This is a genomic window from Frankia umida (assembly GCF_023242945.1).
GTDB classification, from domain to species: Bacteria; Actinomycetota; Actinomycetes; order Frankiales; family Frankiaceae; genus Frankia; species Frankia umida.
Genome location: NZ_JALKFT010000014.1, coordinates 88,257 through 132,413 on the forward strand (window position 1 = coordinate 88,257; position 44,157 = coordinate 132,413).

Below are 44,157 nucleotides of genomic sequence, written 5' to 3' on the forward strand. Positions count from 1 at the left end.
CGGGGCGACCCGGGCCTTGAAGGCGCCGAGCATCGCCTCGAGGTACTCGTTGCCGTTGTGGGCGTACACCGCGAGATGATCGTGCTGGGACTCGTGCGAGCCGAGACCCGCCCGACCGTTGGGCCGGGCCCCGAGCCCCCCGTCGCGCAACACGTGGGCGAACCGACGGGAACGCTCGGTGATATCGGCGTAGGTCAGCCGGCGATCCCGAAAGACAATGCAGTCACGATCCGGCACCGCGGCGGCGACGGCTTCGTGAACCGCGGCGATATTGTATCCCGACTCCACCCCATGATCGCCCATTCGGGTGAGGCTATCTCAGCCCCATCCGCACAGTCGACCGTTTAACAACGTTTAGAAAACCACCGTGTCCCCTGGTCAGGCCGAGCCGTTGAGGGTTTTCCAGTGGTCCGCGATCTCGGCGTGGACGTCGGCGTGCGCCTGCGGCCAGGCGAGCCCCGCCTCCAACGTGTTGACGGCGATATGGCTGGCGCCAAGCTCCAACCAGCGTCCGAGCCGCCCCGCGGCCTGCGCCGGCGTTCCTCCCCGCAGCACCACGTGGCCCTGCAGACCGACCGTCCCCGGATCCCGTCCGGCGTCCCTGGCCGCCGAACGCACCAGCGCCCAGGCCGCCGCCAACCGTTCCCCGTCACCGAGCGCCGGATGCGGAATCCACCCGTCGGCCAGCCGCCCCACCCGCTCGAGGGCGGCGGGCGCGTCTCCACAGCCCACCCAGATCGGGATCGCCCCCGACGGCGGACGCGGCTCGATGCCGGCCCGGTCGATCGTGTCGAACGCCCCCGCGTGCGCCACCACCGGCTGCGTCCACAGCGCGCGCAGCAGCGGGATCTGCTCCTCCAACCGGCGGGCCCGGCTGCGAAACGCCACCCCGAGCGCGTCGTACTCGACCTCGTTCCAGCCGATCCCCACCCCCAGCCGCAACCGTCCCCCACCGGTGCCAGCGCTGCCACCACCAGCCCCGGTGCCGGTTCCGGCACCGGCACCGGCACCGAGCAGGACGTCAAGGGTGGCCGTCTGCTTGGCGACCAGCGCGGTCTGACGCTGCGGCAGGACGAGCACGTCGGTCATGAACGACAGCGACGTGAGCGCCCCCAGGTGCGCGAACAGCACCAGCGGTTCGAGGAAGGGCACGGTGTGGTCGTAGTAGCCGGTCCAGTCCGGACGGCTGGCCGAATCCGCGCCGAGCACGTGCTCGAACACCAGCAGATCGACATAGCCGGCGGCTTCGAGGCCCTGGGTGAACCCGACGACAGCACCGGGATCACTCGGCCGGATCTCCGCCTGCGGCAGCACCGCCCCCAACCGCACCGGCTGCCCCGTCACCGCGCCTCCCGCTCGTCCGCCGCGCCCGCGGTCCCGGTCTCCGCGGTCCCGGCGGGTCCGGCGGGTCCGGTCCCGGCCACGGGTGTCGCCGCGGCTCCGGTGATCCCCGTTTCGGTCGTGACGTTACGCCATGTCGGGTGGAACTCGCGCCGCTGAATCACCCAGCGACCGGCCAGGTGGACGAACTGGTCGCGGTAGCGACCGAACACCGTCTGGCAGGACGTCAGATCCGCGCTGACCAACACCGCGTGCAGATAACAGGACGCCTCAGCCAGCGCCAGCGCACCCCCGCCGGCCACCACAGCGGCCTGATCATCACCGGCATGCGGTCGCACGTGGTGGGTGCTCACCTGGTGCAGGGTGGGGCCGAGCGCGGCGTGAAACGGCGGCGCCCAGGCCAGGAACTCCTCGAGGGGCGCGAGGCGGGCGGGCCGTCCGAAACCGACCCGCGCGTGCGGTGCGAAGCAGGCCCGCAGGGCCGGCCAGTCCCGCTGGTCGATGGCCACGGCATAGGCGTTCTGCACGCCGATGATGGCCTGCACGTCAGCCGCCGTGAGTTCCCGGCCCGAGCCGGACCCGCTCCCGCCCGGGTGACCGGGCGGGCTTTCGCCGCCGTGGACCGTCGTCACTGGCGCCTCCGTCCGCCGCGCCGGCGTGCGGTCACGGCTTGCGAGCGATACCCCGTATGTGTGCACGTGCGCGTCGTCGGTCGCGGCGGCGACCTCGTCCGGATGCCAGTGGTTGACGAGCACGACGCCCGGATCGATCAGCTCGAGGCCGTCGAACAGGCCCTCGACACGGACCTTGTCCCTGGCCAGCAGCGGGACGCGGTTGGCGTTGTAGGCGGCGATGTCCCGGTGGACCTCCTCGGACGCGCTGTCCGCCGGGCAGGTCGACAGCGCGAGAATACTGCCGGACGCCGGCGGACGCATGACCTGTTCGATCAGCCCGCGCACCACGTCGTCGTCCACGATGAAGCGCATGGGGGACGGCACCCCGGATGAATTGCCGGCGCATCGGCGACCGATCGGCGAAGGATCGACCCGATGGGGCCGAAAAACGATGACGTGATCGCCCGCGCCAGTACATCGGCGGGACTTTGCCATACGGCTTCACCATCGATTTGACCGGCCATTCGAAGACATTTCCCACCCCATCGATGGTCCTTTTTCTGAGAGCGCCGGAACTCGCTAATCTGCCGTCGGCGACGAAGAGATCGCCTTTTCTTGACTGGAGAGATCATGAAAAGATCCGTACGGCTCCGAATTTCCGTGCTTGCGGTCACCGGTGCGACGGTGATGGCACTCGCAGGTGGTTCGGCCACGGCCGCCTACGCCTCAGACGACTGGAGCGGCAAGGACAAGGGCTCGAAGGAAAACAGCTGGAACAAGGACCAGTGGGGCAAGGACGACTGGAACAAGGACCGGTGGGGCAAGGACGACTGGAACAAGGACCAGTGGGACAAGGACCAGTGGGACAAGGACGACTGGAACAAGGACCGGTGGGACAAGGACGGTTGGAACAAGGACCGGTGGAGCAAGGACCAGTGGGACAAGGGTGGAAAGGACAAGAGCAAGGACGGAAAGGACAAGGATGGCTGGGACTGGGACTGGGACTGGTGATGGCCCGAAACTAACGATCTGCGGAACGCCGCCCGGCCACCTCTATCCGACTGGACGACGCTGACCGAGTATTGCCGGCCTAGTATGGTCGACCGACTTCTTCGGTGACCGCGACTACAGCCCTTACAGCGATGTCGCGGGCATTCATGACGATTGCCCCCGGAGCAGGATCCCGACTCTCGACCTCCGGGGTTAATCGGATGCCCGGCATAACGCGCAGGGTTTCCGACGTTTCCGATTCCCTATTGCGGCTACTGCCGGTGGCACAGAACTCGTAGCGGTGCCCGTTCACACCTCGATGTCGCCCGTTCGACATCCCGACTCCCGGGATGGGTGGCCTCGACGATCTCCTCACCGAGGCCACCCATCCCAACCGCCAGTTCGACGCGGTGAACCGAATGGAGTCCACCGACATGGTGTACGGGGTGTGATCGTCTAGCGACTCGCCGGAGTGGCGGTCCGTCACGTAAAGCGACCACCGCGCGATTCTTCTCGAGAAGGACGAAAAACTCGACGAGGGAGATACGCGATGGCCGTGCGTCCGACTGTGACCGATACTGATTCGTTCGGCACGGAGCTGATGTCGGCGAGTCCGGATCTGTTGGGTTCGATGGTGAAGGCGTTCGCGGAGGCGTTGATGGGCGCCGAGGTGGACGGGATCCGCAATGCGGAATATGGCGAGATCTCACCTGGGCGGATGAACCGGCGGAACGGCTATCGGGCACGGGAGTGGGACACCCGGGCCGGGACGATCGACCTGGCGGTACCGAAACCACGGCAGGGATCCTGTTTTCCGGAATGGCTGTTGACGCGTCGTCGTCGCGTCGAGCAGGCGTTGATCTCGATGGTCGCGACCTCGTATCCGCTGGGAGTATCGACCCGCCTGGTCGACAAGCTCGTCGAACAGCTCGGGGTGGCGCGTATCTCGACATCGCAGGTATCGGTGTTGGCGATGCACTCGACGCTCAGGTCGAGGCGTTCCGCTCCCGGCCGCTGGACGCCGGCCCGTACCGGTTCGTCCAGGCCGACGCGAACGAGGTCAGCATGCGGCCGAGAGACGCGATACGGGCGATTGCCGATGCGGCTGTCGGCGCCTGGGTGGTCAGGGCTGAGCCCTGACCACCCCCGGTGATCCGGAATGTCCCGGTCGGGCGGGCGGACTACAGGTCGGCGTACTGGGGGTCGTCCGCGATGAGGATGCGCTCGAGCAGGCGCGGGGTGGAGCCGTAGTTACGCACCGCGTAGTGGACGGTGGCGCGGTTGTCCCAGAAGGCCACCGAGCCGGGGCGCCAGGAGAAGCGCACCTGGTTCTCCGGTCGGCGGTACTGGTCGATGATGGCCGCGAGCAGCTCACGGCTCTCGGACCGGTCGAGGCCGACGATCGTGGGGCGCTGGGTGAAGTTCACCCAGACGTTGCGCTTACCGGTCTCACGGTGGGTGCGCACGACCGGGTGCGCGACGATCGGGTAGTCGTGCCCGGAGACCTGCAGCGCGGAGCGGTAGTCGTGGGTGACGTGGCGGCCCTCGAGCCGCTCCTTGATCTCGTCGGAGAGGCTCTCGTAGGCGAGCGCGGCGTCGACCCAGACGGTGTCCCCGCCGACCTCGGGCAGCACCACGGCCCGCAGCACCGCGCCCCAGGTGGGGACGAGCCGCCAGCTGGTGTCGGTGTGGTAGGCGTCCCAGGTGTCGTCGCCGGGCTGCGGGCGGAACGTCCTCTCGTACTTCTTCAGGTCGTCGGCGGAGATCCGGTGGATGGCACCGGAGGTCGCCTCGGCCTTCGCGGCGCCCGGGTGGGTGTAGAGCGGGCCGAACTCGCGGGCGAACGCCTCGTGCGTCTGCTGGGTGAGCTCCTGGTCGCGGAAGAAGACGACCTTGTGCCGCAGCAGGGCGGCCCGGATCTCGTCGCGCACGGCGGGGGTCAGCGGCTCGGCGATGTTCACACCGCTGATCTCCGCGCCGATGGTGGGCTGCAACGGACGGATGTCCAGCGACGACGAGACCGGGGTCTCCACGATGGTGGTCATGATGCGGTTCCCTTCGAACGGGGTGGCAGAGCAGGGCGGGGCGGGGTCAGCGGCCGGTCAGTAGTGGATCGGGCCGAGGGTGCCGCCGCCGGCGGCGATCGACTCGCCGGTGACGGCGACCGACAGCGGTGAGGCGAGGAAGGTGACGAGCGCGGCTACCTCGTCGGCGGTGACGGCCCGGCCCAGGGCGATGCGGGCGGCGGCGGCCTGGATCTGCTCGTCGGACAGCACGACGCTGCCGCCGTCGTCCGCGGTGAGCGTCAGGCCGGGGTGCACCACGTTGACGGTGACGCCGTGCTGGCCCAGCTCGTCGGCGAGGGTCTTGGTGAGCGCGGCGACGCCGACGTTGCGGATCGATCCGGAGGCGAGACCGACCTGCCGGGCCGCCAGCCCCCCGATGTTGATGATCCGGCCCCAGCCCTGCGCGGTGAAGTACGGTGTGACGGCCTGGGCGGTGCGCAGATAGCCGAGCACCTTGACGTTGAAGTCGGCGGCGGCGTCGGCGGTCGACAGTGCCACGGTTCCCCCGCCACCGGCCCCGGCGCCACCGGGCTTCGCGGCGTTGTTGACCAGAATGTCGATCCCGCCGAGGGCGGCCACGGTCTGCTCGACGAGTTCACGCACCGACGCGTCATCGCCGGCGTCGGCGACCACCGGCAGGACCGTGCGCCCGACGCCGCCTTCGGTCAGCTCCGCGGCCGTCGCTTTCAGCGCCTCGGCGTTTCGGGCGGCGATGACGACCTGAACTCCCTCGGCGAGCAGCGCCCGGGCGATCGCCCGCCCGATACCACGGCTACCTCCGGTCACAATCGCCCGGCGGCCAGCAAGTTGAAGATCCACAGATTCTCCGTACGACAGAGGGAGACGCGCACTGCACAATCGCGGCACCGCCGGTTCCCGAAAACCAGCCGGTCCCGCACATAAGCCGGCTCCCGAAAACCGGCGGGGCGCCGGAGACAGCAACACCAGCCGGAGACAGCAACACCAGCCGGAGACGGCAACACCAGAGGTGATGTCCGAGTCCGCGAACCAGCCGCCGTCGGCGGTGTACCGGCCGGAAGCCGCGAGATTCAGGAAGCCGCCCGAACCCGCACCCGCACCCGCACCGCGGTGCGCCGGTCGGCCGGCCGGGTGGACGTGCGGACGGCCGGGCGCTGGCTGTCGGGTACTGGCCGCAGCCCGACTCAGCGGGCCGGAGATCAGGAGATCAGTGGCCGCGACAGCTCGCGGAGATGACGCGCAGCAGGTCGATGTGCTGGCGGGTGACCAGGTAGGCGGTCCTCAACACACGTCAAAGTTGACCACAGTTTCCCGATCGGTCAAGTACAGATGACGTGTGACCAGAGTCACAGCTAAAATTGATTCGCCTCAATCACAGAACGTGGCCACGGCGCTCGCGAAAACGGGTTCCGAAGGCCGTTTATTCCGGCGGCAGAAGCTTGACAGCAGATTCGCTCGTACCGCAGAGTTCCGATAACGGCACGCCAGGCGGCGGTACGCCCGGGACTTCCGGGTGACCGTCCGCAGCACAGCCATGTCCACAGACATTCCCGCGGTTCACAGCCAGGCAGCCACACGACGGTAACAATTCCCGCGGCGCCGCGGCATACCTCTGACGCCCGTCGCGGATACGCCAGAGACCGGGGAAGCCTCCCCGCGAGCCCGTCAGGATCACCTCGAAACCGGACCTTTCACACTCCCCGACGTTCACGTTTCCCCGTCCCGCCCGCAGGCCGCACCACCCGTCACCGGCACCTGAGAACGTCGGCGGCGCCGAAGGAGAACTGTCTCGTGAACCAGACCCGGACCGCGCCGCGGACCCTGGCGGAATTCATGGCCGAACTGCAGGCCAGCCGGGATGCGGAATGGCCCGCCGAGCAGCTGCGCGGCCACGCCGAGCTCCGCGGACGCCTCGTCGAGCAGGCCGATCCGTCCCGGTTCGTCGCGCCCGGTGACGTCGTCGCGCCGTTCGCGCTGCCGACGGCGGGGGGTGGCACCACCAGGCTCGACGATCTGGTCGCGCGCGGGCCGGCGGTGCTGCTGTTCTTCCGGTTCGAGGCCTGCCCGGCGTGCAACACCGCCCTGCGCGGCTACCAGCAGACCCTGGCACCCGCCCTGCGGGAGCTGGGGGTGGAACTGGTGGCGATCAGCCCGCAGGTCCCCGAGCGGCTGGTGCGCGTCCGGGAGCGGCACGGGTTCGACTTCACCGTGGCCAGCGATCCCGATCACGCGCTGATCGACCGTTTCGGCCTCGGTTTCGCGCCGACGGACGCCGAGCGGGACGCCTCCCGGGCGCGTGGCGTCGACCTCGGCGAGATCCTCGGCACCGGCTCCTGGGTCCTGCCCTACCCGAGCGCCGTCGTGATCGACCAGGCGAAGGTCGTGCGGTTCGCCGAGGTACAGCCGAACTGGATGGTGCGCGCGGAGTCGACGCGCATCATCGCGGCGGTCCGCGCGGCTGCCACAGCACACGCATCGATCACCGAACGGAAAGGATCCTGATCGAGATGACACTGGCATCCGACCTGACCTCCCCGAGCACCGAGCCGTCCGTGATCGTGGTGACCGAGGGTAGCCGGCAGCACGAGGCGTCCAGCGACGACAACGAGAGCAGCAGCTGGAACGGGCTGGTCTCCCCCGCCGAGGGCGGGGTGTGGCCGCGACCGGTGCCGCAGCGTTCGATCGCCGAGGAGCGGCTGCACCGCAGGCGCAAGCTGGCCGGGGCCTATCGGATCTTCGCCAAGCTCGGCCTGGCCGAGGGCCTGTCCGGCCACATCACCGCACGCGACCCGGAGCTGCCCGACCATTTCTGGGTGAACCGGTTCGGCCTGGACTTCAGCCGGATCACGGTGTCGAACCTGCTGCTGGTGAACTCCCAGGGCAAGATCGTCGAGGGGCAGCCACCGCTGAACACCTCGGCGTTCGCGATCCACTCCCGTATCCACGCCGCCCGGCCGGACGTGATCGGCGCCGCGCACACCCACTCGCCGTACGGACGGGCCCTGGCCGCGCTCGGCGAGCCGCTGCACCCGATCTCCCAGGATGTCTGCAGCTTCTACCAGCATCAGGCGGTGTTCGGCGAGTACAACGGGGCCGTCGTCACCGAGGACGAGGGGCAGAAGATCGCCGACGCGCTCGGCCCGCACAAGCTGGTGATCCTGCGTAACCATGGACTGCTCACCGTCGGCGCGAGCGTGGAGGCGGCGGCCTACCGGTTCATCGCGGCCGAACGTGCGGCCCACACCCAGCTGGTGGCCGCCGCGGCCGGCCCGCTGCGGCTGCTGGACCACCGGACCGCCAGTTACACGGCCGGCCAGGGCGGACGCGACAACGACGGCGCACGCTGGGCCTTCGACGCCCTCTACGAGATCATCGTCGAGGAGCAGCCCGACCTGCTCGACTGAGCTGACAGTGACCTTCGCCACTGCCGGGGGCCGTGAATCAGTCACGCATGGCAGCGACCCTCGGCCATGGCAGTCACCAGCACCCACCCTGCCAACGGTCAACGCACCCCCAAATGCCTACCTATCATTATGAAAAGGCATTTTTTGACCATTAACGGCAGATCGGACACGGCGACCTCGGTGACCAGCACCGATCCAGCCCGCATGTTGACGGACTTGTCGGACGTCGGGCATTGTTCACACATGCGGTCGAGATTCCTACCCGTGGCATGCCGCTACGTGGACTACCGGCGGACGTCCAGCGCCCTCTGTCGCTGAACCCGTCGATCTTTCAGGCTTCGCGGACTCCCGGCACCACACGCTCCCTTTCAGCTGTGCTCCTGCCTGCCGCGAGTGCGCCCGCTTTTCCCGACTCCTGACACGAGCCCTGCCCGTTCGGCGATAAGGGCGCGTCGAATCCTGCCCACAGTTCCGTCCCGGTAATCCCGGGCGGGCGAAGCATGCCCACAGGTCCGCATATCGGCTCCGTGTGCACAGCAGATTCTTCGACGTGTTCGCGCGGAATGCGCACGGCAGACGCCCGCATCGTCACCCTGTGCCCCGGGAAACATCCCGCAATCCCTTTTCCCAGAGAGGAACCACGGCCCCCGTGAACGCAGCACACCTACGAGCCGACTCGACCGCCCAGGATCGCCGTAGTGAGGCGATGGTGCTGGGCCGTCGAGGCTTTCTCGGCCTCGGCGCAGTTGCCGGCTCGTCCCTGTTGCTCGCCGCCTGCGGTGGTGGCAGCGATTCCGGGGTCGCGGCCGGTGGTGGCAACGGCGGAACGCTGCGGTGGGGTTGGTCGACGGTCACCTCCTGGGACCCGGTGACGTCGTCCGCCGGCTGGGACGTGCATGCCCTGTCGCTCGTCTACGCCGCGCTGACCAAGCTGGACCAGAAGGGCAACCCGGTCCCGGCACTGGCCGAGTCGTGGAAGTACGACGCCACGGGCAAGCAGATCACTTTTGTGCTGCGTTCCGGACTGACCTTCAGCGACGGCACCCCGGTGAACGCCACCGCCGTGCGCAAGAGCCTCGAGCGCGGTCGGGACTTCACCGGATCGCTGGTCGCAGCGCAGCTGGTCGACGTCCAGACCATCACGGCCAACGACGGTGCCCGCACCGTCACCCTCAACCTGTCGAACGTCAACTACCAGATCCCGAGCCTGCTCGCCGGCAAGACCGGCATGATCGTGAGCCCCACCGCCTTCGAGAAGGACGCCAAGGGCATCGCCACCAAGCCGGTCGGCGCCGGCCCGTTCCGGCTCACCGCCTACGTGCCGAACCAGTCGGCGAACCTGGTGCGCTTCCCCGGTTACTGGGACAAGGCGAACATCCACCTGGACGCCTTCGAGCTCTACCCGGCGCCCGAGGCCGCCACGGCGATCGCCTCGCTGCAGTCGGGGCGCCTCGACGTCGCCCAGATCCCGGCCAGTCAGGTGTCCGCGGCGAAGTCCGCCGGCCTTGAGGTGCAGATCATCCCGTCGCTGGTCACCACGGTGCTCGACGTGAACATCACCAAGGCGCCGTTCGACAATCCGAAGGTCGTCGAGGCGTTCAAGTACGGCATCGACCGCGCCGCGCTCGCGAAGACCCAGACCTTCGGCTACGGCGTGGTCAACTACCAGCCCTTCCCGCCGGGATATGTCGGCCACAATCCGAGCCTGGACAACGCCTTTCCGTACGACCCGGAGAAGGCGAAGAAACTGCTCGCCGAGGCCGGCCACGCCACCGGCCTGGAAGTCCCGATCACCACCACCGGGGCGTCCACCGCGATCGCCGAACAGGTCCAGGCACAGCTGGCGAAAATCGGTGTGAAACTCACCATCGACACGATCCCGGCGGCCCAGGCCACCCAGATCATGTACATCCAGCATTCCCGGGCCCTCGCGGTGGACGGCTTCGCCGGGCGGGACTCGGCCGTCCAGGCCTTCCAGGTGCTCTTCGGTGAGCAGGGCCTGATGAACCCCGGCCGCAGGACCCCGCCGGAGCTCACCGCCGCGCTCGCCACGGTGCGCAAGACGCCGCTGGACGACCCGTCCTATCCCAAGGTGCTGCAGACCGCCACGAAGATCGCGGTGGAGACGATGCCGAACATCTTCCTGTTCACCACGCCGCGCATTCTCGCCCGCAAGAAGAACGTCTCCGCGCTCGGCAGCTTCCTGGCCGTGCAGCGCTTCGAAGGGGTCCGGGTGAGCTGATGACAACGCTGGAGATCGGCCGGCCCACGGCGCCGGCACCGACGCCGACCCAGCCGTCGGCGGGACGTGGCGCTGGGGTGCGCTGGGGTGCGGTGGGGCGGCCCGTGCTGCGGGTACTGCGCTCCGCCGTGGTGGTCTGGATACCGGTGGTGCTGCTCTCGACGTTCATCACCTTCGGGCTCGGGGCGCTCACCGACACCAACCCCGCGGCCCAGGTGCTCGGGGAGACCGCGACCCCCGCGGACATCGACCGGATGAACCACTACTTCGGTCTGGACCGGCCGTTTCTCGTCCAGTACTTCAGTTGGCTCGGTCATGCGCTGACCGGGGACTTCGGTCGGTCGTACTACACCACCCTGCCGGTCTCCGACAGCATCACCCAGGCGCTGCCGGTGAACGTCTCGATCACGATCGTCGCGTTGCTGCTCGGGATCCTGTTCGGTGGGGCGCTGGGCGTCGGGGCGGCGCTGTCGGGCGGAGGCTGGTTCGACCGTGGGGTCACCATGCTGTGCTCGGCGGCGTCGACCGTCCCACCGTTCGTCATCGGCATCGGGCTGATCGTGCTGTTCTCGGTGACCCTGCCGGTCCTGCCCTCGGGCGGTTACGTGCCGATCGACCAGGACTTCGGCCAGTGGCTGCGCTTCGCGATCCTGCCGGCACTCGCCCTGTCGGTGGACGTGGCGGTGGCCATCGCCCGCCAGCTGCGCACCTCCCTGGTCGGGGAGCTGCGGGAGAACTACGTCGTCGGGGCCGAGGTGCGCGGGCTGACCCGGCGGCGGGTGGTGTTCGGCCATGCGCTGCGCAACGCGTCCGGGCCCGCGGTCACCGTGCTCGGCTACTACGTCCCGCAGGTCATCGGGGCGATGGTGGTCGCCGAGGCGGTGTTCAACCTGCCCGGCCTCGGCAAGCTCAGCCTGGACGCGGCGGCCAAGGGTGACATCCCGGTGATCCAGGGCGTCCTGGTCACCATGATCGGGCTGGTCGTGCTGTCCAACCTGCTGGTGAACGCCGCCCTGCTGCGGCTCACCCCGCATGCGAAGAGGCGGGAACAATGAGCGACACCGGCGGTCAGCTACGCCAGGCCCTGCGGCTGCGGTCCGCGCAGATCTCGCTGGTGATCATCGCCGTCGTCGTCTTCCTCGGCTTCGCCGGCGGCCTGCTCGCCCCGCACGACCCGCTCGCCCAGGACACCGCGCACGCCCTGTCCGGGCCGAGCGGCGAGCACTGGCTCGGCACCGACTACCTGGGCCGCGACGTGCTCTCCCGGCTCATGGACGCCACCGGCCGCTCGGTCGTCGGCGCCCTGGAAGGTGTCGCCGTGGCCTTCGTGATCGGCGTGCCGGCCGGACTCGCCTCGATCTTCTTCGGCCGGTTCTTCGACTGGGCGGCCCAGCGGATCGTCGACGCCATCATGACCATGCCCTACATCATCTTCGCGGTGTCGGTCACCGGCGTGCTCGGCAACGGCCTGACCCAGGCGATGCTCGCGATCGGGATCTTCCTCGCGCCGCTGCTGTTCCGGATCACCCGGGCCGCCGCCCTCACCCTCACCCGGGCCCAGTACGTGGAGGTCGCCGAACTGCTGGGGGCGTCCCGCTGGTGGATCATCCGTCGGCATGTCTGGTCGAAGGTGCTGCCGACGGTCGCGGTCACCACGGCGCAGCTGGCCGCGGCGGTCCTGCTGGTCGTCTCCTCGCTGACCTTCCTCGGCATCGGCGTGAAACCTCCGGCGCCGACCTGGGGCGGCATGCTCTCCAGCGACCTGGGTTTCCTGTCCCAGCAGCCGTGGGCACCGATCCTGCCGGCCCTCGCGATCGCGCTCACCGCCGGTGCCCTGAACGCGCTCGCCGATGCCATCCGGGACACCACCGGACTCCCGTCCGCACCGGCCGGCGGCGGCCTGTTCAGCCGACGCGCCAAGCCCGACGTCGAACCCGCCCCCGGCGGATCCGCCCGGACGCCGGCCATGGCCATCCCCGCGCAGGCATCCGCGCAGAGCGCCGGGCAGAGCTCCGGTCAGGAGGAGAACTCGCATGGCTGAGCCGAACACCACCGACACCGCACCGGCTCCGGTGCTGCTGAAGGTCGACGACCTGCACGTGACGATCGGCGGCGGGGCCACCGAGGCCGTCCACGGGGTGTCGTTCGAGGTGCGCCGGGGCGAGGCCATCGGGATCGTCGGCGAGTCCGGCAGCGGCAAGACACTGGTCTGCCGCTCGGTCCTCGGCGTGCTCGCCCCCGGCTGCGCGGTCAGCGGCGGGTCGATCGACCTGGACGGCACCCAGCTCGTCGGACTCCCCCGGCGAGCCTGGGACCAGCTGCGCGGCACCGGCATCGCCGCGGTGTTCCAGGACCCCGCGTCCTACCTCAACCCGTCCTACCCGGTGGGCCGGCAGGTGGCCGAACAGCTGCGGGTGAAGCTCGGCGCCTCCCGCCGTGACGCCCGCACCACCGCCGTCCAGCTGCTCGCCTCGATGGGGCTGCACGACCCGGAGCGGGTCTACCGGCAGTACCCGCACGAACTGTCCGGCGGCATGCTGCAGCGGGTGGTGCTGGCCATCGCCGTCTGCGGCGATCCGGCGCTGCTCATCGCCGACGAGGCGACGACCGCCCTGGACGTCACCATCCAGGCCGAGGTGCTCGACCTGCTCGCCTCCCTGCGCGCCGAACGAGGCCTGTCGATCATCGCGGTGTCCCACGACCTCGCCGTCATCGCCGAACTGTGTGACCGGGTGCTGGTGTTCTACGCCGGCGAACTCGTCGAGGCCGGCCCCACCGCCGAGGTGCTGCTCGCCCCCCGCCACCCGTACACCGAGGCGCTGCTGCAGGTCGCCTCGGTCGGCAGCTGGGAACGACGCACCCTGGCCGTCATCGACGGCCAGCCGCCGCCGGTCGGCGCGACGATCGCTGGCTGCCGGTTCGCCGACCGCTGCGCCTTCGCGACCACCGAGTGCCGCACCAGCCCGGTGCCGCTGACCGACCAGCCGGACGGCCGATCCGTCCGCTGCCTGCGCGTCGAGGAGATCGCGTTGCAGGGAACCGGAGCCGCCGCCGGAGCAGGAGTCGCCTGATGCCCGACATCGACCTCGCCACCCCCGACCTCGCCACCCCCGACCTCGCCACCCCCGAGCTGGAACCCGCCGGCGCCAGGCCCGTGCCGGCCAGCCGGCCGGGCAGCAGCCACACCCCCACCATCGACCAGGACGATCCGGGTACCGCCGGCACCGGCCGCGCGGACGCCACCGGGAGCCCGTCCTCGGCGCCGTTGCTGCGGATCGAGGGGCTCGGCGTCTCCTTCCTCGAACGGGGCGGGATCGGACGCACCCGGGTCCTGGACGGCATCGAGCTGACCGTGCGCCCCGGGGAGATCGTCGGCATCGTCGGCGAGACGGGTTCCGGCAAGACCACTCTGGCCCGCGCGATCGCCGGACTCACCCCCGCCGACCGTGGCCAGGTCCGGCTCGACGGCGAGGACATCCTCGGCCTGCGCACCCGGGCCCGCCGTCGGTTCCGCCGCGGCGGGGCGATCCAGTTCGTCTTCCAGGATCCGCTGCGTTCCCTCGACCCGGAGCTCACCATCGGGGCGAGCATCGCCGAGGGCATGGCCATCGCCGGCGTCGGCAGCAGATCCGAACGGGCCGAACGAGTCGCCGGCGCGCTCACCCTGGTCGGCCTCGACCCGGCCGTGGCGCAGCGACGCCCCGCGCAGATCTCCGGCGGACAGCGCCAGCGCGCCTCGATCGCCCGGGCCGTCGTCGCGGACCCGCGGCTGCTGCTGTGCGACGAACCGGTCAGCGCGCTCGACGCGTCCAACCGCAACCACATCCTGATCCTGCTCGACGAGCTGCGCCGCCGGCTGTCCGTCGGCATCGTGGTCATCTCCCACGACCTGAGCTCGCTGGCCGGCATCGCCGACCGGGTCGTCGTGCTCTACCGGGGACGGGTCGTCGAGGACGGTCCGATCGCCGACGTGTTCGCCGCGCCACGGCACCCGTACACCGCGCTGCTGATCGCCTCCGCACCCGACATCCACGGCCGTAACCGGCAGGCCGCCGCCGCGCTGCGACCGGCACCCGCCCCCGGCATCCCCGACCCGACCACGACCACAGCGGCCACGGCGACCACTGCGACCACTGCCTCGACCGCGGCGGCGGGTCCGACCCCCGGGCCACGCCCGGACGCGCGGGACGTCGGCGGCTGTGTGTTCGCGCACCGCTGCCCGTTCGCCACCGTCGACTGCGACACCGCCCCGCCGCGGGTGGAGGCACCCGGGCGTCCCGCCGGCAGTTGGATCTCGGCCTGCCACCACGACCGCACCTGGCGCGCCCGGCTGCCCGCCGCCGGCACCGCCGCCGCTGACACGTCCGCCGTCCGGAAGGAAACCTCGCTGTGAGCATCGAGTTCATCGGGATCGCCAGCACCTCGGCGGGCAGTGAAGCGCAGGGGTTCGGCGGGCCGGCCGTCGACTCGGACTTCCTCGAACTGCTGGTACGCACGCATGAGGACGCCGGTTTCGACCGGGTGCTCGTCGCGCACAGCTCCGCGATGCCGGACGGCTTCGTCGTCGCCGACCAGATCCTCGCCCGCACCACCACCCTGAAGGTGCTGCTCGCGCACCGTCCCGGCTTCGTCGCCCCGACGATCGCCGCGCGCAAGTACGCCACCCTGGACGCGTTCCATCCCGGCCGGATCGCCCTGCACGTCATCACCGGCGGGGACGACGCCGACCAGGCCCGCGACGGCGACCTGTCCGACAAGGTGACCCGCTACCGGCGCACCGACGAGTTCCTCGACGTGCTGCGCCGCGAATGGGAATCGGACGTGCCGTTTGACTACGACGGCGAGTTCTACCAGGTGCGCGGGGGTTTCTCCGCGGTACGCCCGCCGGCCGGACGCGTTCCGATCTACTTCGGCGGGGCCTCGGCGGACGCGGTGCGGGTCGGTGGCAAGCACGCCGACGTGTACGCGTTCTGGGGTGAGCCGCTGGCCGGCATCATCGAACGCATCCGCCAGGTGCGGGCCGCCGCCGCGCCGTACGGCCGCGACACCCGGTTCAGCGTGAGCCTTCGGCCCATCGCCGCCGACACCGAGCAGGCCGCCTGGGACCGGGCCGCGCACATCCTCGAACTCACCCGCGAGCGGGCCGGCGAGGTGAAGAAGGTGTTCGGCATCGACAGCGCCGCGCAGGTCGGCAGCCAGCGACTGCTGCGCTACGCCGCCGAGGGCGACGTCCACGACAAGCGGCTGTGGACCGCCATCGCCAAGGCCACCGGCGCCGCGGGCAACTCCACCGCCCTGGTCGGCAGCTACGAGCAGGTCGCCGAGTCCCTCGTCGACTACGTGGGCGTCGGCGTCTCGACCCTGCTCATCCGCGGTTTCGACCCGGTCTCGGACGCCCGGGACTACGGCACGCTCATCCGCCTCGTCCGCGAGCAGACCGCCGAGCGCGAACCCGCCTCCGTCTGATCCACCCCGCACGTCCCGGCACCGCACGTCCGGCACATCCAGCACATCCAGTAGGTCCCGCACGTCCAGTACCAGGAAGGTTGCGCGCATGTCCCTCGAGATCCTCGGCATGGTGGGTACCAAGGAAGCGTCGGAGACCCGTGGCTCCTACCTCGGCGGGCCCGCCGTCGACACCGCCTACCTGACCCGGTTCGCGCAGGCCCACGACACGTCCGGTTTCGACCGGGTGCTGATCGGCTACAGCGCCGTCTCCCCGGACGGGTTCGCCGTCGCCGGGCACGTCCTGGCGAACACGTCGCGACTTGGCGTGCTGATCGCGCACCGGCCCGGGTTCACCCAGCCGACACTCGTCGCCCGCAAGCTCGCCACCCTGGACCACCTCACCGGCGGCGGACGGGTCGCCATCCACCACATCTCCGGTGGCAACGACGCCGACCAGCGTCGCGACGGCGACTTCGCCGACCATGACACCCGCTACGACCGCACCGCCGAGTTCATGGACGTGCTGCGCCGCACCCTCACCTCCGGCGAGCCGTTCGACCACGAGGGCCGCTTCTACCGGTTCGAGGGCGCGTACAGCACGGTCAAGCCGGTCCGCCCCGGTGGCATCCCGCTGTTCTTCGGTGGCCAGTCGGACGCGGCAGTGCGGGTCGGCGCGCAGCACGCCGACACCTACATGCTCTTCGGCGAGCCGCTGGAGCAGACCGCCGAGCGCATCGCGACGCTGCGGGCCGAGGCCGCCAAGCACGGCCGGACCCTGCGGTTCAGCCTGTCCACCCGCCCGATCATCGCCGACACCGAGGACGCCGCCTGGGCTCGCGCCGAGGCCATCCTCACCGAGACCCGCCGCCGGGTCGAGGCCGCCGGAGCCGGTGGGGTCGCCGGTGCCGCCCTCGGCATCCGCAGCTTCGGCACCACCGAGTCGGAGTCGTCCGCCCGGATGCAGCGGGCCGCCCGCCAGCAGGTGCACGACGAGCGGCTGTGGTTCGGCGTGACCGCCCTGACCGGCCCGGGTGGTAACTCCTCCGGCCACGTGGGCACCCCTTCGCAGGTCGCGGACGCGCTGCTGCGCTACCACGAGATCGGCGTCGACACCTTCCTCATCCGCGGCTTCGACCCGTACGAGGACGTCGTCGAGTGGGGCAAGGAGCTCATCCCCGCGCTGCGCGCCGGCGCCGACCGTGTCCGCGAGCCCCAGCTCGCGTAATCCGCTCGGAACGAGACCAGACCACTGCCAGACCGCGGCCAAGATCACGTCATGCCGAGGGTTGTTCGGGATTTCAGCCTCGTCAGACCGAACAGTCCTCGGCATGTGGCCGCACAGTCCTCCGCATCCGGACGCGACACCGCGGGCCGGGCGCCGAGGACCCCCGGCCGCTGGGCGGCCCGGACGGGAAAGCGACCTGCCACCGAGGCCCGCTGCTCCCCCACACCCTCGGACGGCGACCGCGGGTGACCTGCCTGGACGCGGGAACCTCGCCCCCGTCCAGGCAGGTGGCGCACCGGCGCGGATCTTCGTCGCGGGCGGTGCGCGGACGCCGGGACGGTGCGGCCGAAAAAAATCCCTGGCGATGGTGCGACGTGGTGTCGATGTGCCGGTGTCCCGTTCGACCTGGAGGTGAGAGGGTCGGACGGCGGCCCGGAGCAGGGAGATCGACACATGCCGAAGTACATGCTGATCATGCGTAACAGCGACGAGTCGTTCCAGCACATGATCTCGACTCCGTTCGAGGAGATGCTCGAGAAGGTCGGCCGGTTCAACGAGGAACTGATCCACGCCGGCGTGCTGGTCGCGGCCGAGGGCCTGGACGACGCGGCCCAGGGCGTCGTCGTCGACTACTCCGGTGAGACCCCGGTGGTCACCGACGGTCCCTACGGGGAGACGAAGGAGCTGTTCGGCGGCTTCTACATCCTCGAGGTGGCCACGAAGGACGAGGCCGTCGAGTGGGCCCGCCGCATGCCCTCCATCCCCGGTTCCAAGTGCGAGATCCGTAGGGTCCCCGGCATCGACGAGTTCCCACAGGACAACGAGTGGGTCGTCAGGGAGCGTGCCTGGCGCGAGCGCACCGGCCAGCTCTGATGCCCGACAACGCCGCCGCTCCGGTCGGTGACAGCCTCCAGGGTGACGATCTCCCAGGTGACGGCGTCCAGGGTGACGGCCTCCCGAGTGACGGCCTCCCAGGTGACGGCGTCCAGGGTGAGGCGGGGGGCGGCGGCGTCCCGGGTGAGGCGGGGGCGGACGCGGGGGAATCGGCTCGGCGGGCGGTGGAGGCGGTGTGGAGGATCGACGCCGCCCGGATCGTCGGCGCGCTGGCCCGGTTCACCGGGGATTTCGCGCTGGCTGAGGACGTCGCCCAGGAGGCGGTCACGGAGGCGCTCGTCGCCTGGGCGGATTCCGGCGTGCCGCGTAGTCCGGCGGGGTGGCTGCTCACAACGGGACGGCGGCGGGCGATCGATGCGTTCCGCCGCCGTAGCACCCGAGACGAGCGTTACGCCGAGCTCGCGCACCAGCTCACCGAGGGTCAGACCAGTTCTGGTGCGCCGGTCGCGGCGAGGTCGACCGCCGCGGGCTGCCTGCCGGGCGGATCGTTCACGCTCACGTCACAGCAGGACAGCGATGATCTGCTGTGGGACCCCGACCGGGTCCACGACGACGTGCTGGCGTTGATGTTCACGGCATGCCATCCGGTGCTCGCGCCGCAGGCCCGGGTGGCGCTGACGCTGCGGGTGGTCGGTGGTCTGTCGAGTGAGGAGATCGCCCGGGCGTTCCTGGTGCCCACCCCGACGATCCAGGCCCGGATCACCCGGGCGAAGAAGACGATCGCCGCGGCCCGCGTGCCGTTCGCCCTGCCACCGGCGCACGAGCGCCGCGAACGGCTCGGTGCGGTACTCAGCGTGCTCTACGTCATTTTCACCGAAGGTTCGACAGCGACCTCCGGGGCGGATCTGCTGCGGCCGGATCTGGCGTTCGAGGCGATCCGGCTGACCCGGATGCTCGTCGCGCTGCTGCCGGACGAGGCGGAGGTCCACGGTCTGCTCGCCCTGTGCGAGCTCACCGCCGCGCGGTTCCCGGCACGCACCGGCCCGGACGGTGAGCCGGTCCTGCTCGCCGACCAGGATCGCGGCCGGTGGGACCGGGCGGCGATCCGGCGCGGGCTGGCCGCGTTCGAGCGGGCGTCCGCCGTCGGGCGCGGCCTTGGTCCCTACGGGCTACAGGCCGCGATCGCGGCCTGCCACGCGCGGGCGCCAGCGGTGGCGGCGACCGACTGGGAGCGGATCGTGCTGCTCTACGAGGCGCTCGGTCAGGTGACGCCGTCGCCGATCGTCGATCTCAACCGGGCGGTGGCGGTCGCGATGGCGCACGGCCCACTGCCAGCCCTGGAGATCGTCGATGCCCTCGCCGGTGGCGGCCTGCTCAACGGTTCGCATCTGCTGCCCACCGTGCGCGGGGAGCTGCTGACCCGCCTCGGTCGCACCACGCAGGCCCGCGCGGAACTCGAGCAGGCCGCCCGCCTGTGCGGCAACGCCCGTGAACGCGCCATCCTGCTGCGCAAGGTAGCCGCGTTGTCCGCGCCGCCCGCGCACTCGGACGAGACGGACTGAAAGGACAGGTTGGACGGTCACCCTGGTCGCCGGCCGCGACGGCAGCGGATTCGTCGGGGACGGCTTCCAACGCACCCTCGTCCGCCTCGGCTGAGCGCACAGCCGGAGGTATCGTCCTTCTCCGTGACCGCTGCGCAGTATGTGCCCGGATGGATTGATCTGGTCGGCGCCCACAACGTCCGAGATCTTGGTGGTCTGCCCGCGGCGGGAGGCACCGTGCGGCGGCGGGTGCTGCTGCGCGGCGACAATCTCGACGCGCTCACCGCCGAGGACATCGCCGTGCTGGGCGAGGACGTCGCGCTACGCGGCGTCGTCGATCTGCGCGCGCCGTTCGAGAGCCCGCGGGCCGCCGAGTGGTTCCCGCGGCTCGGCATCACCTGGCTGCACGAACCGCTGGCCGACCTGACCGCGCTGTCCAACGCCGACGCCCTGGCCGACCAGGTCCGCGGCGACTACTCGGCGATGTACGCCCTGATGCTCGACAACGCCGGGCCCGGGCTCGCCCGCATCCTCGCGTTCCTCGTGGACGGCGAACACACCCCGACCCTGCTGCACTGCGCCGCGGGGAAGGACCGCACCGGCATCACGGTGGCGGTGCTGCTGTCAGTGGCCGGCGTCGAACGGTCGGCGATCATCGCCGACTATCTGGCCACCGGCGAACGTCTCGACCGGGTCCGCGCGGCCCTGGCGCGGAATCCGGCCTACCAGCACCTGATGCAGCGCGCCGCCGCCAGCGGTACGGACAGCCCACCCCGCACCCCTTTCAAGATCGACCCTCGGGCGATCCACGGCGTCCTGGACGTCGTCGAGGCCGCCGAGGGCGGGGCGGCCGGATTCCTGCGCTCGCACGGTGCCACCGCCGAGCAGATCAGCGGGTGGCAGCGGATGATCATCGAACCGTACTGAGCGCGGCAGCCGGCTGGCAGCCCGGGCACCAGAACAGGTTGCGTCCGGCGAGTGTCCGCATGCGCACCTCGGTCGCGCAGACCAGGCAGGGCAGCCCCGCGCGGCGGTAGACGTACACCTCGCCGCCGTGGTCGTCGACTCGCGGTGCCCGTCCCATCGCCTCCGGGGTGTGCTCCGCCCGGACGGTGTCAATGCGTCCGGTGCGCACACCCTCGGCCATCAGGACCACCAGATCCGCCCAGATCGCCGACCACAGCGACGCCGAGACGTCCCGCCCGGGCAGCATCGGCGCGACCCCCGCCCGGAACAGCACCTCGGCCCGGTAGATGTTGCCCGGCCCCGCGATGACCGACTGGTCCATCAGCAGGGTGGCGATCGGGGTACGACTACGGACGATCCGCCGGTACGCCCGATCCGGGTCCGCGTCGCCCCGCAGCGGGTCCGGACCGAGCCGGTCGCGCAGCGCCCTGATCTCCCCCGGTTCGAGCAGCTCGCAGGCGTTGGGTCCGCGCAGGTCCGCGTACGCCACCACCCCCGCGGCACCGTCCCCGCCACCCGGGCCGTCTCCGTCGCCCCTGCCGCCCCCGCAGCCTCCGTCGCCCACGCCGCCGGCGGTGGACAGCCGCAGCCGGACCGCCCCGGTCGGCGCCGGCAGGGGCCCCGCACCCAGCGACCAGGTGCCATAGATCCCGAGATGCACATGTAGGACGAACGCCGATTCACCGATCCCACCGACCTCGGCTCGGTGCACGGCCCCGTTTTCAGCCTCGGGCTCCTGCTCGGCCGTGGACTCCTGCTCTGTCGTGGGCCCGGGGCCGGCGGCGTCGTAGAAGCCACCGAAGCCGAGCAGCAGGTGCTTTCCCAACGCCTCGGCACCGGTGAGGATCTGCCCATCCAGACGATGCGCGCCGGCGGCGAAACGACCCTGCGGACTCATCGCACGCACGGTGTGGCCCTGGAACATCCGCCGGTGCGCGGCGGCAAGCCGGTGCACAGTGTGACCTTCTGGCATGGTCGGACAACCATACCGGCCCCGCCCATCCCGCCCGAGCGGGCTCGCGAGCAGCACCCGACGTGATCAGACGGGCACCAGAGAAGCGGGGGGCGAATGGTCGGCGACGCCGACAGCGCCGCCAAGGGAACAATCCGCCCGAAATGCCCATAAGGATCGGCGACCGTGTCGCTCGACCGGTGACGTCAAAGTGGGACACCGGGGGATCCTTGACTGCGTCCGGCGCATGCCGCAATGTCTGGGACAGCAGTCCATCCCGTCGTCCGTTCACATCCCTTTCGGCCCACTTCACCCACGGGCGCGGCATGCCCAGGAGCGTCGCGCTCGACACCCGGGTCGTTGCGGCCCGAAACGGTGACCACAGGAGGAATCAGTGCCAGACACCCAGGAAGCTCGCAAGATGGTTTTCTTCAGCGCAGCTGACGCGCCATCCCTGGATGACGAAGGAATGATGAGCTCTGCGGCCCTCGATCCGGCTATCGCCGAGGAAGTCGATTTAGGACCATATTCGAACGCCAGCAAGCTCTCGGTTTTGTACCGGGGCGCCGGTCCCGAGGGGTTCAGCCTCGTGCACGTTTCCTTCAACCCTGGCTTCCGACTGCCGCGACACACCCACAATGTCGACTGCCTGTACTACGTCGTGTCGGGTGAGATAATCATGGGATCTCGCCGGCTGCACGCCGGTGAGGGGTTCTTCATTCGGGCCGGGGTGACCTACGCCTACGAGGCCGGCCCGCAGGGAGTGGAAGTTCTGGAGTTCCGCGCGGCCACCAGCTTCGACATCCAGATTCTCGACCAGACGGTCGACCGGTGGCGCGCCATCGTGAACTCGCTGCGCGTCGGCGGCACAGCTCAGGCGGTAGACGAGCCCGTCCCCAGCTCATAGCCCCCAACGCACGACTGCCCCGGCTGACGTCCCTCACGGGACGCGCAGACCGGGGCAGTCGCATTACATGTTCTCCGGAAGCCAGGCCCCTCCGCGGCAGCTTGCTCGCCGCGGAGCACGACCCGTCACGTCAGGCCGGGCCGGTTTCCGGATGAATCACTGAGCGCCGAACGGCCGGTTCTGCTGGCCGGCACCGATGCGGTCGTTGCCGAGGTTACGGCCGATGTTGACGCCGACACCCACACCAACGAGCTCACGCAGACGGTTCTCCACGTAACGCTCGCTGTGGTTGGCCTTGTCCGCAATCCGGGCAATCAGGTCATTGATGTCGGTCGCCGCGTCGAGGTCCGCGGTGCTGACCTGACCGAACTGGTCCAGGATGTTGTAGCGAACCTGCCGCCAGTTCTGCCGCAGCTGCTGCTCGACCTGCTGCCGCTGCTGCTCCTGCTCGGCCTGCGCCATTCCGATCTCCTTCTTTTCTTGGTCACTTTCTCGGTGGGGTGGTGCGGGAAAAACATAACCCAGAGAAGCCCACCCTGGAACAACACCAGGAAGGAATGCGCGAGGTGCTGCGCAAATGTCGAGGACACGACTGCGCGACAGCATTAACCCGCCGGTTCCGACACCACCCGGGATGACCGGTTCCCGGATCAGCGTTTTTCGGCCACCAGGTCCAGGTTGTCGAGCAACCGATCCTGCGCGCACCGATAACGGCCGTTCAGGAGCCCTATCCGTCGTCAGTGCGCATCGCGGTCGCCACTGGCCCGCGCCCGGCCCCTCGAAACCGAGGCGGAAGCCGGCGCGGAAGTCAGCGCCGGAGCTGCGACGGCGACCGGGGACGTGCGCAGTTCCGCCTCGATCTCCGAAAGGGAACGACCATGGCCTCCGGCACACGCAGCCACATAAAGACCACCGACACGATCGCGATCCCGGCGTACAGGAAGAACGTGGCGGAGCGTCCAATGGATGACAGCGGCGTCAGATAGCTGATCCCCACCACGAAGTTCGCCAGCCAGTTCGCGATACCAGCCGACCGTGACGGACAACTGGTCCAGCGAGACCGGTCCACCGCGGACGTCCGGCGGGGCGATCTCGCCGATGGGGAGCGGCACGACCACGGAGGCGGACCCCACGGCAGAGATCGCCGTTCGGGTCACGAACGGGTTCCGTCCTGGTCGACCTCCGTGCGTACGCGGGCGGCGTTGACAGGGGTGATGCACCTCACCTAGCCTCATATGTGAAGAATTTTTCGTCCTAGCGAAACTTTGACCGACATTCCCGTGTCGGCGAAGCCGCACCGGTCCGGCGCCACGAAGGCCGGCGCCAAGGAGGATGAAAGTGATCGATCTGGGCTTGACCGGAAAGCGCACCCTGGTCAGCGGAGCCGGCTACATCCCACAACGAGCAGGTCATGGCCGGTTCACCGCGCTCGCCCTCGCCGCGGCCGGCGCCAGCGTCGCCTGCGTTGACATCCATGAGGGACGAGCGACCGAAATCGCCACCGAGATCGAGAAGACCGGCGCGACGGCGATCCCCGTCATCGCGGACATGACGGTGCCGGCCGAGGTCGAGCGGGCCGTCGCCGAGACGGTGCGTGGGCTTGGCGGAATCGATGTCTGCGTCGACATCATCGGCCGTGCCAGCTGGGGCAACGTCGAGCAGTTGAGCCACGAGGTCTGGGACGAGACGATCCGGGAAAATCTCTCCCAGGTCTTTTACCTGTTCCAGGCTGTCAGCCGGCAGATGATCAGCCAGGGTTCCGGCGGCTCCCTCCTCGCGATCTCCTCGGTCGACGGGATCACCGCCTCCGCCTACCACGCGGCCTACGGCGCGGCCAAGGCCGGCGTGCTCTCCCTCGCCCGGACCTTCGCCGACGAGCTGGGCCGCTACGGCATCCGGGTCAACACCGTGGCCCCCGGCAACGTCGGTGGCGGCAACGAGGACCAGCCGCCCGGCGAGTACGCGGTGAACGGCATCAACCCGCTGGCCGCACCCCGCGCGCACGATGTCGCGAACGCCGCGCTGTTCCTGTCCAGCGGCCTCGCCGAACGGATCACCGGGCAGACCCTCGTCGTCGATGGCGGCGCGACCATCCAGTCGCTGTGGGGGCTACGGCCCGGCGACGCAGCCGAGTTCTCCGAGACGACCTACCTGGCCGCGACCGGTCAATCCACCTGATGCGCCCGGCGACCGACGTGTCGCCGCCGCCCGTCCCGGTTCCCACCGAGCTGATCGCGAGGGCAACCACATGAAACTGGACCTGCTGTACGAGTTCCAACCCAAGATCGGGCCATACGCGGAGCCCTTCCCGCACGGCCAGAAGAAAGCCGAACAACAGACCTACCAGGAGGCGTTGGCGGAGATCTCCTACGCCGACACCCTTGGTTTCCAGACAGCCTGGGTCGTCGAGCATCACTTCCGGCAGGGACGTTCGGCCTCGCCGTCGAACGAGGCTGTTCTGGCCGCGTTGTCGCAGCGAACCAGGAACATCAGGCTCGGCTTCGGCGTGGTGCTGCTGCCGGCCGGATTCCAGCATCCGGTTCGGGTCGCCGAGAAGGTCGCGACCGTCGACCTGCTCAGCGGCGGCCGGGTGGAGTGGGGCACCGGGCGTTCCACCCCGAACGAGCAGCTCGCCTTCGGCGTGCCGGCGGACGACCGGTCGCGTGAACTGTGGCAGGAGGCGTTCGAGTTCGTCATCGCCGCCTGGACGAACGAGAAGCTGTCCTGGAAGTCACCGAGCATCGACTTTCCGGAACGGTTCATCACTCCCCGGCCCTACCAGGACCCGCATCCGCCGGCCTGGCTCGCCGCGGCGAGTGAGACGTCCGCGTTCAACGCGGGCCGGCTCGGCCTTGGCCTGTTGTCCTTCGCCCTGATGCAGCCGGTGTCGAAAATGGCCGAGCACATCGCGACCTACCGGCGCGGACAGGCGGAATGCATCACCCCGCTGCCGGCCTTCGCGAACGACCGGGTCGGCGCCTACACGCTCGTGCACTGCACGGATGACCCCGAGGAGGCCGCCCGCTACGGCCTGTGGGACTCGGTCCGCTGGTGGTACCAGAACCTCGCCGAGTTCACCCTCGAATGGGAACTCGCACATCTGTCGGCCGAGGAAAAAGCGCAGGTCTTTCCACTGCTGGAGCCCACCATTCGCGGCGACATCGACATCCGGTCCTACACCGAGCAGGATATGGTCATCATCGGGACGCCAGAGGAGTGCCTGGAAAAAATTCTCCGGTACGAGCAGGCTGGTGTCGACCAGTTGCTGTGCTACACCCAGTTCGGCACGTTGCCGCATGAGAAGGTGCTGCGCAGCATCGAACTGCTCGGCACGAAGGTCATCCCGGAGCTGGAGAATCGGGGCCATCGTGTCGACTACGAAAAGCTCTTCGGAGGAGTGTGATCGATGGACATGATCTCGCAGCTGCGTGAGGAGGCCTACCGCCAGGCGGTGGAACAGGCCCGGGGGGAAGCTGAGGCGGGCTTCGAGGCGGCAGCCACCGCCAACGCCGAGAACCCGGACACCGCGGAGCCCGCGGACCCGACGACCACCACGGACGCCACGGACGCCACGGACGCCACGGACGCCACGGACGCCACGGACGCCACGGACGCCACGGACACAGCGAAGCCCGCGGAGCGCGGAGACGCGCGCTGACGCGGAGGTTCGGGCAGGCGGCGGGTCTGAGGCTGGTCGGGCAGCCGGAGACTCAGGTGGCGAGGCGTCCGCGGGTCTGCTTGGTGACAATGGTGGCGCAGGCACGCACGCGCGCACCGATGTCGAGGACCTCCCGTCCGGACAGACCCGGCGAGAAGCCCGACGCGGTGATGGCGACGAGCACCCGGTGATCGGCGTCGAACACCGGTGCCGAGGCCATACCGAGGTCGTACGTGCGGGTCGGGTCCACTGTGGGCAGGTCGTAGTTGTCGGTGAGAGACAGCGATCCTGGTCCGGCCGACGGGTCGAGGGCGAGGCCGAGGGCGAACCCCCGCTCGCGGACAGCGGCGAGCCCGAGTCGGACCCGATCCGGTTCGAGCCCCGCCGGGCCGCGAGCCAGCCACACGTCCACCTCGCGGGGATGTGCCCAGGCCATGAACACCAGGCCGAGCGGCGGATCCAACGGCACCCGTTCGCCCTCCCGGTAGCCGGGGCCGTACCGCGAGCCGGGCCCACCCACCGCCACGAAGACGATGTCCGTCGGCGTCGCGGCCGTGACCACCACGTCGGCGTCCAGTTCGGCGCCCAGCGTCGGAATCCGCTCGGCGGCGGCCCGGATCGCCGGATGCTGCTCCAGCGCTACCAGACCCGCACTGACCAGCGCCGGACCGAGCCCGTAGGTCCGGCGAACCGGATGGCGGCCGAGATACCCGCTCTGTTCGAGAACAGCGAGGATCGCGTGGGCGGAGCCCAGGCTGCTACCGGTGCGCCGGGCGATGTCGGAGATCGTGAACTGCTCACCGCGATGCGCGACCAGCAGATCGATGATCTTCAGCGTCTTCTCGGCGGCCGGTGCCGGTCGTGCCATCGCGCCCGCTCCCATCCCGACGCCTCGACGCGCCGATGCCGCGACGCCTCGTTGCCTCGTTGCCTCGGCGTCCGGCATCCGGCATCCGGCGTCCGGGCAGGTCGTCGCCATCGCGCTTGTCCAGCGGATGCTACGCACCATTTCACGTGGACGAAAAACTTTTCGCTCTGACCGCTGTACGGACGCCGCCCACATCGGATCCGGTCGACCGGCCTGACTGCCAGGAAAGGCTGCTCCCACCCAGATGACCACTTCCCATCCCGGTCGTGCCGGCCGGCCCGCCGGCGGCGGCGTTCCCGCTTCCCAAGCCGCCTCCCCCACCGCGGCGTTCTCTGATGCCGCCACTCCCGACGCGGCGTTCTCCCCGGCAGCCGGCCCATCCGCCCATGTCCCAGTCGGGTCCCGCGCAGCCCCACTCGACAGCTGGACGCTGCCGCCGTTACGCGCATCGACATGGCCGACACCACCCGTGCTCGCCGCCCGTCGTGCGACGATCGCCGCCCTCGAACCGCCGGCACCGACACCGGAGATCCGGGTGTTACAGGCCGACTGGTCGGGCGTTCGCTGCGTGGTGTGCACCCCGCCGGAGCCCCGCGACGTCCTGCTGTACCTGCACGGAGGCGGCTACAGGCTGGGCCGGGCAGCCGAGTTCACGCCGTTCGCCGCCCGGCTGGCCGCGGCCACCCGTGCCGAGGTCGTCGTCGTCGACTACCGTCTCGCGCCCGAGTATCCCTACCCGGCGGCCCTCCACGACACGGCGTCGGTCTACACCCGACTCGTGGCCGCCTCGAAGCGACCACCGATCCTCGTGGGTGATTCGGCGGGCGGGGGGCTCGCCGCGGCGCTGACGATCGCGACTGGCCGGGCCGGCACGGCCCCGCCACGCGGCCTGGTCCTGATCTCGGCATGGCTGGACCTGCACTGCACCGCGCCGAGCTACCGGTCCCGGGCCGCCCACGACCGAATGTTCTCCCTCGCGTCCGCCCGCGAAGCCGCCGACCAGTACCTTCAAGGTCATCATCCGGACGACCCGCTGGCCTCGCCCGTTCTGGGCGACGTCACCGGATTTCCCCCGACGCTGCTGTTCGCGAGCTCCGACGAGGTCCTGCTCGACGACACGATCCGCATGGCATCCGCGTTGGCGCAGGCTCGGGTACCGGTAGCAACCAGGATCATGCCCGGTCTGCCGCACACCTGGCCCAACGTTCTGCCCGACCATCCTGACACCACCGCCGCGCTGCGCACGATCGCCCACTTCGTCGACGGCTCGTCGCCACCGGACGCGAGGCCGCACGCCACACCGACGCCGCCCCTGAGCCCCTGAGCCCCTGAGCCCCTGAGCCCCTGAGCCCCTGAGCCCCTGAGCCTCCCATCGCCGCGCGCTCCCGATACGCCGATGTTCGACGGCCGCCACCAGCCCGTAACGGCATCGGCGGACAGTGGGCGAGCCAGCTTCACGCGGTCGTCCGCCAACGAGCCAGACGGCGGGAGATCCCATCGGCGAGGGAGCAGCAGCGGCGAGGGCAGGGGAGGTGCGCTGGGGATGAGCGGAGACCGCCACCTCGACGTACGCCGGCAGGTCCACCGGCGTGCCTGGGTCCGGGGGCGAATCGCGCACGGCGCCTGACACCGTTGACGCCCAGCCGATCGACATCCAACCGAGGACAGTCGACCGGGCCCCGCACCGTGGCGGCGCCGACCAGCGGCGTCGCCCGGGGCAGGATGGCTGTTCTTCGCCTGCGCGCCCAGGCACTCGCCCACGCCCCTCGAGGTATCGATGTCAGACATCCGCGCCGCGCTGGCGGCGCCCCCCAGCGACTGTTCCTTCGATCCGGACGACTGGGCGATCCTTGCCCGGCACTGGTACCCGGTCGCGCTGTCCCGGGAGGTCGGTGACCAGCCGGTCGCGGTACGCCTGCTCGACGAGCAGTTGGTCATCTACCGAGCCGGCAGTCAGGTGGTCGTCGCCCGCGACCTGTGCCCGCACCGCGGGGTGCCGCTGAGCATGGGCGTGGGTGACGGCCGTACCGTTGCCTGCGCCTACCACGGGCTGCGCTTCGGCGCCGACGGTGCCTGCGTGGCCATCCCCGCACATCCAGCCGCGAAGATCCCGGCGCGGATGGCCCTGGCGACCTGCCCGGCCGAGGAACGCTACGGGCTGATCTGGACCTGCCTGCGCCCCGACTCCGACCGGCCTCTCCCCGGTGACACCCACACCGGCGAAACCACCCCGGGGCGAGCCATCCCCGTCATCCCACGCATGCCACACTGGGACGATCCGGGATTCCAACGCGTGACATGTCCCAGTTTCGATCTGGCCGCTTTCGCCGGCCGCCAGGTCGAGGGCTTTCTCGACGTCGCGCACTTCGCGTTCGTGCACGCCGGCAGCTTCGCCGACCCGGACAACACCGAGGTACCCGAGTACACGTCGACCCCCACCGAGCACGGCTTCACCGCCGACTACTGGAGCACGGTCGCGAACTTCCCCCACGGCAGCGGACTGACCGCGCCGCCCGGGTTCCGCTGGCTGCGCCGCTTCGACGCCCATCTGCCGTTCACAGCCACCCTCGTCGTGCACTTCCCCGACGACGGCCGGCTTTCGATCATGAATGCCGCCTCTCCGGTCTCCGCCCGCCAGACCCGGATGTTCGCGCCGATCGCGAAGAACTTTGCCACCGACCAGCCCGCGCAGGACATCTACGACTTCAACGTGCGGATCTTCGCCGAGGACCGGACCATCGTCGAGGCGCAACGCCCCGAGAACCTTCCCCTGGACCCCCGGATCGAGGTGAACATTCCCGCGGACCGCAGTTCCGTCGCCTACCGGCGGGGCCTGCGCGCGCTTGGCCTGTCCCGTTTCTTCACCGCCTGAACCAGTTCCGCCCATCTCCCGACAACCTCGTCCCGTCCCCGTCGAGGCCATCGAGCCATCAGGGCGCCGCCCGGCTCCCACCAGACCGTCGAAGGGCTTCCCGCGTATGACGCACTCCCGTTCCGTCGAACCGTCGGCATCTGCCGGTGCGGGCCCGGTCGCCGCTCTCGACATCCCGTTGCCCAGCTGGGTCGACGACGAGGTCGATGCTGTCGGCGCCGCACTTCCCGACGTCGAGGACCGGATGCGCCTCGCCCTGCGGCTTGCGGCCCGTAACCACGTCGAGGGACACGGCGGACCGTTCGCGGCGGTGGTCGCCAACCCGGTCACCGGACAGATCCACGCGGCCGGGGTGAACCTCGTCCTGGCCACCGGACTGTCGACCATGCACGCCGAGGTCACAGCGCTCTCCTTCGCGCAGGCCCGGCTCGGCTCATGGGATCTCAGTGCCACGGGTGACCCGGTCGAGATCGTGGTCAACTGGCGGCCCTGTGTCATGTGCTACGGCGCGGTCATGTGGTCCGGCGTCCAGATGCTCACCATCGCCGGTGAAGGCGAGGAGGTCGAGACGCTCACCGGCTTCGACGAGGGCCCGATGCGCGACGACTGGGCCCAGCAGTTCGAGCGCCGCGGCATCACCGTACGTACCGACATTCTGCGGGACGAGGCGCTGGCCGTCTTCGCCGAGTACGGCAGTCGCAAGGATGCCGTCGTCTACAACGCCCGCCGTGGCGCCACGGTGGCCGCACCCTGACCCAGGCGATTCGCGGCTGCTCACACCGCCGTCTCCCACATCTCAGCGGGATACCGCGACCACCTGGTCGAGCCATGCGTGGAACACCCGCCGGGACCGGGCCGCAAGGTCCGGACCATGCCGCTGCGCGTCGGCGCGAAGCGTGTGCGGATCCAGCCGGTGCGCGGCGAGCTCATGGGCATGCCCGATCAACCATCGCTCGAGCTGGCTGTGGTCGGCCTCAAGATGGAACTGCAACCCCAGGACCGCGTTTCCCCATTCGAAGGCCTGGTACGGAAAACCGGGCGTCCGCGCAAGGTGCCTCGCACCGGCGGGAATCGTGAACTGATCGCCGTGCCAGTGCAGAACCGGAACATCCCCGAGCGCGCCAAGCACGGACTCCTCCCCCGCCCGGGTCAGGGTCAGCGGCGCGTATCCGATCTCCACCTGACCGGTCGACGCGACCTGGGCTCCCAACGCCCGGGCGACAAGCTGTGCGCCCAGACATACCCCGAGGGTGGGAAGTTCCAGCGCCAGTCGCCCGCCGAGCGCCTGGATCTCATCGGCGAGAAACGGGTACCGTGCGACATCGCCCACGCCGATGGGCCCGCCAAGAACGACAAGCAGGTCGGCGTCGACGACTTCTGGTTCTACTATCGGATCGATACCGGCATCGACATACCGGGTCTGGTAGCCGTGCTGTGTGAGGAGCGGGCCGAGTATTCCGAGGTCCTCGAAGGGGACGTGGCGGACTGCGACCGCGGTTCGGGGCATCGGCTCGTTCTCCCGGTTAAAAATCGGCGTACGTCTCCGGGTACACGTGATACACCTGCTCCTCGGGGGTCGTCCACACGAAATGCCCGGGCTCCGGCTGGCGGAGATCCCATCTCTTCCCCGCACCGGCAGGCATCCGATCCGCCTGATGCTTCAGACGGTGATGCGCCCGGCACTGCGGCCCCAGATTCCCCGGCTCGGTCCGGCCGCCCCGCGCCGACCCCCGCGTGTGATCCAGATCGCAGGATGTGGCGGGAAGGTCACACGTCGGGAAGACACACGTCGTGTTCCGAGCCCGGACATACCGGGCCAGCGGAGCCGACGGAAACCGGCGATCACCCACATCCAGGACCTGCCCCCGCTTCGGGGCCGTCAGCACCCGCCGCCACGTGCACCCCGCGTCGGCAGTCATCTCACGCACGATCTCCGCGGGAATCGGACCGTAACCCGGCACCTCGCCCGGATGCTGCGCCAGACCCATCAACGTCTCGAACGGAACGATCACCTGCATCTCGACGTTGACCCGGCCCCGGTCACGCCCCATCAGCAGGTCGAACAGCACATCCGCCCGACGCTGAGCGAGACTCCGCTTCTCCCGCCCTTCAGCATCCCCCCGACCGTCCGTCTGATCACCCCGCCGGCCATCCGTCCGGCCGTTCCCCTGGCCACCCGCCTGGGCGTTCCCCTGATCGTCGACTTGGTCGTCGGCCTGCTTCGCGAGCTCATCGATCCGTGTGAACGCCGCCAGCGCCTGCTCCGCCGGCAACAACGCCGACAGACGGCCCATCCCATCGGCCTCCGGATGCAACGCCACGCCCCGCTTCTTCTCCGCCTTACGCCGCCGCCGATCCGCCCCGTCCGGATCGACCTTCGCGACCCGCCGGCTCACCGCCGCACCGAACGCCCTGTGCGTACGACGGCCACCCCCGTTGCCCAGCACCGGCCCGAGGACCTCCCTGGCGTGACCATCCGCCAGATTCACCGTAAACCGATCCAATGCCGCCACCCGACCCACATCCAACACACCCTGCGCCAGGGCCACCACCGCCTCCGGCAACCGACGCACACACCGCTCCGCGAACGCCAGCTCCCGACACCCCTGCGTCGCCGCCACATTTGCCACCAACGACAGCTCATCACCCGCGAACGCCGCGAACATCCGCGGCGACCCATCCGCGCCCTCCCCCGCGCCACCCACCGGCCCACCCCGCCCCCGCGACGCCGACGAACCCGCGACCTCCACCGGCCGGCCCCGCGCGAACTGCGCCCGCACCAGCAACCGCACCGCCTCCCACCGCGCGATCACCCCCGCGATCTCACGATCCATCTCCAGACAACGACCAGGCCCCCACTCCCCGATACGGCTCCCATCGATCTCCGCCGACGCCAACAGATCAGCCGTACCATCCGACCCCTCACCCCCCACCCGCACCCGCGACGCCGCCACTTCCACGCACCTGAGAACACCAGCCACGACACACCTCCAGGCGACATTCACTGCCCGCCGGCAGAACACGTCCACCGACCGGCCGGGAAAAGAAACCGGCACGTCCACGATCATCATTTTATCGAACGCATGTTCTAATCTTACGATCGCCGGAAACGCCCGACAAGACCCGTCAGGAAAATCTGCGGAGCGGATGCGCCATCACCACTTCGCACAACCACAACACCAAGCCCGCCACCCCGAGCAGCCCCGCGAAGACCAGCCAGATCCTCAAGGAAACAGCCACGCCCGAAATCGACACTCGACAACACGACCACCAGCCACCAGCCGCTGCCGGCACTCACCAGAACCCGACAGGCTGCGTGATGGACCGAGAGCGCACTCGAAGCGAACATCAGGCAGTACATCACCGCACCCAGTCCAGCCAGTACACATTCGCGCATGCACACGACGGCGAAGAACCCGGTCGAGACAGGCCACACCAACCGCCACACGCACCAGGGCGCGACCAGTCCACACGGTTCACACCACAAAGCACCGCGCCAACGCGCGGGCTCCAGACGAAAGCGTCGGCTCGACCGCCACAGCCCGCACAGTCGAGCTGGACCCCGAGCAGGCAGCGACTTCGCCCATCGGTCCATCGGCCCAGCCGCCGAGCCGATGGACCGCCACCGCCACCGCCGGCACCGGCGATCGCGACCCACATCCGAAAGGTCCTGACAGCACCCCACGGAAGTTCTACTCTTCGTAGAAGAAGGGGGAGTCGATGATCAAGGATGTCCTGGTTGTTGGCTTCGGTCCGGTGGGAGCGGTGCTGACGGCCTTTCTCGGGCAGCGGGGCGTGTCGGTGCTCGCGGTGGACAGGGCGGCTACCACCTACCCACGTCCCCGCGCCGCCGGCCTGGACGAGGAGGTGCTGCGTCTGCTCGTCCGGCTCCCCGGGATGGCCGAGATGCTCACCGATACCCGCGCGTCGACCCGGGCGACCTTTCTCGGGCCGGACCGCCGCCTGCTGCTCGCCGCCGGGCAGGGGCAGGCCGAACTCGGCGTTCCGGTCGGTGTGTTCCTGCACCAGCCGTCCGTCGAGGCCGCGCTGCGGGCCGGGATCGCCACGCTGCCCTCGGTTGAGGTCCGGCTCGGCGTGGGCGTGCGCTCGATCGACGACGGGGCCGACGCGGTGACGGTCGGCCTGGAGGACGACACCGTCGTGCAGGCTCGCTGGGTGATCGGCTGCGACGGGGCGACGAGCACAGTGCGGGCGCTGATCGGCGTGGACTTCGTGGGCAGGACCTTCGCCCAGCCGTGGCTCGTCGTGGACGCGCGCTCGGCCGAGCCGCTGCCGGTACCCGACGACATCGCCTTCGTTCTCGATCCACGCAGGCCCGCGGTGACGATGCCGATGCCCGGTGGGCACCGCTGGGAGTGGATGATGTTCCCCGGCGAGAATCCCGAGCGGATGGCCGAGCCGGAGACCGTCACGAGCTTGCTCACACCCTGGATCGACCCGGGCACGGTCGCGGTGGAACGGGCGGCGGTCTACACGTTCCACGCCCGCATGGCGAACCGCTGGCGGGTCGGCAGGGTCCTGCTCGCCGGCGATGCGGCGCACACGATGCCGCCGTTCGCCGGCCAGGGGCTCGCCTCGGGCATCCGGGACGCGGCCGCGCTGGCCTGGCGGCTGACCGAGGTCCTCGCGGGACTACGGGATCCGGATTCACTCGACGACTACGAACGGGAGCGCCGTCCCCAGGTGGCCGCGATCACCACCCGGGCCATCCGGGCCGGTCGGATCGTGCAGACGACGAGCCCGGTCCGCGCGGCCGCGCTGCGGGCCGCGTTGCGCACAGCGGCCCACGCTCCGGGGCTCGGCCACGCCCTGCGCTCCGGCGCCGCACGACCACGGACCCGGCTCCCGAAGGCCGCGCGGCCGCGGCGGGCGCACGACGGGGGCCGCTGGGCCGGGCGGGTGCTGCCCAACCCGTGTATCCGGACCGAGGACGGCCGAGTCTGCCGGCTTGACGACATACTCGGGTCGTCCTGGGTGCTGCTCGGGCTCGGCGACGATGCTGGAGTCGCGCTGACGCCGCAGGTCCGGGCCTGGGTTGACCGCCGCGGCGGTACGACCCTGACCATCGGCCACGCCGTGTCGGCGGACCGGGACGATCAGCGTGCGCGGTCCGGTCCGGTCATCGTGGATCTCGACGGCACGGTGCTGCGGATGCGCGGGCGTTCCAGACAGCCCCAGGTGGCAGTGGTCCGGCCGGACCGTTACCTGCTCGGTGTCTTTCCGTCGTCACGCCTCGAGGACGTACTCACCTCGGCGTCAGGCGTTGGCGTGACCGGCTGAAGCAGGGCGCGGACCAGATATGTCTCGGCGAACACACGCTTGTCGGGCAGGCTGCGGCTGCTCCACGGCGGGGCCATCATGGCGCCGCCGGCGGCGATCAGCCACCGTACGGCCTCCCACAGGTCGAGGTCGGCGCTCAGCTGGCCGCTGTCCTGCCAGCGCAGCAGCAGCGGCTCGAGACGCTTGTAGACAGCCTCGACGATCGGCTCCGTGGCCAGTGGCAGGGAGTCGCCGCTGGCCCGACCACCGGCGGCGAACAGCGCCTCGGTCAGCGCATCCCCGTCGATGAGGCTGGTGCCCCGCACGAACACCTCGACCAGGGTGACGCGTGCGTCGTCCGGATGCGGCAGGGATTCCAGCGCCACGTCCATGGCGGTGTCGACCCGATCGAGCAGGACGGCGAGAAGCAGCTCATCGCGGCTGCGGAAGTACCGGTAGACGGTGGAGCGGGAGACACCGGCCTCCGTGGCGACCTCCTCGATCCGCATCCGGCTCGAGCCACGCCGGATCACGCAGCGCCCGGCCGCGGCCACCAGACGTCGGCGGGCCTCGGCGTCGTCGAGCAGCGCGCTCTCGCTGCCCCACCAGCCCTGACCGCGCCGCGGGCTCCGCGCACGGTGTCGGTCCTGCGCAGCGTGTCGGTCCTGCGCAGCGTGTCGGTCCTGCGCAGCGTGTCGGTCCTGCGCAGCAGCGTGCCGATCCAGCGCCTGGTGTCGGTCCCGCGCGGGATGCGGGCCCTGGGGGACCGGGTGGTTGTGGGCTCGCGAGGGCGGGTCGTCAGGCGGTTCCGCGTCCGCACCGGGTCGGGTCATGCTGACAGCATTGGCCGATGCCCCGGCCGCTCGGCAGGGCGGGGGTCGGTAACCGCGAGCGGCCCGCGACACGGTGGGCCCACCGCCGTTCGGTGCGCAGATCGCTCCCGTCGGCATGGCTGTCTCACGGCGACACACTATGGCATGGTTGTCTCGCCCTACTCAAGGTCGATCGTCCGGATGTGATCGCCTGCCGGACGTGCGAAAGGCGGCACCCCATGGTCAGCACACGAGCAGCTCTGCTGTTCGGCCCCGGTCAGGATTTCAAGATCGAGACGGTCGAGATCGACAATCCCCGCGCGGGCGAGGTCCTGATCGACGTCAGAGCCTGTGGTCTGTGCCATTCGGACGAGCATGCGCGCTCGGGCGCGATGCCGATGCCGCATTTCCCGATGATCTGCGGGCATGAGGGTGCCGGTGAAGTGCTCGAGGTCGGGCCGGACGTCACCTCTGTCAGCCCCGGTGACCATGTGGCCATGTCGTTCATCCCATCCTGTGGGCGGTGTACGTACTGCCTTTCGGGCCGGGCGTTCCTGTGCAACGACGGCGCCAAGCTGTTCAACGTCGGGATGATCACCGATGGGCGGATCGCGCACCGGTTGGGCGACGAGGCCGTGGCGCGCTACACCCAGATCGGCGCGTTCTCCGAACGTCAACTGCTCGCCGAATCGACCATCGTGAAGATCGACCCGGAGGTGCCGTGGACGGTCGCCGCGCTGGTCTCCTGCGGCGTCGCGACCGGATTCGGTTCCGCGGTCAACCGGGCGGAGGTCAAGCCCGGCGACGCGGTGGCCGTCCTTGGCCTCGGCGGGATCGGGGTCAGCGCCGTGCAGGGCGCACGGATCGCCGGCGCACGGCTGATCTTCGCCGTCGACCCGGTGGAGTTCAAGCGCGAGCAGGCGCTGCGTTTCGGGGCCACGCACGCGTTCGCGTCCATCGAGGAAGCCGCCAACGCGATCCGCGAACTGACCGCGGGCGCCATGTGCCACTCGGTGATCTGCGCGTTCTCCGTGATGACCTCGGACCTGCTCCAGCCCGCGCTCAGCCTGACCGGCAAGGACGGCACCTGCGTGATCACGTCGGTGGCACCGTTCGGTCAGAAGGTGGCCGATCTCGACCTGTTCACGTTCGCGATGACGAACAAGCAGATCCGCGGCTGTCTGTACGGCTCGCAGAGCCCGCGCACGGCGATCCCTCGGCTGCTCGACCTCTACAAGGCCGGCACCCTGAAGATCGACGAACTGATCACCAGGACGTACACCCTCGATCAGGTCAACGACGGTTACGCGGACCTCGAGGCCGGTCGGATCCTGCGTGGGGCGATCACCTTCGAGGACGCACCTCGGTAGTTCCACGCGTCGGGCACCACGACGGACGCCCCGTCCACCAGCGGGTTCACGGCTGGCGGACGGGGCGTCCGTGGAAACTCACCGGTCAGGCAGCGGCGGAGGCCGGCGCCTTCTCCTCGCGGCCAGCGCCGAAGTAGGCGGCCTCGACCCGCTCGGGTTCGGCAGCGAGTTCCGCCGCCGGCGCCTGCAGGACCAGCGCACCACGGCTGAGCACCGCCGCGTCGTCGGCCATCCGCAACGCGAGGTTGACGTGCTGCTCGACGAGCACGACCGCGCAGCCCTGATCGTCGGCGACCTGTCGCACCGTCCGGAACAGCGCCTGGACGATCAGGGGCGCGAGGCCCATGCTCAGCTCGTCGACGAGCAGCACCTTCGGCTGCTGGATCAGGGCCCGGGCAAGCACCAGCATCTGCTGCTCGCCACCGGAAAGCGCACCGGAGGGAACGGTCCAGCGCTTCTCCAGGTCCGGGAACAGTTCGAGCATCGCCCGTGGCTTCGGGCCCTGCCGACGGGCCGCCGCGCGCAGGTTGTCCTCGACGCTGAGCTGCGTGAACAACGCCCGGTTGTCCGGCACAAGAACCACACCGGCCCGGTTGGCCGCCCCCGGCTTGCCGCTGGGCAGCCGGGTCCCACCCACCGAGATCTTGCCGCTGCGGGACGGGAGCAGGCCCGCGAGGGTGAGCAGCAGCGTGGTCTTGCCGGCCCCGTTCGGCCCGAGCAGGGCCAGCACCTTCCCCGGGGCGACGCTGAGGTCCAGGCCGCGGAAGACCTCGGACGAGCCCCGCCCGCCCGTCAGTGCTTCGCAGGTCAGAGCGGATGTCATGACGTCACCACCGTCGCGTCGGAGTCGACCGTACCGTCGGCGGCGTCCTCGCCACCAACGCTGCTGCTCGAGCCGGCCCCGTCCTCGTGGGGCCTGCTGTTGGGTGCCTTGCCGTCGAGCGTGCTGGTAGCGGGAGCCTTCCCACCAGCGACGACGTCCTTGGCCACCGTGGTCTCACTGCCGGCGACGCCCTCGGCCGCCGGCGCCACAGCATCCGCGGTAGCGACCGGAGCAGCGGTAGCCGAAGGAACGGCAACTGGAGCAACGGTGGCCGAAGCAGCGGTAGCCGAAGCAGCGGTAGCCGAAGCAGCGGTAGCCGAAGGAGCGGTAGCCGAAGGAGCGGTGGCCGAAGCAGCGGTAGCCGGAGCAGCGGGGGCGGGGGCGGGCGTCTCGGTGCCCGGGCCCGTGGCGCCGCCACCCTCGGCGGGCTCGCTCTCGGTTACCTCGCCATCGTGGACGTTGCCGAGGTAGGCGTCCGCGACCGCCCGGTTGGCCCGGATCTCGTCGGGACTGCCGGACGCGATCACCTTGCCGAAGTCGAGCACGTAGATGTGGTCACAGACGTCCAGGACAAGGGCGACGTCGTGGTCGACCAGCAGGATGCCGACACCGCTGCGGCTGATCGAGCGGATCTTCTCACCGAGCCAGGCGGACTCGGTGGTGTCCAGACCCGCGGCCGGCTCGTCAAGCAGCAGGACCCGCGGTCCGGTGGCGATGGCACGGGCGATCGAGACCAGCTGCCGTTCGCCCTGGCTGAGCTCGCCGGCCGCCCGGTCGGCCCGGTCCGCGATGCCGACCAGGTCGAGGGCCGCCGCCAGGGTGCGATGGCGATGGTCGGCCTGCACCCCGGACAGCGCGGCGCTGACGTTCTCCGACACGGTCAGGTCGTCGTAGAGCTCGATCGACTGGAAGGTACGGGCGAGGCCCCGCTTGACCCGGACGTGGGTCGCGAGGGTGTCCAGACGCTCCTCGCCAAGGCGGACGGTGCCACTGGCCCGAGCGAATCCGGTGATCGCGTCGATGGCGCTGGTCTTGCCGGCGCCGTTCGGTCCGATCAGACCGACGATCTGCCCGGGGGCGATGCGCAGCGACACGTCCGACACGGCGACGACGCCGCCGTAGCGAACCGTCACGCCCTCGACATCGAGAGGCACCCGGTCGGCGCCGCTGAGCAGCGCGGCGTTCTGCTCGGCCGCCACCGGTGCCGGTGCGGCGGCGTCGGTGGCGGACGTCTGCGCCGTCGCGGTCCCCGCCGCGGCGGAGGCAGCGACGGTGGCGGGAACGGCACTGTCGGCGGTGCTCGCGCTGGCGCCCTCGGTGGTCGCCGTGGCGGCCTTGCGTGCCCCGAGCCGCTTACGGATCTGGGCGACCAGGTCATGCCCACCGCTGGCGATACCTTCGGGCTGGGTCAGCAGCACGAGGATGACACCGAAGCCGGAGATCACCGAGAACCAGTCGCCGAAGTCGATCCACCGGTCCATGGCGATGTAGACGATGCCGGTGCCGGCCATGATGCCGGCGGTGATGCCGCCGTACACCGACGTGACGCCGGCGAGGTAGGCGGTGGAGAGCAGGGTCAGACCACCGATCGCGGTGAACGAGTCGAAGGTGACGACGCTGCTGCGGTAGGCCAGTAGCGCACCGCCGAGACCGGCGATGAACGAGGCCAGCGCGAAGGCGATCAGCTTGACCCGCACGACGTTGACGCCGATACCGGCGGCCGACCGCTCGTTGGCGCGCACGGCGAGCATCGCCGAGCCCAGCGAGCTCATCCGCAGCTTGGCGACACCCCAGGCGACCGCGACCAGGACCAGCAGACACAGGATGCCGAACGGAAGACGCGGGAACGCCTCGCCGCTGCCGATACCGATGTTCCACCCGAACAGCGACGGGTCGGAGACCTTGGCGCCGGAGCTACCGACGAGGTCGGAGTTGCGGAACCAGACCGCCTCGATCGCGTAGGCGAGAGCGAGGGTGACGATGCCCAACGTCAGTCCGCGTAGCCGCAGTGCGGGTAGACCGATGACGACACCGAGGACGGTGGCCACCAGTGCGGCGAGCAGCGGTGCGAACGGGAACGGGATGTGCCAGCTGTGGGTGAGTCCGGACAGGCTGAACGCCGAGGCTCCGGCGAGCGCGAGCTGGGCGAGGGAGACCTGGCCGGCGAAGCCGGTGACGACCACCAGTGACAGGCCGAGGATCGCGGCGATGAACGTGCCGATCACCGCCGCCCGCCAGGTGCCGGAGGTGAGCAGCAGGGCGATCACGCCGATCGCGGCACCGGAGACCGTCGGCAGTGTCAGCGAGCGGGGACGCGGTGCGCGGCCCAGCGGCTGGCGCACCAGGCCGCTACGAACCGGGATGCCCCGTCCGGTGACCAGCAGCGCGATCAGGATGACCAGCAGTGGCACCAGGGCCGAGGCACCCGAGCCGGGCAGCCAGGAGTGGTCGGCGGAGAGGGTGAGTGCCTCCGACTGCACCATGCCGATGGCCAGACCGGCGAGCACCGTGGACACGAGGCCCTGGAAGCCACCGACGACCGCGGCGGCCAGCGCCGGCACCACGAACAGGGTGTAGGTGGAGGGCGACAGCGGGCTCAGCGGGGCGATCAGGATGCCGGCCGCACCCGCGACCGTCCCGGAGATCATCCAGTTGTACAGCGAGACCCGGTCGGGCGAGATGCCGCTGACGTAGGCGCCGGTCTGGGACTCGGCGGCGGCCCGGGTGAACAGGCCGAAGCGGGTGAAGCGGAACAGCGCCGCCAGCACGATGGTCAGCACGACGACCGTGACCGCCAGGTAGAAGCGGTCGGCGAGCACTGTCAGCGAACCGCTCTGCCAGCGGTCGGTCGGGAAGATCGCCTCGACGCTCACCGGCGAGGTTCCGACCCGGATCGCCATCACCGACTGGATGACGACCAGAACGCCGAGTGAGGCCACCGCACGAGCGAGTGGCGGTGCCTCCCGTAGTGGCCGGAACACCACCAGGTACAGGAGAGCGCCCAACAACGCCCCGATGACCAACGCCACCAGCAGCGCCGGGACGAATCCCAGCTCGGTTCCGAGATCCACCGAGGTTGGCAGGCCTGGGATCAGGACCAGCAGTTCTCCGTTACGCAGGAACGCGTAGGAGTAGGCGACGTACATCGCGACCGCGCCGGTCGCGAAGTTGATGACTCCGGAACTTCGGTAGGTCAGTACGAGCGCGAGCGCGAGGGCGGCGTACACGCCCCCGTTTCCAAGCCCGAGCAGCAACGAGCCGACATGGTGCATCACGTACTCCCGAATGGTGTGCTGGTCGGATCGGTCCTTGGTCGGGCCGCGCCTGGTACACGCTGTCCCGTTCCGGCGGGTCTCGCCGGTCCATTTCCGGCGATCGACGCAGCGGCCGCCGCCTGAATGCAGGCCGAGTGGCGAATCTCGACTGGCAGATCGTCAACTGTGAGCAGTCGGTGGTCAGGGGGTATCCCGGGCCGGACCAGCCCCGGGATGGTCCTACTCAGCAGTGAACCACTCACGCGAGTCTCGAGCTGTGGTCGACGACCTGGAAAGCGGCCGACCGGTCAGGACGACGGCCGAAACCGAGAAGTTCGGGAAGTACGGCGAGTGAGGATTGCCGCACACAGAGCATTGAACCTGCGAACCATGCGCCGATACCGGCGTCACCGCTGACGGCACACCCGCGGGTAAAGCAGATAATGCCTCCACGACCACACCTGCGCGCGGTTCCAACCGCCCAGGTCGCGCCGACCTCGAGGCACCGCAGCAACTGAACGTGCCGACCTGCTTCCCAACTGTGCGCATATGATCCCTAGTCTGCTTGTCCGTCACTCCGCACTGCCCTACGGGACTGCCCTCCGCGGTACCTCCAGGCCGCACCGACCATCGCGGCAGAACCGCGCGCCCGGTTGGGCCGGATGACACCCCGTCTGGGCAGTGAATAGTGACACGGCATACATCCGGGGGCAACTTCTACCAACGAGCCGGCTCGGGCTCGTCGCGCCCGGTACGCTATTGCGCCGCCCCGGAGACCGGGTTCCGCTGCGGGAGTAACGGAACCCGGCCTCACCGCACTGGTGAATGCGGTGAGCAGCGGCATCGCTACCCGACTGGGCTCCGCTCCACCGAATCCGCGTGGAGCGGAGCCCATCGGCTTCCCCGGGCCGGGCCGGTCGACCAGAACCGACCCGGCCCGATGCCTCGCTCGCCGCCCGAGCCGCACGTGCTGTGTGCGCTGCCGATGCGACCGTGTGTCACCCGTACCGCGCGTGCTACTCGTGTCGCGCGTCGCGGGATTCGGTCAGGAGGGGATCGGGGTGTAGCCGACGACCTGGTAGGAGGCCGGGTTGCCCTTGCTGTCGAGCTGCGCGGTCAGACCGCCACGGACGCAGACCGCCGGCGTGGCCGGGTACGCCTTGCCGTTGCAACGGAACTTCAGCCCACCCGCGCCGGGAATCTCCTTCTCCGGCATCGACTTGAACGCCGCGGTCACCGTGGCCGGCGTGATGTCACCCCTGATGTCGGCGAGTGCGGTCTGGAACGCGTTGAACTGCGCGAACATGTTAAGCCCAGACGAGTCATCCGTCTTGATCTCGCTACCGTAGGCATCCACGACGGCCTCGTAGAGGCGGGTCGACGGGTTGTCATTGTTCACCGGCGAGACGGCGACCACGGTGATCCGCTTGAGGACATCCCCCGGAACCGCCTTGCGGGTCGCGTCCGAGATGCACTGCGAGACCGCGAAGATCGGACCGGTGAAACCGGCCGTGCGCAGAGCGTTGAACGCGCTGATGCAGAACGCGTCATTCCCGACGACCTCCACCACACCCGGCGCGGAACCCGACAGGCCCTGCAGCTGCGGGGTCATGTCCGCGGTGCCCAAAGGAATCGGGATGAGCTTCAAGGTCATCCCGGCCTTGCGCAGTACCTCGGCGCTTTCGCCCTGGAACGAGGTCAGCGCCGGTGGAACATCGATGATGATCCCGGTCAGGGTCCTGGTCCCGGCCTTCTGGGCCAACGGAAGGATTCCACTGCTGATGAAACCGACCGGGTCGCCCAGGGAGAAGGTCGACTGGGAGTCCTTGAGCTGCTCCGCATCGGTCGTCGAGAAGTACAGCACGGGGATCTTCGCCGCGTGCAGCGGTGTCCACACCGCGTTGGAGACCGACGAGGCACCGACCAGCACGGCCACGACCTTCTGCTCGATCGCCTGGTTCGCGCAGTCGGTGCCCTTACTGGCCTCGTTCGCGGTCACACATGTCCACAGCTGGATCGGCCGGCCCGCGATACCGGACTTGTGTTCGTTGAAGTACTTGACCGACGCGCTGGCCACCCGCAGTTCGACCGACGTGTCGCTGGCGGCGCCCTTGCCGTCCGAGATCACGCCGATCTTCACCGGAGCCCCCGAGGCCTTCGCCACCGACCCCAGCAGGGACGCACCGCTCGAGGCGCTCGCCGAGGTCGAGGCGGCGGCGCCACCACCATCGCTGCCGCCGCTCCCGCAACCGGCCGCCACCGCTAACAGCACGCCGACGGATAACGCCGCCACGACCGCGCTCTGACGGGGCCCTGAGCCCCCGGGGTGGACCCGCCGTGGGGCACTACCACGACCGAACGTACCGAGCCGACTTCCGAATGTCCGCATCTGATCCCCAGTCCGCTTGTCCGTCGCTTCGCAATCGCCGACGCACGAAGGCCCGCATAGGCACCAGGGGGTCCGGGCTCCGGACAGACCGCGCACGCCCCACCGGCCCAGGTGGCACCCGCCGGGGAAGTCAAGTGTGACATGCCATACATTCGGAGGCAAATTTCACCCAGACGATAAACATGATGATCGGAAATCGATAATAACGTTTGCCCATTTACATGGCTTATGTCCGGATTTAAGACGCCGGGGGGCCCCGCCGACCCGGCATTTGCCCGCCCGGCCCCCGGAAACGTGTGGCGGGGGGGGGGGCCCAACCCCC

Annotated in this window: 37 protein-coding genes and 2 pseudogenes (1 of these 39 cut by a window edge); 23 read left to right on the forward strand and 16 right to left on the reverse strand. The window is 69.8% G+C overall.

Annotation, left to right across the window (positions count from 1 at the left end; translation table 11 throughout):
* The 3 genes from MXD59_RS15250 to MXD59_RS15260 form a co-directional block, all read right to left on the reverse strand.
* Nucleotides 1-288, reverse strand: partial view of an AMP-binding protein gene (locus tag MXD59_RS15250; RefSeq protein ID WP_248825400.1) — the 5' portion only. 1,386 nt of this gene lie to the left of the window's left edge; only the first 288 of its 1,674 coding nucleotides appear in the window; its start codon is at nucleotides 286-288; its stop codon lies off the left edge, out of view.
* Nucleotides 289-378: 90 nt separating this feature from the next.
* On the reverse strand, nucleotides 379-1,344 hold the full coding sequence (locus MXD59_RS15255; protein WP_248825401.1) for an LLM class flavin-dependent oxidoreductase: 966 nt from the start codon (nucleotides 1,342-1,344) through the stop codon (nucleotides 379-381).
* The gene (locus MXD59_RS15260; protein WP_248825402.1) at nucleotides 1,341-2,327 is read right to left on the reverse strand and encodes an SAM-dependent methyltransferase; all 987 of its coding nucleotides are present in this window, start codon (nucleotides 2,325-2,327) and stop codon (nucleotides 1,341-1,343) included. The genes MXD59_RS15255 and MXD59_RS15260 overlap by 4 nt, the downstream gene beginning before the upstream one ends.
* Nucleotides 2,328-2,642: 315 nt before the next feature.
* Between MXD59_RS15260 and MXD59_RS15265 the strand changes: the two genes are divergently transcribed.
* Together MXD59_RS15265 and MXD59_RS15270 are read left to right on the forward strand one after the other, a co-directional pair.
* Nucleotides 2,643-2,966, forward strand: a complete 324-nt coding sequence (locus MXD59_RS15265) for a hypothetical protein (RefSeq protein WP_248825403.1) — start codon at nucleotides 2,643-2,645, stop codon at nucleotides 2,964-2,966.
* Nucleotides 2,967-3,495: 529 nt separating this feature from the next.
* A pseudogene (locus MXD59_RS15270) lies at nucleotides 3,496-4,016 on the forward strand (transposase); the annotation flags it as partial.
* Between the two features lie 110 nt (nucleotides 4,017-4,126).
* Here the strand turns inward: MXD59_RS15270 and MXD59_RS15275 are convergent.
* Entirely contained in the window at nucleotides 4,127-4,990 is an 864-nt protein-coding gene (locus MXD59_RS15275) for a TauD/TfdA dioxygenase family protein (protein ID WP_248825404.1), read from the reverse strand.
* A gap of 57 nt (nucleotides 4,991-5,047) precedes the next feature.
* The gene (locus MXD59_RS15280; protein WP_248825405.1) at nucleotides 5,048-5,830 is read right to left on the reverse strand and encodes an SDR family NAD(P)-dependent oxidoreductase; all 783 of its coding nucleotides are present in this window, start codon (nucleotides 5,828-5,830) and stop codon (nucleotides 5,048-5,050) included.
* Nucleotides 5,831-6,781: 951 nt separating this feature from the next.
* On the opposite strand from MXD59_RS15280, the gene MXD59_RS15285 reads away from it, so the two are divergent.
* The 12 genes from MXD59_RS15285 (at nucleotide 6,782) to MXD59_RS15340 (ending at nucleotide 20,611) form a co-directional block, all read left to right on the forward strand.
* Nucleotides 6,782-7,492, forward strand: a complete 711-nt coding sequence (locus MXD59_RS15285) for a peroxiredoxin-like family protein (protein ID WP_248825406.1) — start codon at nucleotides 6,782-6,784, stop codon at nucleotides 7,490-7,492.
* A gap of 5 nt (nucleotides 7,493-7,497) precedes the next feature.
* The gene (locus MXD59_RS15290; RefSeq protein ID WP_248825407.1) at nucleotides 7,498-8,394 is read left to right on the forward strand and encodes a class II aldolase/adducin family protein; all 897 of its coding nucleotides are present in this window, start codon (nucleotides 7,498-7,500) and stop codon (nucleotides 8,392-8,394) included.
* A gap of 649 nt (nucleotides 8,395-9,043) precedes the next feature.
* A complete protein-coding gene (locus MXD59_RS15295) occupies nucleotides 9,044-10,636 on the forward strand; it encodes an ABC transporter substrate-binding protein (RefSeq protein ID WP_248825408.1) in 1,593 nt (530 codons plus the stop codon).
* Nucleotides 10,636-11,691 (forward strand): ABC transporter permease, encoded by a 1,056-nt coding sequence (locus tag MXD59_RS15300; protein ID WP_248825409.1) that lies wholly within the window; start codon nucleotides 10,636-10,638, stop codon nucleotides 11,689-11,691. Before MXD59_RS15295 ends, MXD59_RS15300 begins: the two co-directional genes overlap by 1 nt.
* Nucleotides 11,688-12,677, forward strand: coding sequence for an ABC transporter permease (locus tag MXD59_RS15305; RefSeq protein WP_248825410.1), 990 nt, complete (start codon nucleotides 11,688-11,690; stop codon nucleotides 12,675-12,677). Before MXD59_RS15300 ends, MXD59_RS15305 begins: the two co-directional genes overlap by 4 nt.
* The gene (locus MXD59_RS15310) at nucleotides 12,670-13,707 is read left to right on the forward strand and encodes an ABC transporter ATP-binding protein (RefSeq protein WP_248815872.1); all 1,038 of its coding nucleotides are present in this window, start codon (nucleotides 12,670-12,672) and stop codon (nucleotides 13,705-13,707) included. Before MXD59_RS15305 ends, MXD59_RS15310 begins: the two co-directional genes overlap by 8 nt.
* Nucleotides 13,707-15,029 carry an ABC transporter ATP-binding protein gene (locus MXD59_RS15315; protein ID WP_248825411.1) on the forward strand — a complete coding sequence of 441 codons (1,323 nt, stop codon included), beginning with the start codon at nucleotides 13,707-13,709 and terminating at the stop codon, nucleotides 15,027-15,029. Before MXD59_RS15310 ends, MXD59_RS15315 begins: the two co-directional genes overlap by 1 nt.
* On the forward strand, nucleotides 15,026-16,102 hold the full coding sequence (locus MXD59_RS15320; protein ID WP_248825412.1) for an LLM class flavin-dependent oxidoreductase: 1,077 nt from the start codon (nucleotides 15,026-15,028) through the stop codon (nucleotides 16,100-16,102). The genes MXD59_RS15315 and MXD59_RS15320 overlap by 4 nt, the downstream gene beginning before the upstream one ends.
* Before the next feature lie 88 nt (nucleotides 16,103-16,190).
* Nucleotides 16,191-17,309 (forward strand): LLM class flavin-dependent oxidoreductase, encoded by a 1,119-nt coding sequence (locus tag MXD59_RS15325; RefSeq protein ID WP_248825413.1) that lies wholly within the window; start codon nucleotides 16,191-16,193, stop codon nucleotides 17,307-17,309.
* 453 nt (nucleotides 17,310-17,762) lie between these two features.
* A complete protein-coding gene (locus tag MXD59_RS15330) occupies nucleotides 17,763-18,182 on the forward strand; it encodes a YciI family protein (RefSeq protein ID WP_163549876.1) in 420 nt (139 codons plus the stop codon).
* On the forward strand, nucleotides 18,182-19,705 hold the full coding sequence (locus MXD59_RS15335; RefSeq protein ID WP_248825414.1) for an RNA polymerase sigma factor: 1,524 nt from the start codon (nucleotides 18,182-18,184) through the stop codon (nucleotides 19,703-19,705). Before MXD59_RS15330 ends, MXD59_RS15335 begins: the two co-directional genes overlap by 1 nt.
* Before the next feature lie 123 nt (nucleotides 19,706-19,828).
* Nucleotides 19,829-20,611, forward strand: a complete 783-nt coding sequence (locus tag MXD59_RS15340) for a tyrosine-protein phosphatase (RefSeq protein ID WP_248825415.1) — start codon at nucleotides 19,829-19,831, stop codon at nucleotides 20,609-20,611.
* On the opposite strand, the gene MXD59_RS15345 is transcribed toward MXD59_RS15340, so the two are convergent.
* Nucleotides 20,595-21,623, reverse strand: coding sequence for an Fpg/Nei family DNA glycosylase (locus tag MXD59_RS15345; protein ID WP_248825416.1), 1,029 nt, complete (start codon nucleotides 21,621-21,623; stop codon nucleotides 20,595-20,597). The genes MXD59_RS15340 and MXD59_RS15345 overlap by 17 nt on opposite strands.
* Before the next feature lie 373 nt (nucleotides 21,624-21,996).
* On the opposite strand from MXD59_RS15345, the gene MXD59_RS15350 reads away from it, so the two are divergent.
* The gene (locus MXD59_RS15350; protein WP_248825417.1) at nucleotides 21,997-22,509 is read left to right on the forward strand and encodes a cupin domain-containing protein; all 513 of its coding nucleotides are present in this window, start codon (nucleotides 21,997-21,999) and stop codon (nucleotides 22,507-22,509) included.
* 156 nt (nucleotides 22,510-22,665) lie between these two features.
* Here the strand turns inward: MXD59_RS15350 and MXD59_RS15355 are convergent, their stop codons facing one another.
* The 3 genes and pseudogenes from MXD59_RS15355 to MXD59_RS27385 all read right to left on the reverse strand — a co-directional run.
* Nucleotides 22,666-22,971 (reverse strand): hypothetical protein, encoded by a 306-nt coding sequence (locus tag MXD59_RS15355; RefSeq protein ID WP_163550812.1) that lies wholly within the window; start codon nucleotides 22,969-22,971, stop codon nucleotides 22,666-22,668.
* Nucleotides 22,972-23,317: 346 nt separating this feature from the next.
* Complete coding sequence (locus MXD59_RS27380; protein WP_372512093.1) at nucleotides 23,318-23,578, reverse strand: MFS transporter; 261 nt, start codon at nucleotides 23,576-23,578, stop codon at nucleotides 23,318-23,320.
* A pseudogene (locus MXD59_RS27385) lies at nucleotides 23,550-23,744 on the reverse strand (hypothetical protein); the annotation flags it as partial. The pseudogene MXD59_RS27385 and the gene MXD59_RS27380, both read right to left, overlap by 29 nt.
* A gap of 97 nt (nucleotides 23,745-23,841) precedes the next feature.
* Between MXD59_RS27385 and MXD59_RS15360 the strand changes: the two are divergent.
* The 3 genes from MXD59_RS15360 (at nucleotide 23,842) to MXD59_RS15370 (ending at nucleotide 26,167) form a co-directional block, all read left to right on the forward strand.
* Nucleotides 23,842-24,687 carry an SDR family NAD(P)-dependent oxidoreductase gene (locus MXD59_RS15360; RefSeq protein WP_248825418.1) on the forward strand — a complete coding sequence of 282 codons (846 nt, stop codon included), beginning with the start codon at nucleotides 23,842-23,844 and terminating at the stop codon, nucleotides 24,685-24,687.
* Nucleotides 24,688-24,757: 70 nt separating this feature from the next.
* On the forward strand, nucleotides 24,758-25,912 hold the full coding sequence (locus MXD59_RS15365) for an LLM class flavin-dependent oxidoreductase (RefSeq protein WP_248825419.1): 1,155 nt from the start codon (nucleotides 24,758-24,760) through the stop codon (nucleotides 25,910-25,912).
* 3 nt (nucleotides 25,913-25,915) lie between these two features.
* Complete coding sequence (locus MXD59_RS15370) at nucleotides 25,916-26,167, forward strand: hypothetical protein (protein WP_248815859.1); 252 nt, start codon at nucleotides 25,916-25,918, stop codon at nucleotides 26,165-26,167.
* 52 nt (nucleotides 26,168-26,219) lie between these two features.
* Here MXD59_RS15370 and MXD59_RS15375 read toward each other — a convergent pair whose 3' ends face one another.
* Nucleotides 26,220-27,035 (reverse strand): IclR family transcriptional regulator, encoded by an 816-nt coding sequence (locus MXD59_RS15375; RefSeq protein ID WP_248825420.1) that lies wholly within the window; start codon nucleotides 27,033-27,035, stop codon nucleotides 26,220-26,222.
* Nucleotides 27,036-27,504: 469 nt separating this feature from the next.
* Between MXD59_RS15375 and MXD59_RS15380 the strand changes: the two genes are divergently transcribed.
* The 3 genes from MXD59_RS15380 to MXD59_RS15390 all read left to right on the forward strand — a co-directional run bounded on the left by MXD59_RS15380 (nucleotide 27,505) and on the right by MXD59_RS15390 (nucleotide 30,661).
* Complete coding sequence (locus MXD59_RS15380) at nucleotides 27,505-28,359, forward strand: alpha/beta hydrolase (protein ID WP_248825421.1); 855 nt, start codon at nucleotides 27,505-27,507, stop codon at nucleotides 28,357-28,359.
* A gap of 453 nt (nucleotides 28,360-28,812) precedes the next feature.
* Nucleotides 28,813-29,907: a Rieske 2Fe-2S domain-containing protein gene (locus MXD59_RS15385; protein WP_248825422.1), complete on the forward strand. Its 1,095-nt coding sequence runs from the start codon at nucleotides 28,813-28,815 to the stop codon at nucleotides 29,905-29,907.
* A gap of 106 nt (nucleotides 29,908-30,013) precedes the next feature.
* Nucleotides 30,014-30,661 (forward strand): nucleoside deaminase, encoded by a 648-nt coding sequence (locus tag MXD59_RS15390; RefSeq protein WP_248825423.1) that lies wholly within the window; start codon nucleotides 30,014-30,016, stop codon nucleotides 30,659-30,661.
* 42 nt (nucleotides 30,662-30,703) lie between these two features.
* On the opposite strand, the gene MXD59_RS15395 is transcribed toward MXD59_RS15390, so the two are convergent.
* Together MXD59_RS15395 and MXD59_RS15400 are read right to left on the reverse strand one after the other, a co-directional pair.
* A complete protein-coding gene (locus MXD59_RS15395) occupies nucleotides 30,704-31,414 on the reverse strand; it encodes a glutamine amidotransferase (protein ID WP_248825424.1) in 711 nt (236 codons plus the stop codon).
* Nucleotides 31,415-31,430: 16 nt separating this feature from the next.
* Nucleotides 31,431-32,741, reverse strand: coding sequence for an HNH endonuclease signature motif containing protein (locus tag MXD59_RS15400; protein ID WP_248825425.1), 1,311 nt, complete (start codon nucleotides 32,739-32,741; stop codon nucleotides 31,431-31,433).
* An 886-nt stretch (nucleotides 32,742-33,627) separates the two neighbouring features.
* Here MXD59_RS15400 and MXD59_RS15405 point away from each other — a divergent pair.
* Nucleotides 33,628-35,208, forward strand: a complete 1,581-nt coding sequence (locus MXD59_RS15405) for a bifunctional 3-(3-hydroxy-phenyl)propionate/3-hydroxycinnamic acid hydroxylase (protein ID WP_248825426.1) — start codon at nucleotides 33,628-33,630, stop codon at nucleotides 35,206-35,208.
* On the opposite strand, the gene MXD59_RS15410 is transcribed toward MXD59_RS15405, so the two are convergent.
* Nucleotides 35,130-36,020, reverse strand: coding sequence for a TetR/AcrR family transcriptional regulator (locus MXD59_RS15410; RefSeq protein WP_248825427.1), 891 nt, complete (start codon nucleotides 36,018-36,020; stop codon nucleotides 35,130-35,132). The genes MXD59_RS15405 and MXD59_RS15410 overlap by 79 nt on opposite strands.
* 218 nt (nucleotides 36,021-36,238) lie before the next feature.
* On the opposite strand from MXD59_RS15410, the gene MXD59_RS15415 reads away from it, so the two are divergent.
* Entirely contained in the window at nucleotides 36,239-37,369 is a 1,131-nt protein-coding gene (locus MXD59_RS15415) for an NDMA-dependent alcohol dehydrogenase (protein ID WP_248825428.1), read from the forward strand.
* Nucleotides 37,370-37,454: 85 nt separating this feature from the next.
* On the opposite strand, the gene MXD59_RS15420 is transcribed toward MXD59_RS15415, so the two are convergent.
* The 3 genes from MXD59_RS15420 to MXD59_RS15430 form a co-directional block, all read right to left on the reverse strand.
* On the reverse strand, nucleotides 37,455-38,192 hold the full coding sequence (locus tag MXD59_RS15420; protein ID WP_248825429.1) for an ATP-binding cassette domain-containing protein: 738 nt from the start codon (nucleotides 38,190-38,192) through the stop codon (nucleotides 37,455-37,457).
* On the reverse strand, nucleotides 38,189-41,464 hold the full coding sequence (locus MXD59_RS15425; protein WP_248825430.1) for a branched-chain amino acid ABC transporter permease/ATP-binding protein: 3,276 nt from the start codon (nucleotides 41,462-41,464) through the stop codon (nucleotides 38,189-38,191). The genes MXD59_RS15420 and MXD59_RS15425 overlap by 4 nt, the downstream gene beginning before the upstream one ends.
* Nucleotides 41,465-42,491: 1,027 nt before the next feature.
* Nucleotides 42,492-43,739, reverse strand: a complete 1,248-nt coding sequence (locus MXD59_RS15430) for an ABC transporter substrate-binding protein (protein WP_248825431.1) — start codon at nucleotides 43,737-43,739, stop codon at nucleotides 42,492-42,494.
* Between the last annotated feature and the right edge of the window lie 418 nt (nucleotides 43,740-44,157).

Excerpts from the sequence above, each read along its gene's own strand:
- MXD59_RS15260 (WP_248825402.1), bottom strand. The coding sequence starts at position 2,327 with ATGCGCTTCATCGTGGACGACGACGTGGTGCGCGGGCTGATCGAACAG.
- MXD59_RS15265 (WP_248825403.1), top strand. The coding sequence starts at position 2,643 with ATGGCACTCGCAGGTGGTTCGGCCACGGCCGCCTACGCCTCAGACGAC.
- MXD59_RS15275 (WP_248825404.1), bottom strand. The coding sequence starts at position 4,990 with ATGACCACCATCGTGGAGACCCCGGTCTCGTCGTCGCTGGACATCCGT.
- MXD59_RS15290 (WP_248825407.1), top strand. The coding sequence starts at position 7,498 with ATGACACTGGCATCCGACCTGACCTCCCCGAGCACCGAGCCGTCCGTG.
- MXD59_RS15300 (WP_248825409.1), top strand. The coding sequence starts at position 10,636 with ATGACAACGCTGGAGATCGGCCGGCCCACGGCGCCGGCACCGACGCCG.
- MXD59_RS15305 (WP_248825410.1), top strand. The coding sequence starts at position 11,688 with ATGAGCGACACCGGCGGTCAGCTACGCCAGGCCCTGCGGCTGCGGTCC.
- MXD59_RS15310 (WP_248815872.1), top strand. The coding sequence starts at position 12,670 with ATGGCTGAGCCGAACACCACCGACACCGCACCGGCTCCGGTGCTGCTG.
- MXD59_RS15315 (WP_248825411.1), top strand. The coding sequence starts at position 13,707 with ATGCCCGACATCGACCTCGCCACCCCCGACCTCGCCACCCCCGACCTC.
- MXD59_RS15325 (WP_248825413.1), top strand. The coding sequence starts at position 16,191 with ATGTCCCTCGAGATCCTCGGCATGGTGGGTACCAAGGAAGCGTCGGAG.
- MXD59_RS15330 (WP_163549876.1), top strand. The coding sequence starts at position 17,763 with ATGCCGAAGTACATGCTGATCATGCGTAACAGCGACGAGTCGTTCCAG.
- MXD59_RS15335 (WP_248825414.1), top strand. The coding sequence starts at position 18,182 with ATGCCCGACAACGCCGCCGCTCCGGTCGGTGACAGCCTCCAGGGTGAC.
- MXD59_RS15345 (WP_248825416.1), bottom strand. The coding sequence starts at position 21,623 with ATGCCAGAAGGTCACACTGTGCACCGGCTTGCCGCCGCGCACCGGCGG.
- MXD59_RS15355 (WP_163550812.1), bottom strand. The coding sequence starts at position 22,971 with ATGGCGCAGGCCGAGCAGGAGCAGCAGCGGCAGCAGGTCGAGCAGCAG.
- MXD59_RS15360 (WP_248825418.1), top strand. The coding sequence starts at position 23,842 with ATGAAAGTGATCGATCTGGGCTTGACCGGAAAGCGCACCCTGGTCAGC.
- MXD59_RS15365 (WP_248825419.1), top strand. The coding sequence starts at position 24,758 with ATGAAACTGGACCTGCTGTACGAGTTCCAACCCAAGATCGGGCCATAC.
- MXD59_RS15370 (WP_248815859.1), top strand. The coding sequence starts at position 25,916 with ATGGACATGATCTCGCAGCTGCGTGAGGAGGCCTACCGCCAGGCGGTG.
- MXD59_RS15375 (WP_248825420.1), bottom strand. The coding sequence starts at position 27,035 with ATGGCACGACCGGCACCGGCCGCCGAGAAGACGCTGAAGATCATCGAT.
- MXD59_RS15385 (WP_248825422.1), top strand. The coding sequence starts at position 28,813 with ATGTCAGACATCCGCGCCGCGCTGGCGGCGCCCCCCAGCGACTGTTCC.
- MXD59_RS15390 (WP_248825423.1), top strand. The coding sequence starts at position 30,014 with ATGACGCACTCCCGTTCCGTCGAACCGTCGGCATCTGCCGGTGCGGGC.
- MXD59_RS15395 (WP_248825424.1), bottom strand. The coding sequence starts at position 31,414 with ATGCCCCGAACCGCGGTCGCAGTCCGCCACGTCCCCTTCGAGGACCTC.
- MXD59_RS15400 (WP_248825425.1), bottom strand. The coding sequence starts at position 32,741 with ATGGATCGTGAGATCGCGGGGGTGATCGCGCGGTGGGAGGCGGTGCGG.
- MXD59_RS15405 (WP_248825426.1), top strand. The coding sequence starts at position 33,628 with ATGATCAAGGATGTCCTGGTTGTTGGCTTCGGTCCGGTGGGAGCGGTG.
- MXD59_RS15410 (WP_248825427.1), bottom strand. The coding sequence starts at position 36,020 with ATGACCCGACCCGGTGCGGACGCGGAACCGCCTGACGACCCGCCCTCG.
- MXD59_RS15415 (WP_248825428.1), top strand. The coding sequence starts at position 36,239 with ATGGTCAGCACACGAGCAGCTCTGCTGTTCGGCCCCGGTCAGGATTTC.
- MXD59_RS15420 (WP_248825429.1), bottom strand. The coding sequence starts at position 38,192 with ATGACATCCGCTCTGACCTGCGAAGCACTGACGGGCGGGCGGGGCTCG.
- MXD59_RS15425 (WP_248825430.1), bottom strand. The coding sequence starts at position 41,464 with ATGCACCATGTCGGCTCGTTGCTGCTCGGGCTTGGAAACGGGGGCGTG.